56 protein-coding genes, 2 tRNA genes and 1 pseudogene (2 of these 59 cut by a window edge) are annotated in these 55,059 nt (G+C 62.7%); 36 read left to right on the top strand and 23 right to left on the bottom strand.

Annotation, left to right across the window (positions count from 1 at the left end):
• The 11 genes from NKI31_RS03125 to NKI31_RS03075 form a co-directional block, all read left to right on the top strand.
• On the top strand, nt 1-471 hold the 3' end of the coding sequence (locus NKI31_RS03125; protein ID WP_352650340.1) for an SPOR domain-containing protein. 2,940 nt of this gene lie to the left of the window's left edge; only the last 471 of its 3,411 coding nucleotides appear in the window; the start codon falls outside the window, past its left edge; the stop codon is at nt 469-471.
• A gap of 133 nt (nt 472-604) precedes the next feature.
• Entirely contained in the window at nt 605-1,624 is a 1,020-nt protein-coding gene (gene nagZ, locus NKI31_RS03120; protein ID WP_023681654.1) for a beta-N-acetylhexosaminidase, read from the top strand.
• 173 nt (nt 1,625-1,797) lie between these two features.
• Nucleotides 1,798-2,598, top strand: coding sequence for a segregation and condensation protein A (locus NKI31_RS03115; protein WP_023667690.1), 801 nt, complete (start codon nt 1,798-1,800; stop codon nt 2,596-2,598).
• Entirely contained in the window at nt 2,595-3,362 is a 768-nt protein-coding gene (gene scpB / locus NKI31_RS03110; RefSeq protein ID WP_023707870.1) for an SMC-Scp complex subunit ScpB, read from the top strand. Before NKI31_RS03115 ends, scpB begins: the two co-directional genes overlap by 4 nt.
• A 180-nt stretch (nt 3,363-3,542) precedes the next feature.
• On the top strand, nt 3,543-3,764 hold the full coding sequence (locus NKI31_RS03105) for a twin-arginine translocase TatA/TatE family subunit (protein ID WP_023681650.1): 222 nt from the start codon (nt 3,543-3,545) through the stop codon (nt 3,762-3,764).
• Between the two features lie 86 nt (nt 3,765-3,850).
• A complete protein-coding gene (gene tatB / locus NKI31_RS03100) occupies nt 3,851-4,591 on the top strand; it encodes a Sec-independent protein translocase protein TatB (RefSeq protein WP_023739014.1) in 741 nt (246 codons plus the stop codon).
• On the top strand, nt 4,588-5,463 hold the full coding sequence (gene tatC / locus NKI31_RS03095) for a twin-arginine translocase subunit TatC (RefSeq protein WP_023667686.1): 876 nt from the start codon (nt 4,588-4,590) through the stop codon (nt 5,461-5,463). The genes tatB and tatC overlap by 4 nt, the downstream gene beginning before the upstream one ends.
• A gap of 109 nt (nt 5,464-5,572) precedes the next feature.
• The gene (gene serS / locus NKI31_RS03090) at nt 5,573-6,877 is read left to right on the top strand and encodes a serine--tRNA ligase (RefSeq protein WP_023667685.1); all 1,305 of its coding nucleotides are present in this window, start codon (nt 5,573-5,575) and stop codon (nt 6,875-6,877) included.
• Nucleotides 6,877-7,638: a 5'/3'-nucleotidase SurE gene (surE, locus tag NKI31_RS03085; protein WP_023739013.1), complete on the top strand. Its 762-nt coding sequence runs from the start codon at nt 6,877-6,879 to the stop codon at nt 7,636-7,638. The genes serS and surE overlap by 1 nt, the downstream gene beginning before the upstream one ends.
• Before the next feature lie 26 nt (nt 7,639-7,664).
• A complete protein-coding gene (locus NKI31_RS03080; RefSeq protein WP_023667683.1) occupies nt 7,665-8,318 on the top strand; it encodes a protein-L-isoaspartate(D-aspartate) O-methyltransferase in 654 nt (217 codons plus the stop codon).
• Nucleotides 8,319-8,675: 357 nt separating this feature from the next.
• A complete protein-coding gene (locus NKI31_RS03075) occupies nt 8,676-10,175 on the top strand; it encodes a peptidoglycan DD-metalloendopeptidase family protein (protein ID WP_352514101.1) in 1,500 nt (499 codons plus the stop codon).
• A gap of 100 nt (nt 10,176-10,275) precedes the next feature.
• Here NKI31_RS03075 and NKI31_RS03070 read toward each other — a convergent pair whose 3' ends face one another.
• Nucleotides 10,276-11,151: an ATP-binding protein gene (locus tag NKI31_RS03070; protein WP_352650337.1), complete on the bottom strand. Its 876-nt coding sequence runs from the start codon at nt 11,149-11,151 to the stop codon at nt 10,276-10,278.
• A gap of 271 nt (nt 11,152-11,422) precedes the next feature.
• On the opposite strand from NKI31_RS03070, the gene yajC reads away from it, so the two are divergent.
• From yajC to NKI31_RS03045, 5 genes are all read left to right on the top strand, one after another.
• The gene (gene yajC, locus NKI31_RS03065; protein WP_023667680.1) at nt 11,423-11,770 is read left to right on the top strand and encodes a preprotein translocase subunit YajC; all 348 of its coding nucleotides are present in this window, start codon (nt 11,423-11,425) and stop codon (nt 11,768-11,770) included.
• Between the two features lie 54 nt (nt 11,771-11,824).
• Nucleotides 11,825-12,820 (top strand): SecDF P1 head subdomain-containing protein, encoded by a 996-nt coding sequence (locus tag NKI31_RS03060; protein ID WP_352650335.1) that lies wholly within the window; start codon nt 11,825-11,827, stop codon nt 12,818-12,820.
• 217 nt (nt 12,821-13,037) lie between these two features.
• Nucleotides 13,038-15,590: a protein translocase subunit SecDF gene (gene secDF, locus NKI31_RS03055; RefSeq protein WP_023705998.1), complete on the top strand. Its 2,553-nt coding sequence runs from the start codon at nt 13,038-13,040 to the stop codon at nt 15,588-15,590.
• Nucleotides 15,591-15,601: 11 nt separating this feature from the next.
• Complete coding sequence (locus tag NKI31_RS03050) at nt 15,602-15,991, top strand: Mth938-like domain-containing protein (protein WP_023705997.1); 390 nt, start codon at nt 15,602-15,604, stop codon at nt 15,989-15,991.
• Nucleotides 15,992-16,016: 25 nt separating this feature from the next.
• A complete protein-coding gene (locus NKI31_RS03045) occupies nt 16,017-16,835 on the top strand; it encodes a phytoene/squalene synthase family protein (RefSeq protein ID WP_502899090.1) in 819 nt (272 codons plus the stop codon).
• Nucleotides 16,836-16,871: 36 nt separating this feature from the next.
• Here the strand turns inward: NKI31_RS03045 and trmFO are convergent, their stop codons facing one another.
• The 3 genes from trmFO to NKI31_RS03030 form a co-directional block, all read right to left on the bottom strand.
• Complete coding sequence (gene trmFO / locus NKI31_RS03040) at nt 16,872-18,284, bottom strand: methylenetetrahydrofolate--tRNA-(uracil(54)-C(5))-methyltransferase (FADH(2)-oxidizing) TrmFO (protein ID WP_023716239.1); 1,413 nt, start codon at nt 18,282-18,284, stop codon at nt 16,872-16,874.
• A 517-nt stretch (nt 18,285-18,801) separates the two neighbouring features.
• On the bottom strand, nt 18,802-18,945 hold the full coding sequence (locus NKI31_RS03035) for a DUF1127 domain-containing protein (protein ID WP_023667673.1): 144 nt from the start codon (nt 18,943-18,945) through the stop codon (nt 18,802-18,804).
• A 51-nt stretch (nt 18,946-18,996) separates the two neighbouring features.
• Nucleotides 18,997-19,137: a DUF1127 domain-containing protein gene (locus NKI31_RS03030; protein WP_006335194.1), complete on the bottom strand. Its 141-nt coding sequence runs from the start codon at nt 19,135-19,137 to the stop codon at nt 18,997-18,999.
• Nucleotides 19,138-19,372: 235 nt separating this feature from the next.
• Here NKI31_RS03030 and NKI31_RS03025 point away from each other — a divergent pair, with 235 nt between their 5' ends.
• The 3 genes from NKI31_RS03025 (at nt 19,373) to NKI31_RS03015 (ending at nt 22,587) form a co-directional block, all read left to right on the top strand.
• On the top strand, nt 19,373-20,485 hold the full coding sequence (locus tag NKI31_RS03025; protein ID WP_023716238.1) for a DUF2157 domain-containing protein: 1,113 nt from the start codon (nt 19,373-19,375) through the stop codon (nt 20,483-20,485).
• Entirely contained in the window at nt 20,482-21,063 is a 582-nt protein-coding gene (locus NKI31_RS03020) for a GDYXXLXY domain-containing protein (protein WP_023697610.1), read from the top strand. Before NKI31_RS03025 ends, NKI31_RS03020 begins: the two co-directional genes overlap by 4 nt.
• Before the next feature lie 75 nt (nt 21,064-21,138).
• A complete protein-coding gene (locus NKI31_RS03015; protein WP_023716237.1) occupies nt 21,139-22,587 on the top strand; it encodes an aromatic amino acid lyase in 1,449 nt (482 codons plus the stop codon).
• A gap of 101 nt (nt 22,588-22,688) precedes the next feature.
• Here NKI31_RS03015 and NKI31_RS03010 read toward each other — a convergent pair.
• Nucleotides 22,689-22,773, bottom strand: a tRNA-Leu gene (locus NKI31_RS03010).
• Nucleotides 22,774-23,125: 352 nt separating this feature from the next.
• On the opposite strand from NKI31_RS03010, the gene tig reads away from it, so the two are divergent.
• The 4 genes from tig to NKI31_RS02990 all read left to right on the top strand — a co-directional run bounded on the left by tig (nt 23,126) and on the right by NKI31_RS02990 (nt 27,329).
• Nucleotides 23,126-24,601, top strand: coding sequence for a trigger factor (gene tig, locus NKI31_RS03005; protein WP_023697608.1), 1,476 nt, complete (start codon nt 23,126-23,128; stop codon nt 24,599-24,601).
• A gap of 260 nt (nt 24,602-24,861) precedes the next feature.
• Complete coding sequence (locus tag NKI31_RS03000; protein WP_023667668.1) at nt 24,862-25,242, top strand: c-type cytochrome; 381 nt, start codon at nt 24,862-24,864, stop codon at nt 25,240-25,242.
• 153 nt (nt 25,243-25,395) lie between these two features.
• Nucleotides 25,396-26,328 (top strand): heme o synthase, encoded by a 933-nt coding sequence (locus NKI31_RS02995; RefSeq protein WP_352650329.1) that lies wholly within the window; start codon nt 25,396-25,398, stop codon nt 26,326-26,328.
• Between the two features lie 179 nt (nt 26,329-26,507).
• On the top strand, nt 26,508-27,329 hold the full coding sequence (locus NKI31_RS02990; RefSeq protein WP_352650327.1) for a DUF2189 domain-containing protein: 822 nt from the start codon (nt 26,508-26,510) through the stop codon (nt 27,327-27,329).
• Nucleotides 27,330-27,392: 63 nt separating this feature from the next.
• Here the strand turns inward: NKI31_RS02990 and NKI31_RS02985 are convergent, their stop codons facing one another.
• From NKI31_RS02985 to NKI31_RS02955, 7 genes are all read right to left on the bottom strand, one after another.
• Nucleotides 27,393-27,791 carry a cytochrome C oxidase subunit IV family protein gene (locus tag NKI31_RS02985; RefSeq protein ID WP_023667665.1) on the bottom strand — a complete coding sequence of 133 codons (399 nt, stop codon included), beginning with the start codon at nt 27,789-27,791 and terminating at the stop codon, nt 27,393-27,395.
• A gap of 9 nt (nt 27,792-27,800) precedes the next feature.
• Nucleotides 27,801-28,523, bottom strand: coding sequence for a heme-copper oxidase subunit III family protein (locus tag NKI31_RS02980; protein ID WP_023667664.1), 723 nt, complete (start codon nt 28,521-28,523; stop codon nt 27,801-27,803).
• A 13-nt stretch (nt 28,524-28,536) separates the two neighbouring features.
• Nucleotides 28,537-29,241: a cytochrome c oxidase subunit 3 gene (locus NKI31_RS02975; RefSeq protein WP_023688233.1), complete on the bottom strand. Its 705-nt coding sequence runs from the start codon at nt 29,239-29,241 to the stop codon at nt 28,537-28,539.
• The gene (gene ctaD / locus NKI31_RS02970) at nt 29,238-31,007 is read right to left on the bottom strand and encodes a cytochrome c oxidase subunit I (protein ID WP_023681631.1); all 1,770 of its coding nucleotides are present in this window, start codon (nt 31,005-31,007) and stop codon (nt 29,238-29,240) included. Before ctaD ends, NKI31_RS02975 begins: the two co-directional genes overlap by 4 nt.
• Before the next feature lie 22 nt (nt 31,008-31,029).
• Nucleotides 31,030-31,914 carry a cytochrome c oxidase subunit II gene (locus NKI31_RS02965; RefSeq protein ID WP_023667661.1) on the bottom strand — a complete coding sequence of 295 codons (885 nt, stop codon included), beginning with the start codon at nt 31,912-31,914 and terminating at the stop codon, nt 31,030-31,032.
• 227 nt (nt 31,915-32,141) lie between these two features.
• Nucleotides 32,142-33,068, bottom strand: a complete 927-nt coding sequence (locus NKI31_RS02960) for a DMT family transporter (protein ID WP_352650324.1) — start codon at nt 33,066-33,068, stop codon at nt 32,142-32,144.
• Between the two features lie 132 nt (nt 33,069-33,200).
• Complete coding sequence (locus tag NKI31_RS02955; RefSeq protein WP_352650322.1) at nt 33,201-33,842, bottom strand: glutathione S-transferase family protein; 642 nt, start codon at nt 33,840-33,842, stop codon at nt 33,201-33,203.
• A gap of 159 nt (nt 33,843-34,001) precedes the next feature.
• Between NKI31_RS02955 and NKI31_RS02950 the strand changes: the two genes are divergently transcribed.
• Nucleotides 34,002-34,934: a LysR family transcriptional regulator gene (locus NKI31_RS02950; RefSeq protein WP_352650320.1), complete on the top strand. Its 933-nt coding sequence runs from the start codon at nt 34,002-34,004 to the stop codon at nt 34,932-34,934.
• A gap of 9 nt (nt 34,935-34,943) precedes the next feature.
• On the opposite strand, the gene NKI31_RS02945 is transcribed toward NKI31_RS02950, so the two are convergent.
• From NKI31_RS02945 to map, 4 genes are all read right to left on the bottom strand, one after another.
• Complete coding sequence (locus tag NKI31_RS02945) at nt 34,944-35,564, bottom strand: isochorismatase family protein (RefSeq protein ID WP_352650318.1); 621 nt, start codon at nt 35,562-35,564, stop codon at nt 34,944-34,946.
• A gap of 172 nt (nt 35,565-35,736) precedes the next feature.
• The gene (locus NKI31_RS02940) at nt 35,737-36,135 is read right to left on the bottom strand and encodes a RidA family protein (protein WP_023681625.1); all 399 of its coding nucleotides are present in this window, start codon (nt 36,133-36,135) and stop codon (nt 35,737-35,739) included.
• 189 nt (nt 36,136-36,324) lie between these two features.
• A complete protein-coding gene (radC, locus tag NKI31_RS02935) occupies nt 36,325-37,092 on the bottom strand; it encodes a RadC family protein (protein WP_352650316.1) in 768 nt (255 codons plus the stop codon).
• Between the two features lie 113 nt (nt 37,093-37,205).
• Nucleotides 37,206-38,039 (bottom strand): type I methionyl aminopeptidase, encoded by an 834-nt coding sequence (map, locus tag NKI31_RS02930; RefSeq protein WP_023681623.1) that lies wholly within the window; start codon nt 38,037-38,039, stop codon nt 37,206-37,208.
• Between the two features lie 279 nt (nt 38,040-38,318).
• On the opposite strand from map, the gene NKI31_RS02925 reads away from it, so the two are divergent.
• The 3 genes from NKI31_RS02925 to NKI31_RS02915 all read left to right on the top strand — a co-directional run bounded on the left by NKI31_RS02925 (nt 38,319) and on the right by NKI31_RS02915 (nt 40,038).
• The gene (locus tag NKI31_RS02925; RefSeq protein WP_023688240.1) at nt 38,319-38,615 is read left to right on the top strand and encodes a DUF982 domain-containing protein; all 297 of its coding nucleotides are present in this window, start codon (nt 38,319-38,321) and stop codon (nt 38,613-38,615) included.
• A 146-nt stretch (nt 38,616-38,761) separates the two neighbouring features.
• Complete coding sequence (locus NKI31_RS02920; protein WP_352650314.1) at nt 38,762-39,037, top strand: DUF6074 family protein; 276 nt, start codon at nt 38,762-38,764, stop codon at nt 39,035-39,037.
• Between the two features lie 332 nt (nt 39,038-39,369).
• Entirely contained in the window at nt 39,370-40,038 is a 669-nt protein-coding gene (locus tag NKI31_RS02915; protein WP_023688243.1) for a DUF2161 domain-containing phosphodiesterase, read from the top strand.
• Nucleotides 40,039-40,184: 146 nt separating this feature from the next.
• On the opposite strand, the gene NKI31_RS02910 is transcribed toward NKI31_RS02915, so the two are convergent.
• The 3 genes from NKI31_RS02910 to phaC form a co-directional block, all read right to left on the bottom strand.
• Nucleotides 40,185-40,259 (bottom strand) — tRNA-Glu (locus tag NKI31_RS02910).
• Between the two features lie 323 nt (nt 40,260-40,582).
• Nucleotides 40,583-41,704: a D-Ala-D-Ala carboxypeptidase family metallohydrolase gene (locus NKI31_RS02905; RefSeq protein WP_245275043.1), complete on the bottom strand. Its 1,122-nt coding sequence runs from the start codon at nt 41,702-41,704 to the stop codon at nt 40,583-40,585.
• 361 nt (nt 41,705-42,065) lie between these two features.
• The gene (phaC, locus tag NKI31_RS02900) at nt 42,066-43,901 is read right to left on the bottom strand and encodes a class I poly(R)-hydroxyalkanoic acid synthase (RefSeq protein WP_352650311.1); all 1,836 of its coding nucleotides are present in this window, start codon (nt 43,899-43,901) and stop codon (nt 42,066-42,068) included.
• A gap of 97 nt (nt 43,902-43,998) precedes the next feature.
• Here phaC and NKI31_RS02895 point away from each other — a divergent pair, with 97 nt between their 5' ends.
• From NKI31_RS02895 to recJ, 4 genes are all read left to right on the top strand, one after another.
• Nucleotides 43,999-44,409: a hypothetical protein gene (locus tag NKI31_RS02895; RefSeq protein WP_023753345.1), complete on the top strand. Its 411-nt coding sequence runs from the start codon at nt 43,999-44,001 to the stop codon at nt 44,407-44,409.
• A 90-nt stretch (nt 44,410-44,499) separates the two neighbouring features.
• Nucleotides 44,500-45,717 (top strand): LL-diaminopimelate aminotransferase, encoded by a 1,218-nt coding sequence (locus tag NKI31_RS02890; protein WP_352650309.1) that lies wholly within the window; start codon nt 44,500-44,502, stop codon nt 45,715-45,717.
• Between the two features lie 50 nt (nt 45,718-45,767).
• Nucleotides 45,768-47,081 (top strand): homoserine dehydrogenase, encoded by a 1,314-nt coding sequence (locus NKI31_RS02885; protein WP_023815393.1) that lies wholly within the window; start codon nt 45,768-45,770, stop codon nt 47,079-47,081.
• Between the two features lie 249 nt (nt 47,082-47,330).
• On the top strand, nt 47,331-49,115 hold the full coding sequence (recJ, locus tag NKI31_RS02880; RefSeq protein WP_352650306.1) for a single-stranded-DNA-specific exonuclease RecJ: 1,785 nt from the start codon (nt 47,331-47,333) through the stop codon (nt 49,113-49,115).
• Nucleotides 49,116-49,130: 15 nt separating this feature from the next.
• Here recJ and NKI31_RS02875 read toward each other — a convergent pair whose 3' ends face one another.
• From NKI31_RS02875 to folE, 3 genes are all read right to left on the bottom strand, one after another.
• Nucleotides 49,131-50,102 carry a patatin family protein gene (locus NKI31_RS02875; RefSeq protein WP_023667624.1) on the bottom strand — a complete coding sequence of 324 codons (972 nt, stop codon included), beginning with the start codon at nt 50,100-50,102 and terminating at the stop codon, nt 49,131-49,133.
• 84 nt (nt 50,103-50,186) lie between these two features.
• Nucleotides 50,187-50,645: a phosphoribosyl-AMP cyclohydrolase gene (hisI, locus tag NKI31_RS02870; RefSeq protein ID WP_023695458.1), complete on the bottom strand. Its 459-nt coding sequence runs from the start codon at nt 50,643-50,645 to the stop codon at nt 50,187-50,189.
• Between the two features lie 35 nt (nt 50,646-50,680).
• Complete coding sequence (gene folE / locus NKI31_RS02865) at nt 50,681-51,316, bottom strand: GTP cyclohydrolase I FolE (RefSeq protein WP_023667622.1); 636 nt, start codon at nt 51,314-51,316, stop codon at nt 50,681-50,683.
• 241 nt (nt 51,317-51,557) lie between these two features.
• Between folE and NKI31_RS02860 the strand changes: the two genes are divergently transcribed.
• On the top strand, nt 51,558-52,004 hold the full coding sequence (locus NKI31_RS02860) for an iron-sulfur cluster assembly scaffold protein (protein ID WP_023707147.1): 447 nt from the start codon (nt 51,558-51,560) through the stop codon (nt 52,002-52,004).
• Nucleotides 52,005-52,044: 40 nt separating this feature from the next.
• Entirely contained in the window at nt 52,045-52,443 is a 399-nt protein-coding gene (gene tolA / locus NKI31_RS02855; RefSeq protein WP_156933417.1) for a cell envelope integrity protein TolA, read from the top strand.
• A gap of 26 nt (nt 52,444-52,469) precedes the next feature.
• On the opposite strand, the gene NKI31_RS02850 is transcribed toward tolA, so the two are convergent.
• Nucleotides 52,470-53,387 (bottom strand): LysR substrate-binding domain-containing protein, encoded by a 918-nt coding sequence (locus NKI31_RS02850; RefSeq protein ID WP_023725698.1) that lies wholly within the window; start codon nt 53,385-53,387, stop codon nt 52,470-52,472.
• 94 nt (nt 53,388-53,481) lie between these two features.
• On the opposite strand from NKI31_RS02850, the gene NKI31_RS02845 reads away from it, so the two are divergent.
• The 3 genes and pseudogenes from NKI31_RS02845 to blaOXA form a co-directional block, all read left to right on the top strand.
• Complete coding sequence (locus NKI31_RS02845; RefSeq protein WP_023667618.1) at nt 53,482-53,640, top strand: hypothetical protein; 159 nt, start codon at nt 53,482-53,484, stop codon at nt 53,638-53,640.
• Between the two features lie 123 nt (nt 53,641-53,763).
• Complete coding sequence (yidD, locus tag NKI31_RS02840) at nt 53,764-54,132, top strand: membrane protein insertion efficiency factor YidD (protein WP_023667617.1); 369 nt, start codon at nt 53,764-53,766, stop codon at nt 54,130-54,132.
• A 156-nt stretch (nt 54,133-54,288) separates the two neighbouring features.
• Nucleotides 54,289-55,059 (top strand): annotated as a pseudogene (gene blaOXA, locus NKI31_RS02835) (class D beta-lactamase); it runs 46 nt beyond the window's last position.

The following is a 55,059-nucleotide window of genomic DNA, read 5'->3' as shown; positions in this document are numbered from 1 at the left end:
ACCGGCACCGTGGCGCCTGTCGATCAGGCAGATAGCGACCAGGCAAGTGCCGAGACCGCCAAGCCGGTGAAGCCGGCGGCTGCGCCGAAGGCTGAGACCCAGTCCGCCAACACGCCGCAGACGGTTGCCGTGGCGCCGCAGCGCCCGTCCGACCAGCCGGTCGACGTGGTCGGCGAGGTCAAGCCCGACCAGGTTGCCTCCATTCCGGCGACGGCTTCGACATCGGGCGGTTCGTGGTCGATGCAGATCGCTTCGCAGCCGACGGTCGAAAGCGCCCAGGCCAACTACGCCGACCTGCAGCGCCGCTATGGAAATGTGCTCGCCGGTCGCACCGCCAACATCGTCAAGGCGGAGATCGCCGGCAAGGGCACCTTCTACCGTGTCCGGGTGCCTGCGCAGTCGCGCAACGATGCGATCAATCTGTGCACCAGCTACAAGGCTGCCGGCGGCAACTGCTTCGTGTCGCGGTAAGGCCGGATCCAACTATCAGAGCCGGCGCGTTCCCAAGGGTCGCGCCGGCTTTTTCATGTGGATGGGCGAGAGGTTGAGGCGCTTGCCGTCCGGGGAGATTCCCTTTGGCGGCGCGAAGCCCTAAACTGGCGGAATGACCGAATCAAAATCCATGATCCTCGGCTGTGCCGGGAAATCGCTGACCCGCGAAGAAATCCGTTTCTATCGCAATGAATGCCCGTGGGGCTTCATCCTGTTTGCCCGCAACATCGGCGAAACGGAGCAGATCCGCGATCTGGTTGCCGAAATGCGCGACTGTATCGGGCGCCCCGATGCGCTGGTGTTCATCGACCAGGAAGGTGGCCGGGTGCAGCGCCTGCGGCCGCCGCTGGCGCCGAACTATCCCGCCGGCGGCGCGCTCGGCGCATTGTGGCGCAAGGACCATGATGCCGGCACCCGGGCTGCCTGGCTGATGGCGCGGCTGCACGCCTTCGACCTGTTGCGCTACGGTATCTCGGCCGATTGCCTGCCGGTGCTGGACGTGCCGATCGAGGGCGCCAGCGACGTCATCGGCGCGCGCGCCTATGGCAAGGAGCCGCGCCCGGTCATCGAACTCGGCCGCGCGGCAGCGGAAGGGCTGATGTCGGGCGGCGTGCTGCCGGTCATGAAGCACATTCCGGGCCATGGGCGCGCCTTTGCCGACACGCATTTCGAACTGCCTGTGGTCGATGCCTCGCTGAGCGACCTGCAGCGGCATGATTTCGCCCCGTTCCGCGAGCTTAGCCATCTGCCGATGGCGATGACGGCGCATGTCGTCTACAGCGCCATCGATCCGAACAACCCGGCGACCACGTCGGGCAAGGTCATCGACGAGATCATCCGCCGCGAGATCGGCTTCGACGGGCTGTTGATGAGCGACGACACCTCGATGAAGGCACTTTCTGGGGATTTCCCGACAAAGGCGGCCTCGATCCTTGCGGCGGGCTGCGATCTGGTCCTTCACTGCAATGGCGTTTTCGAGGAGATGGCGGGCATCGCATCGCGAACCACGGGACTTGAAGGGACGTCGCTGGAGCGCGCCAAGCGGGCGCTGACCTATATAAGGGATCGCGACCGGGCCGACGAAACCGAGATACGCGCCGAGTTTGCCACCTATTTCGACGCGGTGGCCTAGAGACGGATGATTTCAGGTCTGTTCGACCTGAAATCTGAATCCGTCTCTAAATTAGATAGAGAGAGCATGATGTCGTCCGAAAACCGCTTCACACGTTTCGGCATCATGCTCTAACCAGAGGTAAGGAACAAGTGGCGGAGACATTGGACAGCAAGGCTGCGAAGGCCGCACCGATGGACCGTCTGTGGGCCGAGAACGACGATTCACGGGTCACCGGCGACCCGTCGCTTGTCGTCGACGTCGCCGGGTTCGAAGGTCCGCTCGACCTCTTGCTGCATCTCGCCCGCAACCAAAAGGTCGATCTGTCGCGGATTTCCATCTTGGCGCTGGTCGAGCAATATCTGACCTTCGTCGAGACGGCGAGGGCGCTGAGGCTTGAGCTTGCCGCCGACTACCTGGTGATGGCGGCGTGGCTGGCCTTCCTCAAGTCGAAGCTCCTCATCCCCAAGCAGCCCGGCGAGGAAGGCGAAAGCGGCGAGGAACTGGCCGCGGTGCTGCAGTTCCGGCTGAAGCGTCTGGAGGCCATGCGCGACGCCTCGGCAAGGCTGGTCAACCGCAACCGGCTCGGCCGCGACGTGTTTGCACGCGGGATGCCTGAAATGGTCATCGTCGAGAAGCGTAACGCCTATTCGGCCTCGCTCTACGATTTGCTCACCGCCTATGCGCAGCAGCGCCAGAAACAGGCGATCACCAATGTGACAATTGCCCGGCGTGGCGTGTGGTCGCTCAAGGATGCGCGCGATATCCTGACCCGGCTGATCGGCTCGCTGCGCGACTGGACGGCGCTGGACAGCTATCTGATCAATTACCTGACCAGCCCGGACGAACGGCGTACCGCGATTGCCAGCTCGTTTGCGGCGTCGCTGGAACTGGTGCGCGAAGGCAGCATCGAGATGCGGCAGGACCAGGTGTTCGCGCCGCTCTATCTGCGCGGCCGCGCGCAGCCAATCAAGGCAGTCGAGGTGGCATCATGAGCGAACGCGCCAACGCTTCGGTCATTCCGTTCAAGGTCGAAGAAGAGACCGAGGAGGGCATTGTCGCCCAGGATCCGACTGATACCCTGCTTCTGAATCCTGGCGAACGGCTGCATATGGCCGAAGCCATACGCATGGCCGAGGCGATCGTGTTCGCCAGCGCCGAGCCGGTCAGCGAAAAGCAGCTCGCAGCCAGATTGCCCGACGGCATCAGCATAGCCGCTGCCATGGCTGAGCTGCAGCAGATCTATGCGCGGCGCGGCGTCAATCTGGTCCGGGTCGGCGATGCCTGGGCGTTCCGTACCGCCGGCGATCTCGCCTTCCTGATGAGCCGCGACACGGTGCAGCAGCGCAAGCTGTCGCGCGCGGCGCTCGAAGTGCTGGCGATCATCGCCTACCACCAGCCGGTGACGCGCGCCGAGATCGAGGACATCAGAGGCGTCGAGACCTCGAAGGGCACGCTGGATACGCTGCTCGAAACGGAATGGGTGCGCATGCGCGGCCGCCGCCGCACGCCCGGCCGTCCCGTCACCTACGGCACGACAGACACTTTCCTCGACCATTTCGCACTGGAGGAGATCCGCGATCTTCCCGGGATGGACGAACTGAAGGGGGCAGGGCTGCTCTCCGGCCGCATGCCGTCGAATTTCGCCATCCCGTTGCCGCCGGCCGATCCGGACGCGCTGACCGAGGACGAGGATGCGTTGACCGACATCGATCTCGAGGAACTCGGCCTGCTGACGCCGCGCGTCACGGAAGATTGACCGCAAGCCGCTGTCAAAAAGCTGCATTGCTGCGGTAGATGCGCCGATTGGTAGCGGGCAGCTTTGCCGAAAATGCGTGACATAAGCCGCGCCTTCATAAACTTTGTCGCTGTTGTGTTTGAATCCCAACGCGAAAACGCATAGATCATCGCCAGGGAAAACATTCGAGAGAGAGTTACAATGGGTTCATTTTCGATTTGGCACTGGATGATCGTGCTGGTGATCGTGCTGCTGGTGTTCGGCCGCGGCAAGATACCCGAGTTGATGGGCGACATGGCCAAGGGCATCAAGAGCTTCAAGAAGGGCATGGCCGACGACGATACCGCCGAAGACAAGCGCACCGTCGAGCACCGCCCGGACGAGACCGTTTCGGCAGTGAAGGAAAAGGCCAGCAAGAGCTGAGCCGAAGGTTGTTGCTTTTGTGCAAGTCGTTGTCCCAAAACCGCTTCGCACTTTTGGGCGACAAGCACTAGTCGGAACTGATTGCCATGTTTGAAGTCGGCTGGACCGAAATGCTGGTGATCGCGATCGTCATGATCGTGGTCGTCGGACCCAAGGATTTGCCCAATATGCTGCGCACCTTCGGCCGCACGACGGCGAAGCTGCGTGCCATGGCCTCCGACTTCCAGAAGCAGTTCAACGAGGCGTTGAAGGAAGCCGAGCTCGACGACGTCAAGAAGTCTGTCGATACGCTGCGCGGCCTCAATCCGGCGGCCGAGATTCGCAAGCAGCTCAATCCGTTCGAACAGGCGGCAGCCGAGGTTCGCTCCGGCGTCGATGCGGTGATGAAGCCGAAGCCCGCCGTCGACCCCTCAACGCCCGCGGCAGAAACACCACAGCCGGCCGAGCCGCTCAAGAACGGCGCGACGGTGATGCCGGGTGTCAACGGACCGGAAACAGCGCCGGCGGCGCCGATTCTTCCGGCGATGACCGATCAGGCGGTGGTGACACCGGGTGCAGCAACAGCAGCGCCACGAAACGCGCGCGCCAAGGGGGCTGCGATATCAAAGGCCCCGGCAACCAAAACAGCGGCAGCCAAGGCAGCACCGGCAAAGCCGGCGCCTGCGGCGAAGGTTGCGGCCAAGCCGTCAGCGGCGCCCGCCAAGGCTGCACCTGGAAAAGCCGCCACCAAGCCCGCTGCTGCACCGAAGGCAGTCGCAAAGGCTGAGCCGAAGCTTGCGCCGGCCACGAAGCCCGCGTCCAAGAAGACGGCGGGGGCCGCCAAGTGAGCATTACGGATAGCGAAAAGGACGAGATCGAGAAGTCGTCGGCTCCGCTGATGGAGCATCTGATCGAACTGCGCCGGCGGCTGATCTGGTCGATCGGCGGTTTCTTCGTCGCCTTCCTCGTCTGCTTCTTCTTTGCCAAGAAGCTGTTCAATCTTTTGGTCGTTCCGTTCAAGTGGGCCACGCAGTGGGCCGGGCTCGATCCGCACAAGGTCGAGCTGATCTATACGGCGCCGCAGGAATTCTTCTTCACCCAGGTCAAGCTCGCCATGTTCGGCGGCATGGTCATCGCCTTTCCGCTGATCGCCACGCAGATCTACAAATTCATCGCGCCAGGCCTCTACAAGAACGAACGCAACGCCTTCCTGCCGTTCCTTATCGCATCGCCGATCCTGTTCCTGATGGGAGCGTCGCTGGTCTATTTCTTCTTCACGCCGATGGTGATGTGGTTCTTCCTCGCCATGCAGCAGGCCGGCACCGACGACCAGGTGCAGATTTCGCTGCTGCCGAAAGTGTCGGAATATCTCAGCCTGATCATGACGCTGATCTTCTCCTTCGGCCTGGTGTTCCAGCTGCCGGTGGTGACCAGCCTGATGACGCGCGTCGGCATGCTGTCGTCGAAGGCGCTGGCCGAGAAGCGCAAATGGGCGATCGTCATCGCCTTCGTCGTCGCGGCGGTGCTGACGCCGCCTGATCCGATGAGCCAGATCGGTTTGGCCATCCCGACCATCCTGCTCTACGAGGTGTCGATCTGGGCGGCCCGGCTGATCGAGCGCGATCAGGTCAAGCAGAAGCTGGCGCGCGAGAAGCAGGAAGCCGCCGAAGCCGTGGCCGAAAAGGCGGCGGACGCGTCCTCAAAGCAGGCTCGTTCATAGGCTGTCGCGTTCGGGTATCCGCGTTAGCGGAAAAACGCGACAGCCGCCATCTTGCATCGATGAAGGATGCGGTTTACGCCCTCAGGCCTTAGCTCGAGGACGACCAACCATGCTTGATATCAAATGGATTCGCGACAACCCGAAGGCCCTTGTCGAGGCGCTGGCCAAGCGCTCGTGGTCGGCTGACGAGGCGCAGTCCACGGTCGATGAGCTGATCAAGAAGGACGAAGCGCGGCGCGAGCACGTCACCGAGCTGCAGACCAAGCAGGAACGCCGCAACGCCGCCTCGAAGGAGATCGGCAACGCCATGCGTTCGGGCGACACGGCACTTGCCGAAAAGCTCAAGGCCGAAGTCGGCGATATCAAGACCTTCATCCAGAATGGCGAGGCGCGCGAGCGCGAGCTCGACAAGACGCTGAACGATGCGCTGGCGGTGCTGCCGAATGTGCCGCTCGACGACGTGCCGGTCGGCAAGGACGAGCACGACAATGTCGTCAAGCATATCGTCGGCGAGGTGCCGACCCGGCCGAACTGGGTGAAGGAGCATTTCGAGATCGGCGAAGCGCTCGGCATGATGGATTTCGAGCGGGCGGCAAAGCTGTCGGGATCACGCTTCACCGTGCTGAAGAGCGGGCTGGCGCGGATGGAGCGCGCCATCGGCCAGTTCATGCTCGATCTGCACACGACCGAGCATGGCTATGAAGAAGTCATCCCGCCACTGATGGTGCGCGACGAAGTGCTTTTCGGGACCAACCAGCTGCCGAAATTCGAGGACGACCTGTTCTTCGTGCAGCATGGCGATGGCCGGCTCGGGTTGATTCCAACCGCCGAGGTCCCGCTCACCAACCTGGTGCGCGAAGAAATCACGGCCCATGAAAAGCTGCCGCTGCGCTATACGGCGCTGACGCCGTGCTTCCGCTCGGAAGCGGGCTCCGCCGGCCGCGATACGCGCGGCATGTTGCGCCAGCACCAGTTCTACAAGGTCGAGCTGGTCTCGGTCACCGACCAGGAGTCTTCGCTCGCCGAGCACGAGCGGATGACGCAGTGCGCGGAAGAGGTGCTGAAGCGACTGGAGCTGCCGTTCCGCACCATGGTCCTGTGCACGGGCGACATGGGGTTTGGCGCGCGCAAGACTTACGACATCGAGGTCTGGCTGCCCGGCCAGAACGCCTATCGCGAAATCTCGTCCTGCTCGGTCTGCGGCGACTTCCAGGCCAGGCGCATGGATGCCCGCTACAAGGACCGGGATGGCAAGGGCAACCGCTTTGTGCACACGCTGAACGGTTCGGGCACCGCTGTCGGCCGTGCGCTGATTGCCGTCATCGAAAACTACCAGAATGAGGATGGCAGCGTAACCATTCCTGAAGTGCTGCGGCCTTATATGGGCGGTCTGGCGAAGATCGAATCGAAGTAATGCGCATCCTTCTGACCAATGATGACGGCATCCATGCCGAGGGCCTGGCGTCGCTCGAACGCATCGCCCGCACGCTGTCGGACGATGTCTGGGTCGTGGCGCCGGAGCAGGACCAGTCCGGCTACGCGCACTCGCTGTCGATCTCGGAGCCGCTCCGGCTGCGCAAGATCGGCGAGAAACACTACGCCGTGCGCGGCACGCCGACCGACTGCGTCATCATGGGCGTCAAGAAGATCCTGCCTGGCGCGCCGGACCTGATCCTGTCCGGTGTCAATTCCGGCGCCAACATCGCTGACGACGTCACCTATTCCGGCACCGTCGCCGGCGCCATGGAAGGCGCGCTGCTCGGCATCCGCTCGATCGCACTCAGCCAGGGTTATTCCTATGTCGGCGAGGACCGCGTCGTTCCCTACGAGACCACCGAAGCGCTGGCGCCGGCGCTGCTGAAAAGGCTCGTCGCCATGCCGCTGCCGGACGGCGTGCTGCTCAACGTCAACTTTCCCAACTGCCTGCCTGACGAGGTTGCCGGCACCGTCGTGACGTCGCAGGGCAAGCTGGTGCACAGCCTTTGGGTCGACGAGCGCCGCGACGGGCGCGGCCTGCCTTATTACTGGCTGCGCTTCGGCCGCGAGCCGGTCGAGGGCAAGCAGGGCACCGATCTCCATGCTCTGCGCAACCGGCTCGTGTCTGTGACGCCGCTGCAGCTTGACCTCACCGCGCATAAAATCCGTGACCAACTGACCAAGGCGCTGTCTGAATAAGGTGTTCGCATGAAGAAGGTTCTGGCATGAACTTGCCGCTCGACGATCGCGAGGGTTTTGCCGCTTTCCTGCTGCGCCTGCGCGGCCAAGGCGCGGTGCCGAAGGCGCTGATCGCAGCCTTCGAGGCGACGCCGCGGCGCGGCTTCCTCAACGGCCAGTTCCATTCCATCGCCTGGTCGGACGGCATGCTGCCGATCGAATGCGGCGAGGCGATCGAGGGCGCCGATCTGCAGGCGGCGGTGATTGCGGCCCTGGCAATAGAGCCCGGCAACCGGGTGCTGGAGATCGGCACCGGCTCGGGCTACACGGCAGCGGTGATGTCGCGGCTCGCGGCGCGCATCGTCAGCGTCGACCGCTACAAAACGCTGGCCGAGCAGGCCAGGCAACGCTTCGAGGCGCTCGGCATCGGCAATGTCATCGTGCGCCAGGCCGACGGTTCCAACGGGCTTGCCAATGAAGCGCCGTTCGACCGGATCGTAGCCTGGGCGGCTTTCGACAGCCTGCCGCGCTTCCTGCTCGACCAATTGTCGAGCGGCGGCATCGTCATTGCCCCGATCGGGCCGGAGGAGGGCGAGCAGGTGCTGGCCAAGCTGACCAAGGTCGGCAGCCGCTTCGAGCGCGAGGATATCGGCACCGTGCGCCTGCAGCCGATCCTGCGCAGCGTTGCGGCGGTTATCTGAATTCTGCCTGTCACGCGCTTCGAAGGTAAGCCGAAGCCGATCGTTTCGTCATCCACGGGCGAAGCAAGGAGCGTAGCGACGCAGCGCAGACCCGAGGATCCATGCCGCGCCATCAAGGCGTAGCTACGGCGCAGAATTCTGCTCTGCTGCATTCTTCGGCCAATGTCACGGAATGGATCCCAGGGTCTCCGCGACGGCGCTTCGCGCCTGCTTCGCCCAGGGATGACGACGTTGGTGAAGGCGCCTTACAAAATGTTTTAAGAAAATTTGCGTCTGATTCTATGGGGTTAACCCCCCAGTAACATTAACGCGCTTTAATCATGACCAGTGTGTACCGGGTCTGTGCGGGTTAGTGCGATGCAATTCAGTGTTTTGAAGGCAAACGGGCGTACTCTGTCGCGAGGCTGCGCTGTCCTCATGCTAGCCGGAGTGGCGGCGGGGTGTAGCTCCCAAGTCTCGCGGTTCAATGGTGTCGACGACGTCTTCACCTCCTCGACCAACAATCAGCGCGCCATCATCGACAAGCAGAGCACTGCGCAGCCCTATCCGGGCGATGTGGCGGCCGAGCCGATCGCTGCGGCACCTGTCGATGGCAGCCATAACCAGTCGGTCAGCCGCTCCAGCCTGGAGCCGGTCACCGTCCAGCAGCTGCCGCCGCCGAGCGCGCCCAAAGCTGCTCCGATGCGCACCGCTTCCGCGCCGGCGCTTGCACCGGCACCGCATGTCGACAGAACGACTACCGGCACCGTCCAGCCGGCGAGGCCGTTCAAGAATGCCGGTGACTCCGATCCGAAACCAGTTGCGGCTGGTACGCCGCATGCGACCGAGATCGTGGTCAGCGACGGCGAGACCATTTCCGGCATCGCTCATCGCTATCATGTGCCCGCCGACGTGATCATGAAGGTCAACGGCTTGAGCGCTACCAAGGGGCTGAAGACCGGTCAGAAACTGGTCATCCCGGCCTATGCCTATTCAAGCAAGGGGACAGAGCCGAAACTTGCCGACGGCAAGCCGGCAAACAGCCCCAAGGCGCCGGCGCCGGAGAAGATCGCCGTACTGCCGCAGCAGCCGAAACTCAAGGACGGCAAGTCCGCCGCGCAGGTTGACGCTTCGGCAGCGAACAAGCCGAAGACCGACAAGCCGGCGCAGACTGCCTCGGCCGCGCCAAAAGCCGGCGCGGGCACCTACACGGTCCAGTCGGGCGACAGCCTGTCCTCCATCGCCAGGAAGACCGGCGTTGGCGTCGTGGCGCTGAAGCAGGCGAACGGCATGCAGGACGGCCTGCTCAAGATCGGCCAGACGCTGAAGGTTCCGGCAGGTGGCACCGCAACGGTCGCCAGCGCCAAGCCGGCCAAAGTTGATCCGGTGACGACCGCGACCACCCAACCGGCGGCAAAGCCGACGGAGACGCTCGCCACCTACACGCCGCCGAAGAAGGACGCCAAGGTCATCCAGCAGGCCGAGGACGACGATGCTGTTGCGCCCGATGCCACCGGCATCGGCAAGATGCGTTGGCCGGTGCGTGGCCGCGTCATCTCCAATTTTGGTGGCGGCAAGGATGGCGTCGACATCGCCGTGCCTGAGGGGACGCCGGTCAAGGCGGCCGAGAACGGCGTGGTCATCTATGCCGGCGACGGCCTCAAGGAATTCGGCAATACGGTGCTGGTGCGCCACGAAAACGGGCTGGTCACCGTCTATGGCCACGCCAGTTCGATCGAGGTGCAGCGCGGCCAGAAGGTCAAGCGCGGCCAGGAGATCGCGCTGTCGGGCATGAGCGGGACCACCGACTCGCCGAAACTGCACTTCGAAGTGCGCAAGAACTCGGCCCCGGTCGACCCCTCTGGTTATCTCGAATAGAACAATAAACGTTTTGCAGGCCGTCTGACCTCCAGTCCGGCCCGCCGGCTCAGCCCGCTCCGCAAGGGGCGGGCTTTTTCAGTGACCTGACGCAAATCAATCAGTCGTTCAGCGGCTTGCCGAGCCGGCCGGCCAGATCCTGGGTGAACTGCCATGCGACGCGGCCCGAGCGGCTGCCGCGTGTCGTTGCCCATTCCAGGGCGTCGGCGCGCAGCTGCTCCGGGTCGATGGTAAGCCCGTGATGGCTGGCATAGCCGTTGACCATGTCGAGATATTCGTCCTGCGAGCACTTGTGGAAGCCGAGCCACAGGCCGAAACGGTCGGACAGTGAAACCTTTTCCTCGACCGCCTCGGACGGGTTGATGGCGGTCGAGCGCTCATTGTCGATCATGTCGCGCGGCAACAGGTGCCGGCGGTTCGACGTGGCGTAGAAGATGACATTGGCCGGGCGGCCCTCGACGCCGCCTTCAAGGGCTGCCTTCAGCGACTTGTAGGAGGTGTCGTCATGGTCGAAGGAGAGGTCGTCGCAAAACAGGATGAAGCGAAACGGCGCCGCCTTCAGCAGGCCCATCAGCCTGGGCAGCGTGTCGATATCCTCGCGATGGATCTCGATCAGCTTGAGCGGCAGGTCGGATTTGGCCTGGGCGTTGATCTGCGCATGCACGGCCTTGACCAGCGAGGATTTGCCCATGCCGCGCGCACCCCACAACAACACATTGTTGGCGGCATGGCCGGCGGCGAAGCGTTCCGTGTTTTCGACCAGAATGTCGCGCACGCGGTCGACGCCGCGGATCAGGCCGATGTCGACGCGGTTGACCTTGCGCACCGGCTCGAGATAGCCGGGGTCGGCCTGCCAGACGAAGCAATCGGCAACCGCAAGATCGGTTTGCGGCACCGGCGGCGGGGCGAGGCGGGTGACCGCCTCGATCAGGCGGTCGAGCTTTTGGTTCAGGGCCTCGATGGTGCTGTCGGTCATGTCTCGTCTTTTATGTTTCCGCACGAACGTGCGTAGGGGCCGAAATCGTCTTGATCCGGGCGAGATAGAAACTGGTTCCAAGCTTTTGTTTGGGCATGATCTTTTGCGAAAACCACGCCCGTATTCCGGGAGCATGCTCTAACACGGGTCAACCGGCCGGAAAAGCAGCTGAAAGCCCGGCCGCGCAGTTGCATTGGTAACTTTACCCACTATATTCCGGCCAAATTTGGCGAGGCCGCCCTACGGCCTTCTTCGTAACCAGGAGTTCTTGATGTTCGTCACACCGGCATACGCCCAAGCTACCGGAACTCCGCTTGGTCCGTTCGGGGATATCGGCATGATACTCCCGTTCGTTCTGATCTTCGTGATCATGTATTTCCTCATCATCCGGCCGCAGCGCGCCCAGTTGAAGAAGCGCCAGGAGATGATCTCGGCCGTGCGCCGTGGCGACACGGTCATCACCGGCGGCGGCTTCGTCGGCAAGGTGACCAAGGTGATCGACGACAATGAGCTTGAGATCGACCTTGGCGGCGGCACCAAGGTGACGGCGCTGCGCTCGACGATCGCCGATGTTCGGGTCAAGGGCGAGCCGGTGGCCAACCAGAACGCCAAGAAGTAAGCCAGTTTCCCAAGCGGAGCGATCCGCGGGCAGAGCTCTGACAAAAGACGGCGTATGGTCCATTTTTCGCGCCTGAAAATGATCCTGATCTGGCTTGCTATGGCCACAATGCTCGTCGACGCGCCCAGTCTTCACGCTGCCGGCGCGGACGTGCTGCTTCGATTGGACGCGACCGATGTGATCGATCGCCGGTTGGAGGCGACGCGTGACGAAATCAGGACGCTGCTGCGCGATGCAAGGATCGGCTATACTGGTCTTGCTAAGTCGGGTCGGGCCGTTCAGGTGCATATCACCGACGCCGCTCAGGTCGGCGCGGCCAAGATGGCATTGGAGGCGGTGACTGATCCTGTCCTTGGCAGCGCTGGTCCGGTCCAGGAAGTGATCCTGGATGATACCGGAGCAGCGTTGCTCAAGTTAACGGTAACAGACACAGGTATCAAGTATCGGATGTCGATCGCGCTTGCGCAGTCGATCGTGGTCATTAAGAATCGCCTGCGTGATCTTGGTGTAGCCGACCCAGTAGTGCGGCCAGAGGGCGAAGACGGTATGCTGGTCCGGACCTCGGGCGTTGCGGATTTGCAAAGGCTGAGGAGAATTCTCACCCGAACCGGAATGCTGACTTTTCAGTGGGTTGATGAGTCGATGCCGGTCGCTGATGCGATCAATGGCCGGACGCCCGCTGGCTCGGTGGTGGTTTATTCGAAGGACGATCCACCGGTTCCCTATCTGGTTGAGAGCCGAACGATCGTTTCCAGTGACGACATTGTCAATGCTCAGGCGACTCCCAACTCCGTCACAAATGAGCCGGCGGTTTCGTTCACCTTCGATTCCAGGGCAACGGCACGCGTTGCGCAGGCGACCTCGCAGAATGTCGGCAAGCTATTTGCGATGATCCTCGACAACCAAGTGCTTTCGGTGCCAGTCGTCCGCGAGCCAATTCTTAACGGCCGCGGCCAGATATCGGGCAACCTTACAAAGGAGAACGCCGATGATCTGGCCTTGCTTTTGCGTTCCGGACCGATGCCTGCACAATTGAAAATAGTCGAGTAGCGCACGATAGCGCCCGGCGGTGATCAGAATTAGAATGGAACCGACAGAGGCGATTGACGCCGAAACCGCTGCCGGCGGCAGCGCCAAATTGACCTCAGCGCGCTCGACAATCGGCGAAGTGCGGGTTAAGGGCGAGCCGGTGGCAAATAAGAACGCCAAGAAATAACCGAATTGTCGGCGGAACGATCCGCCAGTACGCCCTGACGGACAACGCCATATGCTGTATTTTTCGCGCCTGAAGATGATCCTGATCTGGATCGCCGTGGCCGTCACATTCATCCTTGCCGCGCCAAATCTCTTCCCGGCCAGCACATTGGCGCAATTGCCCAACTGGGTGCCGAAGCGGCAGATGACGCTTGGTCTCGATCTGCAGGGCGGTTCGCACATCCTCTTGCAGATGGACCAGAACGACCTGGTCAAGGCGCAGCTGGAAACGACGCGCGACGAGATCCGCACGCTGCTGCGCGATGCCAAGGTGGGCTATACCGGCCTTGGCGGCACCGGCAGGACCGTACAAGTGCGCATCACCGATCCAACCCAGATCGATGCCGCCAAGGCGGCGCTTAAGCCGCTGACCGATCCGGTCGCCGCCGGCCTGTTCACCGGTGGCTCCATCCAGGAGATGTCCCTGGATGATTCCGAAGCCGGGCTGCTCAAATTCACCGTCACCGACGCCGGCATCAAATACCGCACCTCGGCCGCATTGGCGCAGTCGATCGAAGTCGTCGAGCGTCGCGTCAACGAACTCGGCACCACCGAGCCGATCGTGCAGCGCCAGGGCGACGATCGTGTGCTCGTCCAGGTGCCGGGCCTGCAGGATCCGCAAAGGCTGAAGGAGATCATCGGCCAGACCGCCAAGATGACCTTCCAGATGGTCGATACCTCGATGTCGGTGCAGGATGCGCTGAACGGCCGCCCGCCAGCAGGCTCCTCGGTGCTTTATTCGCAGGACGATCCGCCGGTTCCGTATCTGGTGGAAAATCGCGTCATCGTGTCCGGCGAGGATCTTGCCAAGGCCACCGCAACTTATGATTCCCGAAACAACGAGCCAGTGGTTTCGTTCGTCTTCAACTCGCGCGGTGCGACACGGTTCGGCCAGGCGACCCAGCAGAATGTCGGCAAGCCGTTCGCCATCATCCTCGACAATCAGGTGATTTCGGCGCCGGTGATCCGCGAACCGATCCTCGGCGGCAGCGGCCAGATTTCAGGCAATTTCACCGCCGAAAGCGCCAACGACCTCGCCGTGCTGCTGCGCGCCGGTGCGTTGCCGGCAAAGCTGACCGTGATCGAAGAACGCACGGTGGGCCCGGGCCTCGGCCAGGATTCGATCCATGCCGGCAAGGTCGCCGGCATCATCGGCTCCATTCTCGTCGTCGCATTCATGTTCGTCGCGTACGGACTTCTCGGCTTCCTCGCCAACATTGCGCTCGCCGTGCACGTGGCGATGATCGTCGGGGTTTTGTCGCTGCTTGGCGCGACGCTGACCTTGCCCGGCATTGCCGGTATCGTGCTGACCATCGGCATGGCGGTCGATTCCAACGTGCTGATCTATGAGCGCATCCGCGAGGAGCGACGGGCCGGCCGTTCGGTCATCCAGTCGATCGACACCGGCTTCACCAAGGCGTTGGCGACCATCGTGGATTCCAACGTGACGTCGCTGATTGCCACGGTCGTGCTGTTCTATCTCGGCACCGGACCGGTGAAGGGCTTCGCCATCACCTATGCCATCGGCATCCTGACCACGGTGTTCACCGCCTTCACCTTCACCCGTCTGCTGGTGTCGATCTGGCTGCGCCGCGCGCGTCCGAAGGAATTGCCGCGTGCGCCGGTGACCTTCGTTCCGGCCGGCACGAAAATCCCGTTCATGGGCATCCGCCGCTGGACCTTCGCACTGTCCAGCCTGCTGTCTGTCCTCTCGGTCGTGCTGTTCATGACCGTCGACATCAATTACGGCATCGACTTCAAGGGCGGCTCGATCATCGAGGTGCAGTCCAAGCAAGGCGACGCCGATATTGGCGATATCAGAAGCCGGCTGTCGGAGCTAAACATCGGTGAAGTGCAGGTCCAGCAATTCGGCGCGCCGAACGACGTGCTGATCCGCGTCGGCACCCAGGATGGCGGCGAGAACGCCGAGCAGACCGTCATCGACAAGGTGCGCGGCGAGCTCCAGGACAATTACGATTTCCGCCGCGTCGAGGTGGTGGGTCCCACCGTTTCGGGCGAGTTGGCCAAGCAAGGCACGATCGCCATGATCATCGCGCTGATCGGCATCCTGGTCTATGTCTGGTTCCGCTTCGAATGGCAGTTCGCGGTCGGCGCGATCGTGGCGACGGTGCACGATGTGGTGATGACGCTGGGCTTCTTCGTCATCACCGGGCTCGAATTCAACCAGTCTTCGCTGGCGGCGATCCTGACCATTATCGGCTATTCACTCAACGACACGATCGTCGTCTATGACCGTGTTCGAGAAGATTTGCGAAAATACAAACGAATGCCGCTCCCGCAATTGTTGAACAACGCCATCAACGAGACTCTGTCGAGAACGACGCTGACTTCGGTGACGACCATCCTGGCGCTGCTGGCCCTGGTGTTGTTCGGCGGCGAGGTGATCCGCTCGTTCACCATGGCGATGCTGTTCGGCGTCGTCTTCGGTACCTATTCGTCGATCTTCATCGCAGCGCCCTTGCTGATCCTGTTCAGGCTCAGGCCGCAGGGAGCGAGCGCCGATGAGGAGAAGCCGGTTGGTGGCGGCAAGGCCATGGCGACCTGACGGCTGCGCTGGTGGCAAAAGGTATCGTCATCCGCGAGGCGCATTTCCCCGGACGGGCGCCGATCGAAGCCTACGGCAATGGCGGCTTTCGCTTCGCCGACATGTCGCATCGCGGCTCGCTTCTTTGCCTGCCCTCCGGCATCCATGGCTGGGAGCCGGCCGATCCGCTGGCCCTGACGGCGGCGGATTTCGACCTGCTGCTGGCCGAGGCCGGCAAGGTCGAGATCCTGCTGGTCGGCACAGGCAAGGATTTGCGGCCCTTGCCGGCAGCACTTCGGGCGGCGCTGAAGGCGGCTGGCATTGGCTCCGACCCGATGTCGACGGGGGCAGCGGTGCGGACCTACAATGTGCTGCTTGCCGAAGACCGCGCCGTGGCCGCGGCGCTCATCGCCGTCGACTGACGTGACCGATACAGCTGACATCGTCATGGAGGCGGTGCGCGCCGGCGACCATGACCGCTATGTCAGCGCACTCTATGCACCGGCCGACAAGCGCGCGGCGCTGTTTTCGCTTTACGCCTTCAATGCCGAGATCGCCTCTGTCCGCGACCGCATCCACGAGGCATTGCCGGGCGAAGTGAGGCTGCAATGGTGGCGCGATGTCATCGCTGCTGAAGCCGCGGCCACAGGCAACCCGCTCGCCGATGCGCTGAAGGCGACGATTTCTGCCCATGGCCTGCCGAAAGCGGCCTTCGACAACATGCTCGAGGCGCGCATCTTCGACCTCTATGACGATCCGATGCCGTCGCGCACCGATCTCGAGGGCTATTGCGGCGAGACGGCGGCCGCGCTGATCCAGCTGGCGGCGATGGTGCTCGATCCCAATGAGGCGCCGCGCTTTGCCGAACTGGCGGGCAGGGCCGGCTGCGCCCAGGCGATGACCGGCCTGTTGCTGCTGTTGTCGCTGCACCGCCGGCGCGGGCAATGCTTCGTGCCGGCGGATATCCTTGCAGCGGTAGGCTCATCGCCGGAGGAGTTCGTCAGCGGCGACGGCGGCCCCGGCGCTCAGCGCGCGGTGGCTGCGATGATTGCATTGGCGCAGGAGCATCTCCGCGCTTTCGAGCAAGGGGCGTCCGCACTTCCGGAAGCGCTGCGTCCGGCGTTCCTGCCGCTGGCGCTGACCAGCGCCTATCTCGGCAAGATGGCCAATGGCCGCTCGCCGCTTGGTGGCGCAGCCCGGCTTTCGGCTCTGCGCCGGCATTGGCTGTTGCTCAGGCGCGCAACGCGGGGATGGCCAGCGAGTTGACGTAAACGTCAATCGCGTTAGGACTCTGAGACTTGGCTACTCAGCAGCTTCCGCTGTTTGCGCCGGCAGCCCTAGCCACTCCCGACACTCTGCCCGCGCGCGTGAGGTGATCGCGTGGCGCTTGGCCACCGTCTTGTCCTTGCCGCGCAGGCGTTTGCCTTCGGTCTTCGGTGCTTCCACCGGCGGGAAAAGGCCGAAATTGACGTTCATCGGCTGGAACGAGCGTTTGCCCGGCTCGTCGTCTGAGACGATGTGGCCGCCGGTGATGTGGTTGAGCAGCGCGCCGAAGGCGGTGGTGAGCGGTGGCAGCGATGGCGCGTGGCCGAGCCGCTCGGCGGCGGCGAAGCGGCCGGCGAGCAGGCCGATCGCCGCGCTCTCGACATAGCCCTCGCAGCCGGTGATCTGGCCGGCAAAGCGCAGGCCCGGCCGCGACTTCAGCTGCAGCGAGGCGTCGAGCAAGGTCGGCGAGTTGATGTAGGTGTTGCGGTGCAGGCCGCCGAGACGGGCGAACTCGGCGTTTTCCAGACCCGGAATGGTGCGGAACACGCGCACCTGCTCGGCATGCTTCAGCTTGGTCTGGAAACCGACCATGTTGTAGAGCGTGCCCAGCGCATTGTCCTGACGCAGCTGCACCACGGCATAGGCTTTTACCGTCGGATTGTGGGCATTGGTCAGCCCCATCGGCTTCATCGGCCCGTAGCGCAGCGTCTCAACGCCGCGCTCGGCCATGATCTCGATCGGCAGGCAGCCGTCGAAATAGGGCGTGCCTTCCCACTGCTTGAATTCGGTCTTCTGGCCGTCGACCAGCGCCTGTACGAAGGCGAGATACTGGTCCTTGTCCATCGGGCAATTGATGTAGTCCTTGCCGGTGCCGCCGGGCCCAACCTTGTCGTAGCGCGACTGGAACCAGCAAATGTCCATGTCGATCGTGTCGAAATGGATGATCGGGGCGATGGCGTCGAAGAAGGCCAGCGCGTCGGCGCCGGTTGCCTCGGCGATCGACTGGGCGAGCGACGGCGCGGTCAACGGGCCGGTGGCGATGATCGCCTGGTCCCATTCCGTTGGCGGCAGGCCCGGCACTTCCTCCCGCTCGATGGTGATCAGCGGGTGCGCTTCGAGCCTTTTCGTCACCGCGTCGGAGAAGCCGTCGCGATCGACGGCCAGCGCGCCGCCGGCCGGCACCTGGTTGGCGTCGCCGGCACTCATGATCAGCGAGCCGGCCAACCGCATTTCGGCATGCAGCAGGCCGACGGCATTGTTCTCGGCATCGTCGGAGCGGAAGGAATTGGAACAGACAAGTTCGGCAAGCCCATCGGTCTTGTGCGCATCGGTGCCGCGCACCGGGCGCATCTCATGCAGGACGACGGGAACGCCGGCTTGCGCTGCCTGCCATGCGGCTTCGGAGCCGGCGAGGCCGCCGCCGACGACGTGGATAGGATTTTTGCTCATGAGCGCCGGAATAATCGCTTGGCGCGCCGTTTGCAATTGGCCGGTGCGAGCGTGGGTCATTGTCGTGCAGCGACGGAGCTCGACTTTCTTATGTCCGCGGCGACGGTCTGATGGCGGCGTAAAGCGCCTCGATCGACTGCATGCGCAATTGAAAAGCCTGCCCAAAAACAACAACACCCGCCGCGGGAGGAGGTGCGGCGGGTGTCGTTTTTGGGGCCGATCCTCGGGAGGAGGTGGGGATCGGCCGTATTCGCCATTGCCGGGGAGGAGGTCGGCTTTGACGAAATTCTTTTCGCCGGATCGAGGGAGGCGAAATCCCTGGAAGACGACCTGCGTTCACTTTGAAGACGAACTAGCGTTCGCTTCGGAAAGACGAACTGCGTTCGCTTTGGAAAACAGCGCCCGCCGCGGGAGGAGGAGCGGCGGGCGCCGTTTTGGTGGTCAACCCTCGGGAGGAGGTGAAGGCTGACCGTATCCGTCAGGGTCGGGGAGGAGGTCGACCCTGGCGAAATTCCGGCTAGATCGTCGCCCTGCGGGCGATGATCTTGATCTCGTCACGGACGATGCCGAGATCATGGAGCTGACGGTTCGAAAGGCGACCCAGCTCGGTAACGGTGTCGCGGTAAACGCGCCAGTTACGATAGTTGCGGATCAGGTTCATTGTCGTTCTCTTTTTCAAAACTGGTTCGGACCATTTGCGATCCGAAGAGGATTAGACCGCCTTGCGGGCGACGTAGTGGATGTCGCTGCGGCTGATGCCGAGGTCGGTCAGTTCACGGTTCGACAGGCGGCTCAGCTCGGAGACGGTGTCCCGGTAGCGGCGCCAGTTGCGGTAGTTGCGGATCAGGTTCATGGTAGTGCTCGTTTCGTCTTTCTTCGGATCATTCCGTTTGTGTACGAACAGTAAATAGGCCGGGTAATATCGATTTAAAAGTGCTGTTGGCGCATGGCAGCAATGCAAATTGTGCAATGCAACATTAACGCGCGTTCACGGCTTCGTCATGAAGAAACCCGAATCGGAAAATGACGTCGCGTCAACGACTTGAGCGGATCGGCTGTCAGAAAGACCAATCTGGGGGAGAAGCGGCATGGCGAGCTATTCGTCGCGGGCGAGGGCCGATATCGGGCGGTGGCTGCAGGCTGGCCTGATCGACGCGAAGACGGCCGATGCGCTTAAGCGCGACATCGACGCAAACGAGCGCAAATCGCTGAGCTTCGGCACTATATTGGCCATGATGGCGGCGCTGCTGTTCGGCGCCGCGATCCTGCTCTTCGTCGCCGCCAACTGGGACGCCATCCCGCGGCTGGTGCGGGTTGCGGCACTGTTTGCCGTCATTCTCGCCGGCTATGTCGGCGGCGCGGTGTTGAAGATGCGCGACCATGCGGCGATCGGCGAGGCGCTGTGGATCGTGGCCGCCGCGGCCTTCGGCGGATCGATCGCGCTGATCGGCCAGATGTACCATCTCACGGGTGACGAAGCCTCGGCCATCGTCACCTGGGGCATCGGCACGGCATTTGCCGCGGTGGCGTTGCGCTCGAACCCGCTGACGGTCGCTGCCGTCGGCATATCCGTTGCCTGGCTGTTCGTGCGCGCATTCGACTTTTATGACCGCCCCGTATTTCCGGATTTCTTCGTTATCATGGCGCCGGTGCTTTTTGTCGTCTCGTTGTGGACGCGCAGCCAGCCGGCACGCCACCTGATCATTCTCTCGGTCATTTTCTATATCGCGGTGCGCGGCCTGGACCAGAACACGCTCGCCCTGGCTATTCCTCTCGTCGTGGTGTCGGCGCTGCTGTTTGCGGTTTCGATCTTCGCCGCCGGGCCGGCCGACCGGACCTTGCAGCTCGGCGGGCGGCTGCCTTTGCACGCCTTGATCGGCTTTCTCACCGGGCTGGCGATGATGCAGATCGAACTGGGCGATGACAACGCCTTCAGCAACGGCTTTGCCATTGCATCGGTCATCGCACTGGCCGGCATTGCCGCGGCGATCATGCTGGGCGGGCGCGAGAGCAGGGGGCTGCGCTGGGTTGCCTATGCCGGCTTTGCCTTCGAGCTCGCCATTATCTATGTCGTGACCTTGCAGACGATGCTCGGCACGGCCGGCTTCTTCCTGGCTGCCGCAGTGCTGTTCGGCATCCTGGCTCTCGTCATCATCCGTGTGGAAAAACGCATGAAGGCCCCGGAAGGAGCGGCAGCATGATGTCGGGAAAGAAACTTGTCATCTCGGCGCTGGTCCTGGCGCTCGTCCAGATCGGCTTCCTGAGCTGGATCATCGCCGGCCGCGCGGCGATCCTGCGCAACGGCAAGGAAGTCTTGCTGAAAGTCGAGCCGGTCGATCCGCGCGATCTGCTGCGCGGCGACTATATTATCCTCGGCTATGAAATTTCGCGCTTGCCGGTGAAGCTGATCGCCAACATCCCGGCCGGCCAGCTCGTGAGCGAGAACACGCCGATCGTGGTCCGGCTGAAGCCGGGTGCCGACGGCTATTGGCATGCGACCACGGCCTGGTTCGGCAAGGCTCCGACGCCGGCGACCGCCGACGAAGCCGATATTGTCGGCCAGGTCGCGCCGGGCTGGACGCTTGATCCTGAATCCACGATCGCACCGCAATACGGCATCGACCGCTTCTACCTACCTGAGGGCCAGGGCATGGCGATCCAGAACGACATGCGGGTGCGGCCATTCGGCGTGCGCATCGCGCTCGCCGCCAGTGGCCAGGCACAGATCAAGGCGCTGATGGACGGCGACAAGACATTGTTTGAGGAACCGCTCTACTAGAAGACATTACCCAGGGCATGGATTTCGGCAACGATCGATCGCTTCGCCCTCATGCAAACCAGACGGGCGAAGACAATGCCGATTACGGTGACGACGCGCGAAGACATCAATCTCGATGCCGTTTTGCGCGTCGCCTGGAGAAACGACACGGTCGAAATCGGCGACAAGGCCTTGCAACGCATTGCCGAATGCCGCGCCTCGTTCCTGAAACTCATTGAGTCCGATCCGCCGCCGGTCATCTACGGCGTCACCACCGCGATGGGCGAGCTGGCAAGCCGCAAGCTCGAACTTGACGAGCGCGACCGCCATGCGCGCATCAAAGCGTATGCCGCCGCCACATCCTTCGGGGAGCCGTTGCCCGAGCGCGTGGTCCGGGCGATCGTGCTGGCACGGCTGACCAATTTCATCGAAGGCAACGCCGCCACCACGCCGCGCCTCGCACGGGCGGTCGCGGCGATGCTCGACGGCGGCCCGATGCCGGTGGTGCCGTCGCAAGGGCAGGGTGGCGCCGGCGAGATCCTGGCGCTCTATCCGCTGTTTGCCGCGCTTACCGCTGGTCTGGAGCTCGAAGTGAAGGAGCGGGGCTCGCTGATCAACGGCTCGCCCTGCGCTGCCGCCCTTGTGGCGGACGCAGCACTTGCCGCACGCCGTCGCGTCGCGATGGCGCACAAGGTGTTCGCGCTGTCGATCGAAGCCTTTCGTGCGCCGCTCGAGCATTATGATGCCGCGCTCGACGGGCTGTGGGGCGACGCGCACGAAGCGGCCGCCTTGCAAGGGTTGCGGCAATACCTGGTTGGCGCCGGCGACGGCCGGCGCAACTATCAGGCGCCGGTCAGCTACCGCATCGTGCCGCGCGTGCTCGGCCATGCGCACCGGGCGCTGACCGGCGCCGAGCAGGCGGCGACCGTGTCGCTGGCCTCGATCTCGGACAATCCGGTCTATATCCCGCCCGACGATGCGCATCCGCTGGGACGCTGCATCTCCACCGGCGGCTACCACAATGCCATGGCGACACCGGCATTGGACGATCTGGCGGCGATCTGGGCCGATCTCTGCCTGCTTTGCGACCGGCACGCCTCAAAGCTGCTGAACGGCAAGGTGTCGCTGCTGCCCGACCTGTTGATGACCGGGCGGCATTGGGCCGACAGCGATGGCCATGGCAATGTCGGCTATGTCCCGATGGCGATCACCGGTTATCTCGAACAGGCCAAGCTTGCGGCGCAGCGCACCTTCATCCCGGGAACCGAATCGGCCGGCGCCGGCCAGGACGACGTCGCCACGACGGCATTCTTCGCCTGGACCAAGGAGGCGACCGCCGGCCGCTGCCTCGACGCGGCAATGGCGATGCTGGCCATGATCGCCTCGCAGGCGCTGCACGTCACTGAACGCGCCGCGCCGCCGGCATTGCAGGATTTTGTCGCGGATATCAGGAAGATCGTGCCGCCGGTCGACGCCGACCGGGTGCTGGGGCCGGAGCTGGCGAAATTGGCGGAGTGGTTTACCGGTCAAGTGTTTGAAGTGTAGGCCGTCGCCGCCAGTCCTCCTACGCCACGGCTTCGTAGGACACCCTTCGCTTTATCAAGCTCCTGGGTGGCCTGCCACCCGAAGCTCGATAGAGTGAAGGGTGGTGCGGATGAAGGGACTCGAACCCCCACGCCTTTCGGCACTGGAACCTAAATCCAGGGCGTCTACCAGTTCCGCCACATCCGCATTTGTCGGCAATCCCATGTAGCCATCATTCTGTCAATGTCGGGGCGAAAATGTCTGCCGTTGGGGCGGTCATTCGCTGCAACGCGAAGATGGTTGAAAATTGGCCTCGCCTGTGACAAAAGGCGTGTCAAATGTGACGGGACGCGCCGATCCGCTTCTGCAGAATGTGATAAGAAGTAGGAAAAACAAGAACTTATTCACATCTTGGAACGCAGTTTGGAACAATTTGAGCCGTAATTTCGGTCAAATCGCCAGGTTCCGTACCAAAAGCCATTCCCGGCAAGATTGTACCGGCAGGCTGTGAACGGCAAGACGCCGTGGCAGCCTCTTTGGTGAAGATAAAGGTTTTACGATGCAGGTCACCGAAACGCTCAACTCCGGTCTCAAGCGCGAGATCAAGATCACCGTGCCGGCCGGTGATATGGAAGCCAAGCTGATGGCGCGGCTGTCCGACGCCAGGAACAAGGTCCGCATCAACGGCTTCCGTCCCGGCAAGGTGCCTGTGCAGCATTTGCGCAAGGTCTACGGCAAGTCGTTCATGGCCGAAGTGGTCAACGAAATCCTCAACGATTCGACCCGTTCGATCATCACGGGGCGCGGCGAAAAGGCCGCCATGCAGCCTGAAGTGATCATGACGGAAGACGAGAAAGAGGCCGAGAAGATCCTGGCCGGCGGCGCCGACTTCGAATTCCGCCTCAACTACGAGGTCATCCCGGCGATCGAGATCAAGGATTTCTCCGACATCAAGGTGACGCGCCAGGTATTCGAAGTGCCGGACAGCGAGATCGACGAGCAGGTCCAGCGCGTTGCCGAATCGGCGCGAAGCTTCGAGCCGAAGACCGGCAAGGCCGCCGAAGGCGACCGCGTTTTGATCGACTATCTCGGCAAGATCGACGGCGAGGCCTTTTCCGGCGGCGCCGGCACCGACCAGCCGCTGGTTCTGGGTTCCAAGGAATTCATCCCGGGCTTCGAGGACCAGCTGATCGGCGCCAAGGCCGGCGACGAGAAGCAGGTCACGGTCACTTTCCCGGAAAACTACCAGGCAGCGCATCTGGCCGGCAAGGAAGCCACCTTCGACGTCACCGTCAAGGAAGTGTCCAAGCCCGGCGCGCTGGAAATCAACGACGAGATGGCCAAGAACCTCGGCCTGGAATCGCTGGAGCGCCTGCGCGACGTGGTGCGCGGCCAGATCGAGAACCAGTTCGGTTCGATGACCCGCCAGAAGGTCAAGCGCCAGCTGCTCGACCAGCTTGACGCGGCCTATTCGTTCGAGGCGCCGTCGAAGCTCGTCGATGCCGAGTTCAACAACATCTGGACCCAGGTTAACCGCGATCTCGAAGCCGCCGGCCGTACCTTCGCCGACGAGGAGACGACGGAAGAAGAGGCACGCGCCGAATATCTGCGGCTTGCCGAGCGCCGCGTGCGCCTCGGCCTGGTTTTGGCCGAGATCGGCGAGAAGGCCGGCGTCACCGTTTCCGATGAGGAACTGCAGCGCGGTCTGTTCGAGCAGGTGCGCCGCTACCCGGCCAATCAGCAGCAGGAGGCCTTCGAGTTCTATCGCAGCAATCCGGAAGCCCTGAACACGCTGCGCGCGCCGATGTTCGAGGAGAAGGTCGTCGACCATCTGCTCAGCCAGATCTCTGTCACCGACGTCAAGGTCAGCAAGGAAGAGCTGATGGCTGATGACGAAGAGGGCGATACCGCCAAGGCCAAGCCGGCGAAGAAGGCCGCTGCCAAGAAGGCCGACAAGGCTGAAAAGGCCGACGACGCGGAAGAGCCGAAGAAGAAAGCAGCCCCGAAGAAGAAGGCCGCCAAGGACGCCGAATAAGCGTCTGACGACAAGATCAGAAAAGGCCGCCCTCGAGGCGGCCTTTTTCGTTGTGGCGGATGTGCCTTGAGCCACCGCAGCCCACCTGAACCTTTGTACGGTCGACCTGTTCTACCTACCGGCCAGATTCTGTGGTACACAAGTGCCGCAATTCCATCTGGGGAGGAGCGGAGAATCTATTCTGCCGTGCAGGGCGCATGCTGGTGCTACCGGCATGTGCAGACCGTCTCAGGCAAATTTGACGATCAGGGAGGAATGCCATGCGCTTGGTTGCGTTTTTCGCCGTCGTTTCCGTTGCAACTTTCATCGCCAATCCATCGCGGGCACAGGACGCCGCGGCGGGCGAGAAGGTCTTCACCAAATGCAAGGTCTGCCACGTCGCAGACCAAGACACCAACAAGATAGGCCCTTCGTTGCATGGCGTTATCGGCCGGACGGCCGGCACGCATCCGGATTTTAAATATTCCGAAGCCATGATCGCGGCCGGCACATCCGGCGTCAAATGGGATGAGCCGACACTGACGACGTATCTTCACGACCCCAAGGCAATGGTCAAAGGGACGAAGATGGCGTTTCCCGGCCTCAAGAAGGACGAGGACGTCGCCAACGTCATCGCCTATCTGAAGCAATTTTCCCCGTAACCTGGCTCTTTGGCCGGCCAGAGCGTTTCACCGTTTCACGGAAACGGCGATCCGCTCGACCTCTTTGTTCTTACGCAATTCCGGACGGAAAACCGCATACACTTTTCCTGGAATTGCTCTAGGCTGCCCGGTTTCCATCGATGGTCGTCTCAAATGTCGGTCAAGGAAAGCCTCAAGGATACCGGCGTCCGCCTCTCGGAAGCGACGGCCAGTGATTTCTTTGCGCTCTTGAAGCCTCGGGTCATGGCCCTTGCCGTCTTTACCGCCTTCGTCGGTCTGATGGTGGCGCCCGGCGCGATGAACCCGGTCATCGCCGTGATCGCCATAGGTGCGATTGCGGTTGGAGCGGGAGCGGCCGGCGCGCTCAACATGTGGTACGACGCCGACATCGACGCGCTGATGTCGCGCACGTCAAAGCGGCCGGTTCCGTCGGGCCGCGTCACGGCCGGCGAAGCGCTCGGCTTCGGCCTGGTGCTTTCCGCACTTTCGGTCATGACGCTCGGCGTGCTGGTGGGCTGGCTTGCCGCGTCACTGCTGGCCTTCACAATCTTTTTCTACGTCGTCATCTATACGATGTGGCTGAAGCGCTCGACGCCGCAGAACATCGTCATCGGCGGCGCAGCGGGTGCCCTTCCTCCGATGATCGGCTGGGCGGCGGCCACCGGCGCCATCGGCATTGAAAGCCTGATCCTGTTCCTGATCATTTTCCTGTGGACGCCGCCGCATTTCTGGGCGCTCGCACTGTTCAAGGCCGGCGACTATGCCGCTGCCGGCATCCCGATGATGCCGAACGTGGCCGGCCAGGCCTCGACCAGAAGGCAGATCTTCGCCTATTCACTGCTTCTGGCACCGATCGGAGTGCTGCCCTGGGCGTTCGAATTTACGAGCGGGGTCTATGGGATTGTTTCGGCTGCGTTCGGCGCGGGTTTCATCTGGCATGCCTGGAACGCCCTGGTCATCCTCGACAAGGAGATGAAGCCGGCCAAGGCGCTGTTTGCCTATTCGATCTTCTATCTTTTCGCGATCTTTGCCGTGCTGCTTGCCGACACCATCGCAATGCGCGCGTTCATGTCAGCCGGAGGGTGACGGCATGACGCTGTGTTCGGAAACCTCGCCTTCCGGGAGCCTTTTGTAAGAACGGGCGACAAGCTCCAGTCAATGGAGTATATTGATTGCGGTGCAGGTCGCGGTTCGCGTGGCCAGTCATGCAGAACGGCAGCACCGTGAAACCGCGACCTTGCCGGACCTGGTCTGGAGGAACGGGCATGACAAGTTTTCACGTGATTGCAGGCGCCAGCGAAACGCTGGAACACACCAAAATCCGAAAAATCAGCGTTTCCGATCTATTCGATGCGCTCAAGCGCGGTGTTGACGATTTTATGGTCAAACCGTCGCACATCGTCTTTCTCTGCCTGATCTATCCGCTTGTCGGCGTGGTGCTCGCTGCCTGGACTTCGGGTGCCAATGCGTTGCCGATGTTGTTTCCGCTGGTGTCCGGCTTTGCGCTTATCGGTCCATTCGCGGCGATCGGCCTTTACGAGATCAGCCGCAGACGAGAAGCCGGGCTCGACACCTCCTGGACGCACGCGTTCGAGGTCAGGAATTCTCCGGCCCTGCCAGCCATCGCCGCAGTCGGGATCATGCTGGTTGCAATCTTCATCGCCTGGCTTTTGGCGGCGCAGGTGTTCTACGAATATCTCTTCGGCCCGGCTCCGCCTGCATCGATTTCGGGCTTCATCAATGAAATATTTGCCACCGGACGCGGCTGGTCTCTGATTGTCCTGGGGCACGCCATCGGCTTCGTCTTCGCCGCGGTGGTGTTGTGCACGACGGTTGTCGCCTTCCCATTGCTGCTCGACCGCGACGTCGGCGCCTACGAAGCCATCCACACGTCGGTGCGAGCGGTGCTGGCGAACCCGATCCCCATGGCTGTCTGGGGACTGATTGTCGCCGTCGCCCTGATCATAGGCTCGCTGCCGGTGTTTGCCGGGCTGGCGGTCGTGCTGCCGATCCTGGGTCACGCCACCTGGCATGTCTACCGCAAGGTTGTGGAGCTGCCATCGTCCCCGACGCGGGTAGGCCTCTGACCCTGCAGATCAGCTGATGGGAAGCTTCATCTCCGGTCTTTGACCGGAGATGAAGACTGTGCGTCAGGGCCCCGGTCCGAAGAAGGACAACCGGGTGAGAAGCGTGTAGTCCGCTTCGAAGAGCATCATCGCCACGAACACCAATATCAGAAGTGGCGGCAGGATGATCGCATAGGTCAGGGCCAGCCGCTCCCAGGCCATGTGCATGAACACGGCGACGATCAGCCCGGCCTTGAGGATCATGAAGATCAGGATCAGAGACCATCTGAGATAGCCGTGGATGCCGAGATAATCGACCATGTAGGAGCAGGCGCTGAGGATGAACAGCCATGCCCAGACCACCAGATAGAGCTTGATCGGATGTTCCTGATGAACCTCCGCGACGCCGGTCGATGGCCCTTCATGCGCATGATCAGAGTGCAGCGCGTGTTGCCCGAGGCCGTTTGCGGTTGCTTCAGCCATGTCAGCCTCTCACCAAAGATAGAAGAATGCGAAAATGAACACCCAGACCAGGTCGACGAAATGCCAGTAGAGCCCCATGATTTCGACGTTCTCGTAGCGACCCCTGCGGCTGGTGAAGAAGCCGGGACGACCGACGTCGTAGTCTCCACGCCAGACCTTTCGCGCCACGATGATGAGGAAGATCACCCCGATCGTCACATGCGTGCCGTGGAAGCCGGTGATCATGAAGAAAGTCGAGCCGAATTGTGCCGCGCCCCAGGGATTGCCCCACGGCCGTACCCCTTCGGTGATCAACTTGGTCCATTCGAAGGCTTGCATGCCGACGAAGGTGGCTCCTAGCGCTGCCGTCAGAAGCATGAGGATTGCGGTTTTGCGGCGGTCGCGGCGATAGCCGAAATTGACCGCCATGGCCATCGTTCCGCTGCTCGATATCAGCACGAAGGTCATGATGGCAATCAGGATCAGTGGAATGTCCGAACCGCCGATGCGAAGCGCAAAGACCTCGCTCGGATTGGGCCACGGCACACGTGTGGAGACGCGCGCGGTCATGTAGGAGAGCAGGAAGCAGCCGAAGATGAAGGTGTCGCTGAGCAGGAAGATCCACATCATGGCCTTGCCCCAGGACACGTTCTTGAACGCGCGCTGATCCGAGGACCAGTCGGCGGCGATGCCTTGCCAGCCTGCGGGCCGCGTCTCCGTTTGGCCGGTATGCGTCAGTGTCGTTTCTGCCATGCTCCTCGACCTCCTAGGTCAGCAACTGCCGGCAAATATCGATGAACGTCGCGGCCCAGCCGGCTAAAAGAGCGAAGATGGCGAGCCAGACGAAAAGCAGGAAATGCCAGTACATGGCGCACAATTCGACGCTGAGGCGAAGCCGTTCCGGCCGTGCCCCGTTCCAGGCGCCGGCGGTTGTCCTGCCCAGGCCCACCAGCCCTCCCACGATATGCAGGCCGTGCATCCCGGTTATCAGGTAGAAAAAACTGTTGGCCGGATTGGAGGCCAGAAAATAGCCATCGGCGGTCAGGTCCCGCCATGCCATGAGCTGCCCGATGAGGAAGGCGATCGCGGTGAGCCCAGCCGCGGCAAGGCCGAGCCTGACCGTGTCCATCTGGCGCTTGCGCGCCGCGATCGAGGCGCATTGCAGCGCAACGCTGCTCAGCACCAGCATGCCGGTGTTGAGCCAGAGCAGGCGTGGGATGGGCAGCGGCTGCCAGTCCGACAGCGCCATACGCATGAAGTAGGCGCTGGTGAACAGCGCAAACAGGCAGCCGACCACGGCGAGGAAGACACCGAGGCCAATCTTGGCGGTCGGCAGGCTCGATCGGTCGAAGGCGACAAAATCTCCTGCCACACCTTGCTCGAGCCATGGTTTCGCCATCAGACGCTGATGCGAGAGCCACCAGCCGGCAAAGCCGGCGATCACGAGAAGGAAGACCAGGATGACGCTCATGCCGGCTCCCTGGAGGGGCCGAACGTGCCCGGCATGTTTTGCGGAATGAAGTCCTCCTTGGCGCCCGGCACGCTGTAGTCATAGGCCCAGCGATAGACAATCGGCAGATCCTTGCCGAAATTGCCATGCGCCGGTGGCGTCTGCGGCGTTTGCCATTCGAGTGTCGTGGCTCGCCATGGATTGCCACCGGCCTCGCGCCCATGGCGGATGCTCCAGATAAGATTGAACAGGAAAACGATCTGGGCGAAGCCGACGATAAACGCCATGATGCTGATGAACGAGTTCAGGTGATGCGCCGACTCCGTCATGACCGTCACGTCGGTCAGTTCGGCATAGCGCCGCGGCACGCCCATCAGGCCGATGTAATGCATGGGAAAGAAGATCAGGTAGGCGCCGAGAAATGTGACCCAGAAATGGAACCGGCCGAGCGTCTCGTTCAGCATCCGGCCGGTGACCTTCGGGTACCAGTGGTAGATCGCGCCGAAGATGACGACGATCGGAGCAACACCCATGACCATATGGAAGTGAGCGACGACGAACATCGTGTCCGACAGCGGGACGTCGACGACGACGTTGCCGAGAAACAGCCCGGTCAACCCGCCATTGACGAAGGTGACGATGAAAGCCATGGCAAACAGCATCGGTATGGTGAGATGGATGTCGCCCCGCCACAGCGTCAGCACCCAATTGTAGACCTTGATCGCCGTCGGGATGGCGATGATCAGTGTCGTGGTGGCGAAGAAGAAGCCGAAATAGGGGTGCATGCCGCTGACATACATGTGGTGCGCCCAGACCACGAAGCTCAGCGCGCCGATGCCAACGATGGCCCAGACCATCATCCGGTAGCCAAAAATGTTCTTGCGCGCATGCGTGCTGATCAGATCGGAGACGATGCCGAAGGCCGGCAGCGCCACGATGTAGACTTCCGGGTGGCCGAAGAACCAGAACAGATGCTGGAACAGGATCGGGCTGCCGCCATTGTGCTGTAGCTGTTCCCCCATCTCGACGACCGCGGGCATGAAAAAGGAGGTTCCAAGCGCGCGGTCAAGCAGCATCATCACGCAGGCGACGAACAGCGCCGGAAAGGCGAGCAGCGCCATGACGGTGGCGGTGAAGATGCCCCAGACGGTCAGCGGCAGGCGCATCATCGTCATGCCGCGCGTGCGGGCCTGCAGCACCGTCACGACATAGTTCAGACCGCCCATGGTGAAGCCGATGATGAACAGGATCAGCGAGACGAGCATCAGGATGATGCCCCATTCCTGGCCGCCAGGTGTGCCGGTCATGATGGCTTGCGGCGGATAGAGCGTCCAGCCGGCGCCGGTCGGTCCGCCGGGCGCAAAGAAGCTCGACACCAGCACCAGCACGGCAAGGAGGTAGATCCAGTAGCTCAACATGTTGACATAGGGAAAGACCATGTCGCGGGCTCCGACCATCAGCGGGATCAGGTAGTTGCCGAAGCCGCCGAGGAAGAGTGCCGTGAGCAGGTAGATCACCATGATCATGCCGTGCATGGTGATGAACTGGTAGTAGGCCTCGGGGGTGATGAAATCGAACGTGCCGGGGAAGCCGAGCTGCAGCCGCATCAGCCAGGACAGCACCAGCGCGACCAGGCCGATGGCCGTTGCGGTCGCCGAATACTGGATGGCGATGACCTTGGCGTCCTGCGAGAACACATACTTCGTCCACCAGCTGTGCGGATGGTAAAGCTCCATTTCCGCGACTTCGGCGGGCGGGACGGCATCTGCAGGCGTGATATCGACCATAGGCGGAGCACCTCCGTGCCCTTCAGCGGGACCCGACAGTTTCGAGTTTTGCCGCAACTTCTAGAGCTGACGCCGTCGCGTTGCCCGGCGCCTGTTCCACCGAGCCCGTCTGCTGCGGCGCCGACAACTGCGCGAACGTCTGCTGCTGGTCGAGCCAGGCCACATAGTCCTGCTCGGTATCGACCATGACGATGCCATGCATCATCGGATGCCCCTGGCCGCACAGTTCGGCGCACAGAACCTGGAAGGTCCCGGTCTTGGTGGGGGTGAACCAGAAATAGGTGACCGAGCCCGGTATCATGTCCATCTTGGCGCGGAATTCCGGAACGTAGAAATCGTGCAACACATCGATCGAGCGCAGCAGCATCTTGACCGGCTTGCCGACCGGCAGATGCAGGTCGGCCGCTTCGACCACGACGTCGTCCTGGCCGCTGGGATCCTTGGCGATCACGCCCAGCGGATTTTCAGCGGTGACGTCGCGGGTGTCGGATGTGCCGAGTTTGCCGTCCTTGCCGGGCAAGCGGAAACTCCACTGCCATTGCTGGCCGACGACTTCGACCACGGTTGCGTCGCTTGGAACATTGACGAACCGGCTCCAGACAAACAGGCCGGGAACCAGCATGGCGGTAACACCCACTCCGGTGACGATCGTCAGCCACCATTCGAGCCGCTTGTTCTCCGGTTCGTAGGCCGCCTGGTTGCCTTCGCGGTGACGGAAGCGGAAGACGCAATAGGCCATGAATAGGACGACCGCGGCGAAGACGACGCCGGTGATCCAAAAGGTGATGATGATGGTGTTGTCGATATAGTCCCAATTCGAGGCAATCGGAGTCCACCACCATGGGCTCAGGAAGTGGAACAACACCGAGCCCACGACGATCAAAACGAGTACAACCACTATGGGCATGTCCCGTTCCTCCCGGTATTTCAGGGGGCGCGAAGCCGTCCCGGGAAAATACCAAGTGCATCATGCGTGATTTGCGATCGAAATTCTAGAGCCGGTTGTGGAAGGAGCGAAAAATTGCTTCTGCGGCGCCGGACCTTGCTTCGTTGGTGACGCCGGAGCGACACCCGACCCCCCAAATCAGGGAGGGCAGGGGCTGGTTTGATTCGGCTTGCCTTGTTCCAGCGGGATCAAAGCGCCTTGATGATGATGCAGCCGGCCAAAAGCAGCACGACGCCGGCGAGCCGCATGCCGGAGACAAGCCGCTGCGGCAGGCGGAACAAGCCGAAGGTGTCGACTAAGATGCCGGCGACCTGCTGGCCGGCCACCGTCAGGCTGACGGCAGCTGCCGCTCCGATGACGGGGATGGCAGTGAACACGGTCGTGACATAGGTGGCGCCGGCAAAACCTCCGAGCCAGCCCCACCAGGGCATCGACGACAGGCCGGCGAGGCGAGGGCGGGGCGTCTTCGTCAGGGCAAGCGTGATCAGAAGCACCGCGGCCATGGCCAGCATCGCCACCAGGAACGAGATGGTGCCGACCGCAAATGGCGCGCCGCCAAGGTCGTGCCGAAGCAAGGCGTTTACAGCGCCTTGCACCGGAAGCACGGCGCCTGCCAGCAGCGCCAGTCCGATCCAGCCGAGTTTCGAGGGCGCCAGATTGTCCGCCGCGCCCTTCTGTCCCAGAACGATGAGGGCAGCACCGGCAAGCACGACCAGCATGCCAAAGGCAGGCCCGGCTCGCAGTCCTGCTTCGGGGATCCCGAGCCAGCCGAACGTGTCGAGGGCGAAGGATGCAAGCATCTGCCCGGCGATGAAGAGCCCGACGGACACGACGGCGCCAAGGCGAGGGAACACAAGAATGGTCGAAACGACGTAGAAGGCCGAAGCCATGCCGCCGATCGCATGCCACCATTCGGCTTGCCGAACGGCAAGCAGAGCCGGTGTCGTTCCGGTGAGGGCCGTGATCGACAACAGCACGATGGCGCCGACCGCGAGCTGAAGCGTGGTCGCGGCAAAGGGTGAGCCGACCGCCTTTGAAAGTTGGGCATTGGCGCCGGCTTGCACCGCAAGCAGGCCACCGGCGACAAGCGCCAGAGGGATGAAGAGGATTTCCACGATCGTATTCCTTGAATGCGAGGTGCGGCGGCTAGGGCATGATCCCAAAAAGTGGGTGCCGGTTTTTGGAAAAGATCATGCTACAACAAAGGGTTAGGTCATGATGAGATTTCAACCAAATCTCATCATGATCTAAGCGGCAGCCGATGCTTCGGGCAGGGCGGGAACGGCAATGCCTCTGACAACTGCGGAGCGTCGGCCTATGGCGGCATACCAACGCGCCAGGTCTGACGCGTCATCGAGGCTGAGGCCGAGCCTGGTGACGGCCGCGTTGATCCATGGCCATGTCATCACATCGGCGATGCCGTAGCTTTTGCCGACAATGTGCTCATGGTGCTTTAGCCGGCTATCGAGAACGCGGAAGACACGTCCGGTTTCGCGCTCAAAACGCTCGATCACGTAAGGGATTTTTGCCAGCGCGAAGATTTTGTAATTCCACAATTGGCCAAGCGTCGGGCCGACATGGGCCGCCTGGAACAAGGTCCAGGTCAGCGTATCGTCCGCCTCCTGCGCGCCCACCGGCTGAAGCTTGCCCGACCGTCGCGCCAGGTAGTGTAGGATGGCGCCGGATTCGAAGACCGTGCGGCCGGCGTCCCGGTCGACGATCACCGGGATCTTGTTGTTGGGATTGAGCGCCAGGAAATCAGGCTTGGTCTGGTCGCCCCTTTCGATGTCGACCAAGCGGACCGAGTAGGGCAGGCCGACCTCTTCCAGCATGATCGAGGCCTTGTGCCCGTTGGGTGTCTGGCAGGTGTAGAGTTCTATCGGCGTCATGGCTCTTCTCCGCGACCGTTCTTTCGTCGTCGGACTCCATATGGCGTGCGTGCATGCGCAGATCGACATGCCGATTCGCCCGCTTGCTCTGCGTTTTTGCACAGCGAAGCGTCATTTTGACTCGCAGAGCGCAGCGCTTTCTTTTATCTTTCTGCAAGAATGCACAGCTCACGCGATATCGACTGGGAAGATCTGCGCATGGTGCTGGCCGTCGCCGATGGCGCTTCGCTGGCGGCGGCGGCTCGGATCCTGGGCGTGAACCACACGACTGTGCTGCGGCGCGTCAACGCCTTCGAGGCGCGGCTGGGTATCCGCCTTTTCGATCGGCTGCCGACTGGCTATGCCCTCACCGCGGGCGGCGAGGAACTGCTGGGCGCGGCACGCACAATGGCCGAGACGGTCAATGAACTGGCGCGCAAACTGTCGGGGCAGGATCTCAGGTTCGAAGGCAGGTTGCGGGTCACCACCACCGATACGCTGATGGCGTCGGTGCTGCCGCCGATCCTGGCGGCGTTTCATAAGCTCCATCCCGGCATACGGGTCGAGGCGATGACGCAGAATTCCATCGCCAACCTGACGCAAAGGGATGCAGACGTGGCGATCAGGCCGGTGTCGCAACCGCAGGAAATCCTGGTGGGCCGGCGCATTTCGGGCGTCGCCTTCGCCGCCTACGCGACACGTTCCTACGCCGAAACGCTACCCCCGGAGCCGAGATTGGGTGCGCTGCGCTGGATCGCGCCCGACGACAGCCTAGCCAACACCGGCGTCGCCCGCTGGATGCGGTCGTCGCTGCCCGATGTCGAGATCGCCATGCGCGCCGATTCCCTGGTGACGATGTCGCATGCGGCGGGCGCCGGTATCGGGGTTGCGGCGCTGCCCTGTTATCTCGGCGACAGCCTGCCCGGGCTTGTAAGGATCGGAGGGCTGATCGAGGAGATTGGCTCGGCGCTGTGGGTGCTGGTGCACGACGATTTGCGCCGCACGGCGCGCGTCCACGCCTTCACCAAATTCGTCTCCGGCGAATTGCAGCAGCGGCGCGACCTTCTTGAGGGCAGGCTCGGCGGCGGTAGGCTCGAGACGCACGCCAGCTGACGCGCGGGCTCAACTCCGCAACAAGCTCCCAAGCTCTGCGACGGTCATCACGCGCCCGAACACCTTGCCTATGATGTCGAGGGTTGCATTGTGCGATGCCTCGTCCAGTCCGCCATTGGCGTCGCTGATGAAAGCCACCTTGTAGTCGCGCATGAAGGCGCTCCGCGCGGTGGATTCGCAGCAGATGCTGGTCACGGTGCCGATGATGATCACCGTGTCGACCCGGCCTGCGCCACGGATGTTGCGCAACACCGTCTCGAGCTGCGTGTTGTGGAAGGCATCGTAGCGGTGCTTCTTGATGACGACATCCCCAGGCAAGGGCGCAAGCGCGGCGACGATTTCGGCGCCGGCGCTGCCTTCCCGCATTCCTTTGGTTTTCAGCTTCGGCTGATAGCCGGTTTCCAGCGGCGAGATATCGAAATGGTCGCTGAGCACATGCTGGGTGTAGATAACCGGGACGCCTTGCGCGCGGCAAAGCTCGACCACCTGCCGCATCGCCGGAATGCGATGGCGGGCCATGGCCACTTCCATGACGGCGCCCTCATCGACGAAGTCGCTTTGCATGTCGATGACCAGGAGGGCTGCGCGTTGCTTGTCGAACGCCCATGGTTCGTCGCCGGGCTGGGGCATTGCGTGTTTCCTGTTTCCGACGTTGATCAGGTGAGCAGCAGGCTCTTCATTGAGACATCGCAATTCCTGCCGATGACGATGTGATCGTGGATAGATGGAGAGATCAAGGTCGTGGCAATCTCGCAGCGAGTTCCGGGATTTGTTTGGGCGACTTGACGCGTCCTCCCTTGGCCTACGGGTCGATGACCGCGATCGCATCGATCTCTATCAGGTAGCCGGGAGACATCACCGCTATCCCGACCACTACGTTTGCCGGCTTGTGATCGCCGAACAGCTCGATCTGGGCCGCTTCGATGATCGGCACGTGTTCGTCGCGTTTGTAATCGACGATGTAGATCGTGATCTTGCAGACTTGCTCGGGCCGAGCGCCGGCGGCAGCAAGCGCTCGGCCGAGATTCCCGAACGCCAGGCGCGCCTGGACTGCGAAATCACCATGGCCAACGAGCTTGCCGTGTATGTCTTCTGGCTGCTGGCCCGAGACGAACACCAGCTTGCTTCCTGTCGCAACGACGACCTGGGAGTACATTTCCGGAATCGGCAGATCATTTGGATTTATGCATTCGAGCGTCATTGAATAGATCTCCTGCAATGGCTGTGGCTGCTTCGTATTCGCGGGTCTACCACATTGTCGCCGAAGCGGGCGCTTCCGTCGCACTATCACTTCTACACCGCAAGCGTGGGCGTTTGAGCCAAGCCGGAATGTTGCTGATTGGCTCGCGAGCGGTGGCGTTTGGGATGACGGCACCGGCGCCCATCAGGCTCAGATCAGCAGCAGGCCCTTCATCGAGGCGTTGCCTTTCTTGCCGATGATGATGTGGTCGTGGACGGCGATGCCGAGCGGCTTGGCGCTGTCGATGATCTGCTTGGTCATTTCGATGTCCGCACGCGATGGTGTCGGATCGCCGGAAGGGTGGTTATGCACCAGGATGACGGCGCTGGCCGATAGTTCCAGCGCGCGCTTGATCACTTCGCGCGGATAGACCGGCGTGTGGTCCACGGTGCCGACCTGCTGTACCTCGTCGGCGATCAGCACGTTCTTCTTGTCGAGAAACAAGATGCGGAACTGTTCGCGGTTCTCGAACGCCATCGCCGAGCGGCAGTACGCAAGAAGCTGCGTCCAGTTGGACAGCACCTCGCGGTCGCGAACCTCGGTCCGCGCCATGCGCTGCGCGGCAGCGGCAATCACCTTCAGGTCGGCCGCCACGGCGGGGCCGATGCCCTTCACCTCCTGCAGCAGCGCCACCGGTGCGCCAAGCACTTCGCCAAAAGTGCCGAAGCGCGCCAAGAGCGCCTTGGCGATCGGCTTGGTGTCGACGCGCGGGATCAGGCGAAACAGCAGCAGTTCGAGAAGTTCGTAGTCGGGCAGGGCGTCCGCGCCGCCGGCAACGAAGCGCTCGCGCAAACGGTCGCGATGGCCGTGATAGTGTGGCTTCTCCGCCGATTTGTCTCTTGGTGCCTTGTCCTTCGCCGGTGGTTCAAGCCACCGCTCGGAGAAGAACCCCCGTTCGTCGTCACCGCTGTTCCCCATCCATCCCCCACACTCCCCGAAGGCTTCGACGGCAGATTAGAGCGGTAAGCAGCGCGCGGTCGAGTTTTTTCGGCGACGGCGCCTCAAAGCTGCGGCTTGAGGCGATCTTGTTTTCAGCTGACCGGCGGCAGGCCGGGGCGGTCGAGCTTGTTTGGCGACAGGGTGAAAATCTCGCAGCCAGTTTCGGTGACGCCGATCGTGTGTTCGTACTGCGCGGACAGCGAGCGGTCGCGCGTCACCGCCGTCCAGCCGTCCGACAGCACTTTCACATGCGGCCGGCCAAGATTGATCATGGGCTCGATGGTGAAGATCATGCCCGGCCGCATCTCGACGCCTTCCGAGGCGGTGCCATAGTGCAGGATGTTGGGTGCGTCGTGGAACAGCTGGCCAACGCCGTGGCCGCAGAAATCGCGCACCACCGAGCAGCGCTCTGCCTCGGCATAGGTCTGGATGGCGGCGCCGATGGCGCCGGTGCGGGCGCCGGGCCGGACCGCCGCGATTCCGCGCATCAGGCACTCATGAGTGACTTCAAGCAGGCGTTCGGCGGCGCGCTTGATGGTGCCGACGGGATACATGCGCGAGGAATCGCCGTGCCAGCCGTCGAGGATGTAGGTGACGTCGATGTTGACGATGTCGCCATCCTTCAACGGCTTGTTGTCTGGAATGCCGTGGCAGACGACGTGGTTGATCGAGGTGCAGGACGATTTGGTGTAGCCGCGGTAGTTGAGCGTCGCCGGTAGCGCGCCTTGGTCCATGCCGAATTCGAAGACGAAACGGTCGATGGTCTCGGTGGTGACACCCGGCTGGACCATCGGCACCAGTTCATCAAGGCAGCGCGCGGTGAGATCGCAGGCCTTGCGCATGCCGGCAAATCCTTCTTCGCCGTAGAGGCGGATCTGGCCGGTGTTCCTGAGGGGTGCCGTGGCGGCGTCGAGATAGGTGACCATAGTGTCCGTTTGCCTGTAAGCGGGCGGCGCATATCAGCCCGTTAGAAAATTTCCCCAGATTTGGCACTGCAAGCCGCAAGGTTCAAGGAAGAACTGCCGGCAATGGACTGATACTGGCGATATTCCTGGCTTGCGCGGCCGCTCAGATGACATCCAGGTGCGCGATCTCCTCCGAATGCCGAGATCGCACTGACGACACATTTTCGCGCAAAAGCAGCCAAAGCAACTTTTGACGACGAACGGCGTTGCTGTGGTCGACGCCAGTTCGGGAGATATAGAATGGACAGATTGCAATTCGAGGTGCCGGTGCGCATCGCGCCCGCGCCCGGGCTGCCGGTAGAGGAAATATACAGCGTCGAACAGGCGCTGGATATCCTGCATGACTGGCCAAAGAAGCGACAGGGCAAGGTCTATGAAGCGGCGTTCAATGCCTGTTTCGGGGCCACGGTGGATGTGGTCAGGACTGAGGACGCATGGCGCGCCTTCATGGCGTTTTGCCGGGTCAGTGGCCTGCTGGCCAGGGACATGATGGTTACGGCCAAGCGCGCCGGCGAGGCGAGGGGCCTGAGGGTCTAGAGTTCTGCTTGGCCTGGAGGCCGGCCAACCGCCTCGTTCCAATCGGCGCGGACTCCGCGGCGTTAAGGTTCCGTTTCCGACTTCACAGCTAGGCATGAGCCATAGAGCAGCGTCTGATTCGTTGCGTCGGTTTCATGGTGCAGAACATGTCTTCAGCCAATGTGCGTACCTTCCCGCTAGATCGGCAGACCGTGCTGGTGCGCGAGGTCGCCGCAAGGCTGGGCAGACTGCACGGCGACACGGCCACGTCGTTCTGGAAGGCCACGGCGCGCGAACTCCTCGACAAGGCGGTCGCGGCCGGCTGCGATGCGGCTTCGGCGGCCAACGATGTCCGCCGGTTTTTCGCCGCGGTCCAGGACGAGATGCATTTCAAGGCGGACGATGCCGCACCAGGGCAGCGCCGGATGCGCACCCGCCCCTAGCCTCAAAACACACGCGCTCATCATTGTGTGGCCAACCGTGGACCGGTCTTGGCGTCGACGTATCTCGGGTCTTACGCTGTCGATTGTGCCGTCCCAGCCACGGCGAGCGCCTTGTTGAACGCGAGACAGGCGATGAAATACTGGTCGCGCTCGGCCCTGGCGACGTCGGTCATCGCCAAGGAAATCGTCGAGCGCTATGGCGGGACTATCATGCCGGAGACCTGCCTGACGGCCGCCTTTGCAAACAGTGGGTCTCAAGGCGGCTTAGCGCAAGGCGTCGGCCTCTCGGCGATCCCTGTGCCGACCCGATCCGAATCGGCTATGCCTGCGCGATGCAGGAAACGTCTCTCTACATCCCGGTGAAGCGGTTTCTCGAGAGCCTGGAATTCACGGTGAAGGGCGAAGTCGGCCACTGCGATATCGTGGCGGTGCGCGACGGCGAGCCGCCTGTGCTGGTCATCTGCGAACTGAAATTGCAGTTCAACCTCGAACTGGTGCTGCAAGGTGTCGATCGCGCGGCGGCATGCGACGAAGTGTGGCTGGCCGCGCGCATGTCGGCGCGTGGCAAAGGCCGCGAGCACGACCGCCGTTTTCGCGCGCTGTGCCGGCGGCTCGGCTTCGGGCTTCTGGCTGTCAGCGGCAAGGGGGAGGTCGAATTGCTGCTCAGCCCGGCCGCTCTGCCGCCGCGTCGCGATCCAAAGCGGCGCTCGCGGCTGATGGAGGAACACCGGCGCCGGCGCGGCGATCCGGTGGTCGGCGGTGGCTCGCGAGCCCCGATCATGACGGCCTACCGGCAGGATGCGCTGGCCTGCGCCGCAGCCATGACCGACGGGCCGAAACGCCCGCGCGATCTGAAAGCGATTTCGCCGCGCGCGGCCAGCATCCTATTGGACAATGTCTATGGCTGGTTCGCCAGGGCCGAGCGCGGCGTCTACGCGCTGACCGAGGGTGGCCACGCGGCGTTACAGCGCTGGCCGCAGGTAGCGCACGACCAAGGGTGAGTGGCCGGAGATTGCCGCGAGCAGGCGCCGAGTGAAACCTCGGCACGGCAGCCGCTGTTCGCCGTTTCAACCGATGCGCCGCGTCACCCTTCCAGCCGCTGCTAGTTCGGCGGCTGCCGCGAGGCTTCCTGTTTTCCTGAAAGATCTGGTACGCCCAAGGGGAATCGAACCCCTGTTACCGCCGTGAAAGGGCGGTGTCCTAACCGCTAGACGATGGGCGCGCTCAGACGAAGCGGCTTATAATTGCGTTGTTGCCAACCGGCAACCCATCAGCCGCCAGATGCGGAAACTTTTTTCAAGAGGGGCAAGAAAAGCCAGTTTGGTGAGCCAGCGCAGGTTTCTGGCCTCGCGTCGTTGCACATCTTTGGATGAACGCGCCGCGCAGTCGTCATCCTATGGTCTTCGCTGCGTCGCTGCGCGCCTTGCTTCGCCATAGGATGACGAAGTCGCGGGTGCCTCGGCTAATCTCGAACGTCGCTGATAGCTAATCGGGAAAAACGGCAGGCTGCTAACGGCCCCTCGGCGCGTTTGCCGAATGGGGATGCTAACCCCGCCGGCGGCAGCGCCAGTTCCAGTCGCGCTCGGGGCCGACGTCGACGTGAACGGATTCGGTATGGCAGTAGGTGCCGACGCCGCCGCGGCCGGGCATGGTTCGGATGTAGCTCGCCAGTTCCCATTTGGAGACGCCGGGAACCTGGATGTCGGCGGCGGCGCAATACATGTGCAGCGAATTCTTGGCGCCGTTGGCGCGGCGGTTGCGGGCCGGGTCGCGGTAGCCTGATGTGACCATCATCTTGCGGCCGTAATGGCCTTCGATGGTCTTCAGCACACGCACCAGCGACGGCTTCAGGCAGGCGACGTCGACGCTCTCGTTTTGCTTCAACAGGCCATTGGGCGCCAGCCGGGCGAGGCCGGCGGCGGAGGCCACCTGATAGGCGCCGCCCGAACCCTCGTCCTCGTTCAGGTCGACGTCGCTTTCGTCGTCGAGGCCGGATTTGCGCTTGATCTCGAACAGCGCCGTCTGGCGCACGCCGGGCAAGGCATCGCTGCCGGTGATGTGGTTGCTCTCGTTGCCAAGCGAGGCAAGCTGCAAGGGCTTGTCGGCGGAATTGGCTGACGCTAGCGTGATGATCGGCTTTGCCGGGGCGGCCTTCTGGGAAGCAACCGCAGGCTGTTCGCCCGAGCGCGAGTTGACCAGCGGAGCAGGTGCCGCCGAGGTTGGCGTGGTGCTGAACAGTGAGGCCAGGAAGCCCTTCTTCGGCGTGTCGATCTGCTGGGGCGCGGCGGTCACGTAGACCTCGTTGGTCGCGGGCGCCGCTGCCGTCGCTTTCGGTGCGGTCACGCCGGCATCGGCGGCGGCGATCTTCTGCGCCACGGCGTCCGTTGCGGCCGCCGTCTGTGCTGACTGCTGCAGCGACTGCGGCGTCTGGCCGACAATGGTTTCGGAGCCGGCGGGAACATTGACCGGGAAGCCGGTGCCGGGCTTGGCCACCGGCACATAGGCGACCTGCTCGGGCAGTGTCGCATCGCCCGCTGCCGTCATCATCATCTGCGGCCCGGTGGATGTGACCTGCACGGTCGAATCGCCCGGCGCCGCAGGGCTGGCGCCGGAAGCCGCGGAGATGTCAGAAGCGGTCGCGTTGTAGCCAGGCATGCCGACGGACATTGTGGGGTCGCCAGCGGAGGTGCAGGACGCCAGAAGCACGGAGAAAAGCGCTGCCGCTATAGTGCGACCTTCTCTCCCCGCGAGACGCGATCCTACTGATTTCAAAACTAAATTCCCCCTCGGTGTCCGGTCGGCCTGCTATTGGTGCGGCGTCGAAACGTTCACATCCAATAACCTTGTGTTCCCAAGCCGGAAACGAGACTTGTGTCAATTCTGCAAGCCTCTGAATTATTTGCTCGTTGGAGGCCAATTGAGGCTTCTTGAAGGTTGACGACACCATTTCGCCCCGTTTTGCCGGCTCGTCAACTCACCAGACATTACATTCCGTTACACACAGGCACCTGCAAAAAGGTGCCGGCCGTTACACACGCACCTTCACATAGGTGCCGGGGGCATCACCCAGGGTTTTCATGTGCTTGCCCGGTTTGCGGGCCGGAACGAGGGTGTCGTCCTGGGTCTCGATCCAGTGCTGCCAATGCGTCCACCAGGAGCCGGGATGCTCCACCGCGGAGGCGAGCCACTGGTCAAAATCGCCTGTCGGTTTGCCGCCGGTCCAGTACTGGTATTTCTTGGCTGCCGGCGGGTTGACGACACCGGCAATGTGGCCGGAACCAGCCATCACAAACTCGACGTCACCGCCGAAATATTGCGAGCCGAGAAACACGGAAAGGGCCGGCGCGATGTGATCTTCCTTCGACGCCAGGTTGTAAACCGGGATGGTGACGTCGGCCAGCGACAAAGTGCGGCCGGCGAGTTCCATCACGCCACGCGTCAGATTGTTCTCGAGATAACAGTTGCGCAGGTAGAAAGAGTGGTTGGCGGCCGCCATGCGGGTGGAATCGGCGTTCCAGTAGAGCAGGTCGAAGGGAAGGGGATCCTTGCCGCGCATGTAGTTGTTGATGACATAAGGCCAGATCAGGTCGCCCGAGCGCAGCATGTTGAAGGCGGTCGCCATCTTGGTGCCGTCGAGGTAGCCCTTTTCGTTCATCGATTTCTCGACCGCTGCCACTTGGTCCTCGTCGACGAAGACTTTCAGGTCGCCGGCATGGGTGAAGTCGACCTGCGTGGTGAAGAAGGTCGCCGATTTGATGCGGTTGTCGCCTTCCTGTGCCAGCAGTGCGAGTGCGGCCGCCAGCAGCGTGCCGCCGACGCAATAGCCGATGGCGTTGACCTCTTTCTCGCCGGTCGCCTTCTCGATCATGTCGAGGCCGTATTGCAGGCCCTCCCGTATGTAAGCTTCCCAGCCCTTGGCGCCGTGCCGCTCGTCGGGATTGATCCAGGAGATGACGAACACGGTATGGCCTTGCTCGATCGCCCAGCGGATGAAGGACTTTTGCGGGTTGAGATCGAGGATGTAGAATTTGTTGATCCAGGGCGGGCAGATCAGCAGCGGGCGCTTGAGCACCATCTCCGTCGTCGGATCGTACTGGATGATTTCGGCGACATCGCTGCGGCCGACCACCTTGCCGGGAGATGTCGCGACGTTCTTGCCGATCTCGAAGGGCGAATAGTCAGCTTGTCTCAGCTTCAGGTCGCCCTTGCCGGCGGCGATGTCTTCGGCCAGCATCTTCATGCCGCGCACCAGGTTTTCGCCATTCGAGGCAACGGTTTCTCGAAACAGCTCCGGATTGGTCAGGATGAAGTTCGAGGGCGAGATGGCATTGGACACCTGCTTGACGTAGAAGCTCGCTTTGTGGCGGGTGTGGTCGTCGAGGCCCTCAGCGTGCTCGACCAGGTCGGCCGCCCAGCGCGAGGTGACGAGATAGGCCTGTTTGAGGAAATCGAAGAAAGCGTTGCGACCCCATTCGGGGTCTTGAAAACGCTTGTCGCCGCACTCGGGCTTGACCACATCGTCCGGCGCTTCGGCATTCGGGCTAACCTTCTGGATGGCGTTGCCCCAGACCGTCATGTAGCCGGCGAACAGTCGCGTCTGCGCTTCCAGCGCGCGTTGCGGGTCGGCCAGCCAATATTCGCTGAGCTTGGAAAAGGTTTTGACCATGTCGACCACGGGTTCGGCGACATGATCGCGCACCTCGCCCTTTTCGCGCGGCTCGGCCCAGGCGGAGGCGGCTTTGCCGGCCTGCTCGACCATGCGCGCCATGTTCAACGCGAAGCGTTCCGGGTCTTTCACCAGATATTGCTCGACGGTCGAAGATTGATCATCTTCCGCTTTGCTCGAATCAGGTGTTTTGGACATGGCTCGCGGGGTTCCTCCCGAGGCGTTTTCTTGACATATTATCATGGGACATCTGACCGGGTCCAATGCGCTGTACCCCGGCTGCCAGGAAAACAATATGACGATTAACACCGGCAAGACCATTTTTTCGGGGGCAGGCCGCTTTTGCCGCGTCGCGGTTGCAATCGCCTGTCTGACGCCAGGGCTGCTGGCGGCAAGTGGCTGCACGAGCGCCAACACCGGCAACGGGATGAATGTCGGCCTGACCCAGGGCGCGCAGGACACCGGCTCTTATCCCAATCTCAACATCCCACCGCAGGTGGCGGCAAAGCAGCTCACCCCTGAGGAGACGCAGGCCAAGCTTGCCCAGTTGAAGGGCGAACAGCAGGGGCAAGTGGCCAAGGGCGGCGGCGGTGCCCCGTCCACCAGCCCGGCGGCGCTGAATTCGCTGGCGAAGAACCATGGCAAGGACACGCTGAAGCAGATCGAAGCCAAATGCGATCCCGCCCTCGACCCTACCTGCAAATAAGGCTATATCGCGCGCCGAAAGCGGTCTTTGCCAAAGGCGCCTAGCCAAGCCAACTGTGCTAAAGCCAATCTTAAATCGTCTGGAACTGACATGGAAGAATTTCACAAGGTCCGCCGGCTTCCGCCCTACGTGTTCGAGCAGGTCAACCGGCTGAAGGCCAGCGCCCGTTCGCGCGGCGCCGACATTATCGACCTTGGCATGGGCAATCCGGACCTGCCGACGCCGAAGGCGATCGTCGACAAATTGTGCGAAGTGGTGCGCGATCCGCGCACGCATCGCTATTCCTCCTCGCGCGGCATCCCAGGTCTGCGCCGCGCCCAGGCCGCCTATTATCAGCGCCGTTTCGGCGTGAAGCTCAATCCCGACACGCAGGTGGTGGCGACGCTCGGTTCGAAGGAAGGCTTCGCCAATATGGCGCAGGCGATCACCGCGCCGGGCGACGTGATCCTGTGCCCCAACCCGACCTATCCGATCCATGCTTTCGGCTTCATCATGTCGGGCGGCGTCATCCGTTCGCTGCAGGTCGAGCCGGATGACGGCTTCATCCCGGCGCTCGAGCGCGGTGTCCGTCATTCGATCCCGAAGCCACTGGCATTGATCCTCAACTATCCGTCGAACCCGACGGCGCTGGTCGCCTCGCTCGATTTCTACAAGGACGTGGTCGCCTTCGCCAAGAAGAACGACATCATCATCCTGTCGGACCTTGCCTATTCGGAGATCTATTTCGACGGCAATCCGCCGCCTTCGGTGCTGCAAGTGCCGGGCGCCATCGATGTCTGCGTCGAGTTCACCTCGATGTCGAAGACCTTCTCCATGCCCGGCTGGCGCATGGGCTTTGCCGTCGGCAATGAGCGGCTGATCTCGGCGTTGACGCGGGTGAAGTCCTATCTCGACTACGGCGCCTTCACGCCGATCCAGGTGGCGGCGGCGCATGCGCTGAATGGCGACGGCGCCGACATCGCCGAAGTGCGCGAGGTCTATTTGAAGCGCCGCGACGTCATGGTCGACGCCTTCAGCCGCGCCGGCTGGACCATTCCGGCACCGGCTGCCTCGATGTTCGCCTGGGCGCCGATCCCGGAGCCGTTCAAGCATCTCGGCTCGCTTGAGTTTTCCAAGCTCCTGATCGAGCACGCCGACGTGGCGGTGGCGCCGGGCATCGGCTTTGGCGAGCATGGCGACGATCATGTCCGCATCGCGCTGGTCGAGAACGAGCACCGGATCCGGCAGGCGGCGCGCAACATCAAGCGCTTCCTGGCGTCCAGCGCCAAGCAGCCGAACAATGTGGTGCCGCTCGCCGGGCATCGCTAAAGTCGCCGCACATCTTATTCGAGTAGATTTTTTGAGGGGCGTCGCCGGGCATGGCTGAAGCGTTGCGTGTTGGAATTGCGGGTCTGGGTACGGTTGGCGCCTCGGTGGCGCGCGTGCTGCGCGACAAGGCAGCGGAGCTGACGCGCCAGTGCGGACGCGATGTCATCGTCACCGCTGTTTCGGCTCGCAATGCCAAGCGCGACCGTGGCGTCGACCTCAGCGCCGCCAAATGGTTCGATGATCCGGTGAAGATGGCGCAGACCGCCGACATCGACGTCTTTGTCGAGTTGATCGGCGGCGATGAAGGCCCGGCGCGTTCGTCGGTCAAGGCAGCACTTGAGGCTGGGCGCCACGTCGTCACCGCCAACAAGGCGCTGTTGGCCAAGCACGGCGTGGCGCTTGCCGAAATCGCCGAGAAGAAGGGCGTGCTGCTCAACTACGAGGCGGCAGTTGCCGGCGGCATCCCGGTCATCAAGACGATGCGCGAGGCGATGGCCGGCAATTCGGTCACCCGCGTCTTCGGCATCCTGAACGGCACCTGCAACTACATCCTGACCCGCATGGAGGCCGAGGGCATCTCCTTCGACGAGTGCCTGAAGGACGCGCAACGGCTGGGCTACGCCGAAGCCGATCCGACTTTCGATATCGAGGGCCATGACACGGCGCATAAATTGTCGATCCTGACCAGCCTGGCCTTCGGCACCAAGATCGCCGCCAACGACATCTACATGGAAGGCATTTCCAATATCAGCCAGGCCGATATCCGCGCTGCCGCCGATCTCGGCTACCGGATAAAACTGCTCGGTGTCGCGCAGCGCACCGACAGCGGCATCGAGCAGCGCGTGCACCCGACCATGGTGCCGACCGCGTCGGTGATCGCACAGGTGCATGGCGTGACCAATGCGGTGGCCATCGAAACCGACATTCTGGGCGAGCTGCTGCTCTCCGGCCCCGGCGCCGGCGGCAACGCCACCGCGTCCGCCGTGGTCGGCGATATCGCCGACATTGCCAAGAGCCGGCCGGGCTTCCAGCACGGTCCGGTGTTCGGCCTGCCGGCCAAGGAACTGCGGCCCTACAAGAAGGCGCAGATGCGCAGCCATGCCGGCGGCTATTTCATCCGACTGACCGTGCATGATCGCATCGGCGTCTTTGCCGCGATCGCCAAGCGCATGGCCGACAACGACATTTCGCTGGAATCGATCGTCCAGCATGCCGTCAGCGGTGAGACCGACGCGCAAAAGACGGTGATCCTGGTCACCCACGAGACGACGGAAGCAGCGGTGCGCAAGGCTGTCGACGGCATCACCAAGGACGGCCACCTCACAGACAAGCCGCAGGTTATCCGCATCGAGCGTGCGGGCTAGGCCAAGTCATTTTTCTCCTTTAACCGATTGATGCTGCTGCTGAAAAGTGGTTTCGGACGCCATAATGCTCTATCTCTTTGATTTGGAGCCGGATTGAGATTTCAGGTCGAACCCACCAATCATCATCGGGTTCTGGCGGAGGCGTGAGCCGCGAGATCAAGGCGCGTCACCAGGAGGTGGAAAAGTTGAGACTTTCCTGTTTAGCCGTCGCATATTGCCGGAAATGACAATCTGTAGACTACGCTCCCTATGACGGGCGACAAACGCTTCTTCCTCGATGTCAGGCAGTCGGCGACCGGTGTTTCCTGGGAACACCGGTTGAGCGAGCGGCAGGACATGACTGCGCTGGCCATAGCGCAGGGCCACGGCGTGCCCGACATTGTGGCGCGCGTGCTCGCCGGGCGGGGCGTCACCGCGGACCAGGCCGAGCGCTTCCTCGATCCGACGATCCGCAATCTGTTGCCGTGTCCGGCTTCGCTGACCGACATGGGCAAGGCTGCGACCCGCATCGCCGAAGCGGTCATGGCCAAGGAGAAGGTGGCAATCTTCGGCGACTACGATGTCGACGGCGCCGCCTCTTCGGCGTTGCTCAAGCGCTTCCTGACACATTTCTCGGTGCCTTCGGAGATCTACATTCCCGACCGCATCTTCGAGGGCTACGGCCCCAATCCGGAGGCTATGCGCGAACTGGTCTCGCGCGGCGCGACGCTGATCGTCACCGTCGATTGCGGCACCAACAGCGCTGTCTCCATCGATGCCGCCAAGGCCGCAGGCGCCGATGTGGTGGTGCTCGACCACCATCAGGTCGGCGGCCCGCTGCCGGAGGCGACCGCAGTCGTCAATCCCAATCGCGAGGACGACCTTTCCGGGCAAGGCCATCTGTGCGCCGCCGGTGTCGTCTTCCTCACTCTGGTGCAGACGGCGAGGGTCCTGCGCAGCCGATTGCCCGACGCATCGCCACCGGACCTGTTGTCGTTGCTCGACCTGGCGGCGCTGGCCACGGTTTGCGATGTGGTGCCGCTCATCGGCGTGAACCGCGCTTTCGTCGTCAAGGGACTACAGATGGCGCGGCAGCAGAAGAATGAGGGGCTCGCCGCACTGGCGCGGGTGTCCCGCATCGGTGAGCCGATAAGCACCTTTCATCTCGCCTATCTGATTGGGCCGCGCATCAATGCCGGCGGCCGCATCGGCGATGCGGCACTCGGCAGCCGGCTGCTCGCCACCGACGATCCGGTTGAAGCCGGGACCATTGCCGAGACACTCGACCGGCTCAACCAGGAACGCCAGCAGATGGAGATGGAGATGCTGGCAGCGGCGCGCGCCGAGGCTGACGCCGAACTTGCCGGCGGCAACGGGCCGGCCATCATCCTCACCGCCAGCACCAATTGGCATCCCGGCATTGTCGGCTTGATCGCCTCGCGGCTGAAGGACCATGCGCGGCGGCCGGCCTTCGCCATCGCCTTCAACGCCAATGGCATCGGCACCGGCTCTGGCCGTTCGGTGTCGGGCTTCGATCTCGGACGGCTGGTGCGCGCAGCCGCCGATGCCGGGCTGATCGTCAAGGGCGGCGGCCACGGCATGGCCGCCGGCATCACGGTGGAACGCGGCAAGCTCGGCGAACTCCGTGCTTTCTTCGAGGAGCGCGCGGCGGCCGAAGTGTTCCGGCTGCAGGACGAAGAAAGTCTGGCCGTCGACGGCGCGCTCGCCGCCGAGGGCGCGACGATTGCTTTGCTCGATGCGCTGGAAAAGGCCGGGCCTTTCGGCGCCGGCCATGTCGCGCCGGTGTTCGCGCTGCCGCGCCATCGGCTGGCCGACGCGCGGGCCGTCGGCACCAACCACATCCGGGCTGATCTGCAGTCGGAAAGCGGCGGCCGCATCCAGGGCATCGCCTTTCGATCCGTCGATACCGCGCTGGGCGAATTCCTGTTCAAGAACAGGGGCAACACGATCCATGTCGCCGGCTCGCTGTCGGGGAATTATTGGAACGGCAACCGTACGGTGCAGTTCCGCATCACCGATGCGGCCAAAGCCTGACATTGCCGAATTGGTTTAAGCGAGAACCGTCTGCAGCCGCTTCAACTCGCTGATCTGCGCCATCGTCGCCTGGTAACCGACGCTGATCGCCTCATCCGCGCGGTGGAATTCGGTCAAGCCGATATGGCTGAGTTTCGGTTGCAGCGACATGTCGGGCGGGTCGCCCGCCAGCCTTGCGCGTGAAATCCGGTCCTGGATGATGTTGAAGGCTTCGACCATGACGCCGGTGATGCCGAGACGGCTCTGGTGCGGCTGGTGGTCGGGGCTGGCCTGGCCTGGCCGGGGCGCGTCCTTCTCGATGAGCAGTTCGCCGGCGCTGTGCTTGATGACGGCGGCGCGGCCGAACAGATCGTAGTGAAGGTTGACCGCGACGACCAGCGGCTGCTCGTAGGCGCGGCAGACCGAAACCGGAACCGGGTTGACCAGCGCGCCGTCGACCAGAATGCGGCCGTTGCAATTCACCGGTTCGAACACGCCGGGCAGCGCATAGGAAGCCCGCATCGCGGTGATCAGCGAACCGCTGGACAGCCAGATCTCATGGCCGGTGCGAATTTCGGCGCCAACGGCCACGAAGGGTTTCGTCAGATCCTCGAAGCGGATGCCTGCCATGTGCTCGCGCAGCCTGACGTCCAGTTTCATGCCGCCGAACAGGCCGCTGCCGCGCAGATTGAGGTCGAGCAGGCCGAAGATGCGCCGCTTGGTCAGGCTGCGGGCGAACTCCTCGAGTTCGTCCAGCTTGCCGGCGAGATAGCAGCCGCCAACCAGCGCGCCGATCGAGGTGCCGGCGATCATCGAGACTTCGATGCCGGCTTCGTCGAGCGCGCGCAGCACGCCAATGTGCGCCCAGCCGCGTGCGCAGCCGCCGCCCAGCGCGAGCGAAATGCCTGTCTTGCCCGCGGGTTGCGGGTCAGGCACCCCGCCGGACGATGAGGGGCCATTGGCCTCCCGCACGTCCGGTCTGCTACGCAATGACGCCCACTCGAGCATCATGATCTCCCTTGTCCCGCGTCCGTTCTACAGGAAGGACGTTTGAGAATAGTGAATATGAGTGGTTTGCGACTGTTGAATGGTTCACGCGGGCTTCCGATACGTTTTTTCCGCATCGAACAGCGGCGTGCTGCCATCGTCGGCAAGCGTTGCCTTGCCGCCGATTAGCCCCACCGTCCGATAAAAACATGAACGCCGGCCGGTGTGACAAGTTGCGTCGTGGCCCAACACTTTGACGCGCAACCATATGGCGTCCTGGTCACAATCCGTGAGCATCTCGACGACGGTCTGAAAATTGCCTGATGTTTCGCCCTTCTTCCACAGCGTGCTGCGCGAGCGCGACCAGTAGTGCGCGATGCCGGTTTCGAGCGTCAGCGCCAGCGCCTCGGCATTCATATGCGCGACCATCAGCAGCATACCGTCAGCGGCGTCGGTGACGACGACGGTGACCAGCCCGGCAGCATCGAAGCGCGGGGAAAACACCGCGCCTTCTTCGAGAGCCTTCTTGTCTGATGGAGCCTTGGGAAATGTTAGTGCCGACATCGCCGGTCCTTGATCTAGCGATGCCGGCGAGAGGCTTACGCCCCGAGGCCGCGCACCATGGTGACGAAACGGACCTGTTCCTCGGGCGTGTCCTTGAACACGCCGGTGAAGGTCGAGGTCAGCGTGGTGGAGCCCTGCTTGCGGATGCCGCGCATGGCCATGCACATATGCTCGGCCTCGATCATGACGGCGACACCGCGCGGATTGAGCACGTCCTGGATGACGCCGGCGATCTGTGCGGTCATGGCCTCCTGAGTCTGCAGGCGATGGGCGAAGATATCGACCACACGGGCGATCTTGGACAGGCCGACGACCTTGCCGTCCGGGAGGTAGCCGACATGCGCCTTGCCGATGATCGGCACCATGTGGTGCTCGCAATGCGAGTGGAACTGGATGTCCCTGACGATGACGAGATCGTCATAGCCGGCGACTTCCTCGAAGGTGCGGCCGAGTTCTTCGGCCGGGCACATGTCATAGCCGTTGAACATTTCGAGAAAGGCCTTGGTGACGCGCTTGGGCGTGTCGATCAGGCCCTCGCGGTCCGGATTGTCGCCGGTCCAGCGCAACAGCGTGCGCACGGCGGCCTCGACCTCGGCTTCGCTCGGCCTGTCGGTGACCGGCTTGTCCAGATAGTCGGAAGGGGGCATGATTTTCTTGATGACGGCATCCATAAAGGCGTCTCCCGTAGTTCCTCTCTCAGGAGGAACGAGTTGAACGGACCACGACCTTTCGGGTGCTGAAAACTCGCCCGGTTTCCAGCCCGCAAGCGGCGTGAACGAAATGGGCAAGGACGATGGCTCTGCGTTGCCTTGTCGATACCCGACTGCCAGCATTATATATGGTCGTGCGCAGCGAATGAAAGACGCCACAGCGGCAATCGCTGTTCGCTTGGCGGCGACGGATTGGAAAAATATGATTGACGACGTCTACAATGCGAAAATTCTGGGTTTTGCCGGAAACATCGCCCGCATAGGCCGGCTCGATCATCCGGATGCGAGTGCCAAGGCTCATTCCAAATTGTGCGGCTCGACGGTAACCGTCGACCTCAAGATGGACAATGGCGTCGTCACCGATTTCGCTCATGACGTGAAGGCCTGCGCCCTCGGCCAAGCCTCGTCCTCGATCATGGCTCAACATGTCATCGGCGCCAGCGCCGACGAATTGCGGGCGGTGCGCGACACCATGCTGAAGATGCTCAAGGAAAATGGCGCGCCGCCGCAAGGCCGCTTTGCCGATCTGAGATATCTGGAGCCGGTGCGCGACTACAAGGCGCGCCATGCCTCGACCATGCTGACCTTCGATGCGGTCGTCGATGCCATCGGTCAGATCGAGAAGAAACGCGCCGAAGAAGCAGCGTGACATAGCGCAGACTTCGCGCAGGCCATGACGGAGGAAGTGCTTGCATTGGTTGATGGTGGCTTTGGGCGTTGCGGTTTCGCTGGTGACGAGTGGCTATGCTGCCGGAGAAGAAAGCGCTTCGCAGCAGAAGGCCGCCACCTATCTCTTTGACAAGCTGGCTGGCTGCTGGAATATCCCAGTCGGCGACGGATCAGTGATCACGATCACGCGCGTCCAAATCAGCCTGAACCGGGATGGTTCGCTGGCGGGACCGCCAAAGGTACTCAACCCCGCGACAGAGCCACAGGGCAAGATGTTCAATCAAAGCGCAGTTCGGGCAATTGCCCGTTGTGCGCCCTTCACTGGCCTTGCCGCTTATGTCGACAGCTACCAGGCTTGGCGCGAGATCACTGTCAATTTCGACGCCCGAGACATGTCATCCACCCCGCAGCAGAAATAGAAGCCGAACGCTAAGATTACGCCGGCTTAGGTCTGCAGTGTCTGCGCCCGTCTGCTTTCGGCAAATTCGCTTCTCACCCAGTCGGCAAACGCCTTGACCGGTTCCGGCAGGTCCTTCAAACTCTTGGCGACCAGCCAGTAGGCGCCGGATGCGACATCAATGTCGAACGGCTTGATCAGCGCGCCGGATGCAATCTCCTCGCCGATCTGCAACAGGTCGCCCAGTGCCACGCCGTGGCCGAGCAGGGCCGCCTGCTTCGACAGCGACACATCCGCCAGCATAGGGCCGCGCGCCGGAATGGCGTCGGCGGCGACGCCGGCTGCCTCGAACCAGCGCGCCCAGCCTTGACGATTCTCCTCGTGCAACAGCGTGTAGCGGGCAAGGTCGAGCGGCTTTTCGAGGGCAGGGCCCGATGCCAGCAAGGTGGGCGACAGGACCGGTGAATCGACGGTCGAGGCTAGCCATTCGGCCTCGCTGCGCGGCCATGAGGTGGCGCGCGCGCTGAAGCGCAAGGCGAGTTCGGGCTGATCGCTGCGGAACTCGATCGGCCTTGGGTCGACTTCGAGGGAAACGTCGATATCGGGCCGCAACTGGCTGAAGCGGTTGAGCCGCGGCAACAGCCATACCGAGGCCAGCGACGGCTCGACACTGACGCGGACCACCGACTGCGCCGGGGCAGCCACCAGGTCCGAAAGCAGCCTGTCGATGTCGTCGAAACTCCTGACCAACTGATCGAGCAGGCGCTGGCCGGCCTCGGTCAGCTCGACGCGGCGGTGATGACGGCGGAACAAGGGCTGGCGCAAGAACTGCTCGAGTTCGCGGATCTGCCGACTGATGGCGGCCTGCGAGACGAACAGCTCCTCGGCGGCCCGGCTAAAGCTCAATTGCCGGCCGGCTGCCTCGAAACTTCGCAACGCCGTCAGGGGCAACCGTCCGCGCTTCATTTCGCATAACCCGAAGTTATCCGAACCGGAAATTATACTCGTTTGAAGGCGAAGGCCAGCGGGCGTCTAATCCGCTCTTAGAGGAGACACGGATATGATCCAGTTTCTGGAAATCTTTGGCGATGTGATGCGGATCGCGACGTTTCAATGGCGTGGCGACAGGCAGCATCATGTGCAGCGCACCGAGCAAAGGCCGGCCACCCGCTGGGCGGCTCCAGCGGAGCGGCATCCCTTTCGCCGCTCGCGACCCTGAAGCCGACAAAGAGGCGAGTGAGTGAAGAGGATTGCGTTTGCCGGCCGAAGCTCACATCTATCGGTTTGGAAACGCAAGCTGACCCGGAAGCCGGTTTCGGGTCGCGTTCGGAAAGAGACTGCGGTGGGCGACCAGCATCGGCATGTGCATGCCGCCGGACGGACCCGGCGCGGGCGCAACTGGCCCGGTCCCTGGCGCAAAACACCCGGCCGCATTTTCGGCACGTCGCTGGTGCGCCTCTATCAACTGACGCTGTCCGGATTTGTCGGCAATTCCTGCCGGCATCTGCCGACCTGTTCCGAATACGCGCATGAGGCGATCGCCCGCCATGGTCTGTGGGCCGGCGGCTTCATGGGGCTGTTCCGCGTGCTGCGCTGCGGCCCTTTCGGTTCGCATGGCATCGATCGCGTGCCGGAGGTACTCGATCAGCGCTATGTCTGGTTCATGCCATGGCGTTATTGGCAGATCGGCAGGAAGCGCGGCGAGGCCTGACGGCGGGCGCGCTGGTCCCTGATCCAGATCGCCAGCGCGGCATTCTTTACAATCCGGTAAGGTTAACAACGGGCTGCACAAAGACTGCGCATTTGAGTCAAAATCGAGCCAAGACACTTCGCTAAGCGCCTCCTGTTCATTCCCAGGAGAGCCCACATGCGTCGGATCGAAACCCATCCCTTCATCATTGCCGCGGTCCTCTTCCTGCTGGCCTGGTTTCTGGGATTTCCGATGCGGGCGCAATCGGCTCCGCTTGGCGATGTCGCCTGCACGCTTATCCAGGACGCGGCGAGCGGCGAGACGCTCTATCAAAGCGGCGTCTGCGACCAACGCGTCAGCCCGGCGTCGACCTTCAAGGTGCCGCTGGCGCTGATCGGCTACGACAGCGGTATCCTGAGCGATGCGCATACGCCGACCTGGGACTACAAGCCTGAATTCAGGGCCGTGAGCCGCGACCACAAAGCCGTCGACCCGACGATCTGGGAGCGCGACTCGATCGTATGGTATTCGCGCGAGATCGTGCGCCGGCTCGGCGCAAAAAGCTTTGCCGGCTACGTCTCGAAATTCGGCTACGGCAACATGGATGTCTCGGGCGATGCGCGACAAGGACAACGGGCTCACGCAATCCTGGATAAATTCCTCGCTTGAGATATCGCCGGTCGAACAGACAGCCTTCCTGCGCCAGCTGCTCGCCGGCAAGATGCCGGTTTCTGCCAAGGCGCATGAGATGACCCGAGCCATCCTGCCGACTTTCCAGGCCGGCGGCTGGACGGTGCGGGGCAAGACCGGCAGCACCAGGCTGGGAAACAGCAAGGACAAGCGCGCGCTGGGCTGGTTCGTCGGCTGGGCCGAAAAGGGCGGCCGCCGGATCGTCTTTGCCCGGCTGGTCGTCGACACCAAGCCGATCGACATGCCGAAAGGCCCGGC

Origin of the sequence: Mesorhizobium sp. M0659, assembly GCF_040320605.1 — a bacterium.
GTDB lineage: Bacteria > Pseudomonadota > Alphaproteobacteria > Rhizobiales > Rhizobiaceae > Mesorhizobium.
Note: the sequence above shows the minus strand (reverse complement) of the source record. Positions and strands in the feature narration are given on the sequence as shown.

Excerpts from the sequence above, each read along its gene's own strand:
- nagZ (WP_023681654.1), top strand. The coding sequence starts at position 605 with ATGACCGAATCAAAATCCATGATCCTCGGCTGTGCCGGGAAATCGCTG.
- NKI31_RS03115 (WP_023667690.1), top strand. The coding sequence starts at position 1,798 with ATGGACCGTCTGTGGGCCGAGAACGACGATTCACGGGTCACCGGCGAC.
- scpB (WP_023707870.1), top strand. The coding sequence starts at position 2,595 with ATGAGCGAACGCGCCAACGCTTCGGTCATTCCGTTCAAGGTCGAAGAA.
- NKI31_RS03105 (WP_023681650.1), top strand. The coding sequence starts at position 3,543 with ATGGGTTCATTTTCGATTTGGCACTGGATGATCGTGCTGGTGATCGTG.
- tatB (WP_023739014.1), top strand. The coding sequence starts at position 3,851 with ATGTTTGAAGTCGGCTGGACCGAAATGCTGGTGATCGCGATCGTCATG.
- serS (WP_023667685.1), top strand. The coding sequence starts at position 5,573 with ATGCTTGATATCAAATGGATTCGCGACAACCCGAAGGCCCTTGTCGAG.
- surE (WP_023739013.1), top strand. The coding sequence starts at position 6,877 with ATGCGCATCCTTCTGACCAATGATGACGGCATCCATGCCGAGGGCCTG.
- NKI31_RS03080 (WP_023667683.1), top strand. The coding sequence starts at position 7,665 with ATGAACTTGCCGCTCGACGATCGCGAGGGTTTTGCCGCTTTCCTGCTG.
- NKI31_RS03075 (WP_352514101.1), top strand. The coding sequence starts at position 8,676 with ATGCAATTCAGTGTTTTGAAGGCAAACGGGCGTACTCTGTCGCGAGGC.
- NKI31_RS03070 (WP_352650337.1), bottom strand. The coding sequence starts at position 11,151 with ATGACCGACAGCACCATCGAGGCCCTGAACCAAAAGCTCGACCGCCTG.
- yajC (WP_023667680.1), top strand. The coding sequence starts at position 11,423 with ATGTTCGTCACACCGGCATACGCCCAAGCTACCGGAACTCCGCTTGGT.
- NKI31_RS03060 (WP_352650335.1), top strand. The coding sequence starts at position 11,825 with ATGGTCCATTTTTCGCGCCTGAAAATGATCCTGATCTGGCTTGCTATG.
- secDF (WP_023705998.1), top strand. The coding sequence starts at position 13,038 with ATGCTGTATTTTTCGCGCCTGAAGATGATCCTGATCTGGATCGCCGTG.
- NKI31_RS03045 (WP_502899090.1), top strand. The coding sequence starts at position 16,017 with ATGGAGGCGGTGCGCGCCGGCGACCATGACCGCTATGTCAGCGCACTC.
- trmFO (WP_023716239.1), bottom strand. The coding sequence starts at position 18,284 with ATGAGCAAAAATCCTATCCACGTCGTCGGCGGCGGCCTCGCCGGCTCC.
- NKI31_RS03035 (WP_023667673.1), bottom strand. The coding sequence starts at position 18,945 with ATGAACCTGATCCGCAACTATCGTAACTGGCGCGTTTACCGCGACACC.
- NKI31_RS03030 (WP_006335194.1), bottom strand. The coding sequence starts at position 19,137 with ATGAACCTGATCCGCAACTACCGCAACTGGCGCCGCTACCGGGACACC.
- NKI31_RS03025 (WP_023716238.1), top strand. The coding sequence starts at position 19,373 with ATGGCGAGCTATTCGTCGCGGGCGAGGGCCGATATCGGGCGGTGGCTG.
- NKI31_RS03020 (WP_023697610.1), top strand. The coding sequence starts at position 20,482 with ATGATGTCGGGAAAGAAACTTGTCATCTCGGCGCTGGTCCTGGCGCTC.
- NKI31_RS03015 (WP_023716237.1), top strand. The coding sequence starts at position 21,139 with ATGCCGATTACGGTGACGACGCGCGAAGACATCAATCTCGATGCCGTT.
- tig (WP_023697608.1), top strand. The coding sequence starts at position 23,126 with ATGCAGGTCACCGAAACGCTCAACTCCGGTCTCAAGCGCGAGATCAAG.
- NKI31_RS03000 (WP_023667668.1), top strand. The coding sequence starts at position 24,862 with ATGCGCTTGGTTGCGTTTTTCGCCGTCGTTTCCGTTGCAACTTTCATC.
- NKI31_RS02995 (WP_352650329.1), top strand. The coding sequence starts at position 25,396 with ATGTCGGTCAAGGAAAGCCTCAAGGATACCGGCGTCCGCCTCTCGGAA.
- NKI31_RS02990 (WP_352650327.1), top strand. The coding sequence starts at position 26,508 with ATGACAAGTTTTCACGTGATTGCAGGCGCCAGCGAAACGCTGGAACAC.
- NKI31_RS02985 (WP_023667665.1), bottom strand. The coding sequence starts at position 27,791 with ATGGCTGAAGCAACCGCAAACGGCCTCGGGCAACACGCGCTGCACTCT.
- NKI31_RS02980 (WP_023667664.1), bottom strand. The coding sequence starts at position 28,523 with ATGGCAGAAACGACACTGACGCATACCGGCCAAACGGAGACGCGGCCC.
- NKI31_RS02975 (WP_023688233.1), bottom strand. The coding sequence starts at position 29,241 with ATGAGCGTCATCCTGGTCTTCCTTCTCGTGATCGCCGGCTTTGCCGGC.
- ctaD (WP_023681631.1), bottom strand. The coding sequence starts at position 31,007 with ATGGTCGATATCACGCCTGCAGATGCCGTCCCGCCCGCCGAAGTCGCG.
- NKI31_RS02965 (WP_023667661.1), bottom strand. The coding sequence starts at position 31,914 with ATGCCCATAGTGGTTGTACTCGTTTTGATCGTCGTGGGCTCGGTGTTG.
- NKI31_RS02955 (WP_352650322.1), bottom strand. The coding sequence starts at position 33,842 with ATGACGCCGATAGAACTCTACACCTGCCAGACACCCAACGGGCACAAG.
- NKI31_RS02950 (WP_352650320.1), top strand. The coding sequence starts at position 34,002 with ATGCACAGCTCACGCGATATCGACTGGGAAGATCTGCGCATGGTGCTG.
- NKI31_RS02945 (WP_352650318.1), bottom strand. The coding sequence starts at position 35,564 with ATGCCCCAGCCCGGCGACGAACCATGGGCGTTCGACAAGCAACGCGCA.
- NKI31_RS02940 (WP_023681625.1), bottom strand. The coding sequence starts at position 36,135 with ATGACGCTCGAATGCATAAATCCAAATGATCTGCCGATTCCGGAAATG.
- radC (WP_352650316.1), bottom strand. The coding sequence starts at position 37,092 with ATGGGGAACAGCGGTGACGACGAACGGGGGTTCTTCTCCGAGCGGTGG.
- map (WP_023681623.1), bottom strand. The coding sequence starts at position 38,039 with ATGGTCACCTATCTCGACGCCGCCACGGCACCCCTCAGGAACACCGGC.
- NKI31_RS02925 (WP_023688240.1), top strand. The coding sequence starts at position 38,319 with ATGGACAGATTGCAATTCGAGGTGCCGGTGCGCATCGCGCCCGCGCCC.
- NKI31_RS02920 (WP_352650314.1), top strand. The coding sequence starts at position 38,762 with ATGTCTTCAGCCAATGTGCGTACCTTCCCGCTAGATCGGCAGACCGTG.
- NKI31_RS02915 (WP_023688243.1), top strand. The coding sequence starts at position 39,370 with ATGCAGGAAACGTCTCTCTACATCCCGGTGAAGCGGTTTCTCGAGAGC.
- NKI31_RS02905 (WP_245275043.1), bottom strand. The coding sequence starts at position 41,704 with ATGTCCGTCGGCATGCCTGGCTACAACGCGACCGCTTCTGACATCTCC.
- phaC (WP_352650311.1), bottom strand. The coding sequence starts at position 43,901 with ATGTCCAAAACACCTGATTCGAGCAAAGCGGAAGATGATCAATCTTCG.
- NKI31_RS02895 (WP_023753345.1), top strand. The coding sequence starts at position 43,999 with ATGACGATTAACACCGGCAAGACCATTTTTTCGGGGGCAGGCCGCTTT.
- NKI31_RS02890 (WP_352650309.1), top strand. The coding sequence starts at position 44,500 with ATGGAAGAATTTCACAAGGTCCGCCGGCTTCCGCCCTACGTGTTCGAG.
- NKI31_RS02885 (WP_023815393.1), top strand. The coding sequence starts at position 45,768 with ATGGCTGAAGCGTTGCGTGTTGGAATTGCGGGTCTGGGTACGGTTGGC.
- recJ (WP_352650306.1), top strand. The coding sequence starts at position 47,331 with ATGACGGGCGACAAACGCTTCTTCCTCGATGTCAGGCAGTCGGCGACC.
- NKI31_RS02875 (WP_023667624.1), bottom strand. The coding sequence starts at position 50,102 with ATGCTCGAGTGGGCGTCATTGCGTAGCAGACCGGACGTGCGGGAGGCC.
- hisI (WP_023695458.1), bottom strand. The coding sequence starts at position 50,645 with ATGTCGGCACTAACATTTCCCAAGGCTCCATCAGACAAGAAGGCTCTC.
- folE (WP_023667622.1), bottom strand. The coding sequence starts at position 51,316 with ATGGATGCCGTCATCAAGAAAATCATGCCCCCTTCCGACTATCTGGAC.
- NKI31_RS02860 (WP_023707147.1), top strand. The coding sequence starts at position 51,558 with ATGATTGACGACGTCTACAATGCGAAAATTCTGGGTTTTGCCGGAAAC.
- NKI31_RS02850 (WP_023725698.1), bottom strand. The coding sequence starts at position 53,387 with ATGAAGCGCGGACGGTTGCCCCTGACGGCGTTGCGAAGTTTCGAGGCA.
- NKI31_RS02845 (WP_023667618.1), top strand. The coding sequence starts at position 53,482 with ATGATCCAGTTTCTGGAAATCTTTGGCGATGTGATGCGGATCGCGACG.